A 57,671-nucleotide genomic window follows, 5' to 3' on the forward strand; every position below is an offset into this window, starting at 1 on the left:
CCGCCAGCTATTCTGCCTCTCGACGCTTCTATCGGCAATCGACGATATTGAGGACCAGTCAGTCAAAGAGTATCTCCTCCTCGCATTCAGCGACTCCCTCATGTTCCAGAACCGATTTTCGCTGTACAACGTTTCTGGGACGAAAATCGAGGGAATATTCAGACAGAATTCGTACACACCGCGCGTAGAGTACGCTGAAAACAACGTTTGGGGAACGCGGGCAGGTCGCGGGACGTTCCAGAATACGTGGGAGAAGATAGTCAATGCCGTCGAATTCGCCCACCATCCGACCGAGCGATACCTCGAAGATGGTGAACTCATCCAGACGGAGCCCTTTGAGCATCCGGTCGGTGGGACATACTCACTCCATCAAGGAGACATCCGGGAGGTCGATCTTGAATCCGACTACGACGCAGTCATCACCGATCCTCCATACTACGATAATGTCGTCTACTCGGAGGTCTCTGACTTCTTTTATGTCTGGCAACGATTACTCCTGGCCGATGAGTATCAAAGCTTCACTCCAGATGCGACTCCTCGGGACGAGAGCATCGTCGCTAACCCAGTTGTGAACAAAGATGCGGAGGCATTTGAGGGGGAACTCCAGCAATCGTTCTCCCGCATCAGGGAAGTTCTGAAAGACGACGGCGTTCTCACGTTCACCTATCGTCACGGGGGCAAGGAGTCATGGGGAGCGCTCGTTCAGACGCTGTGTGATGAGGGCTTCGACATCACGGCAACGTACCCCATCTCTGCCAACCTCAGCGAGTTCATGATGGGGGATGAACTCTCCTTTAGCGTGATTGTCGTCGCCCGCCCTGCTTCCGGCAGAGAGCCGATCAGTTGGTCGTCGCTCCGCCGTCGGATGCACCGTGCCAGCCGACAGGTACGAGACGAAATTCGTGAAGGGCAAACCATCTCAGAGGGCGATATCAGCGTCGTCGAACTCGGGCGGTGTTTCCGCGAGTATTCCGAACATCACGCGAAAGTCCACCGTGAAGGTGCGGTAATGACTGCTGATGAGGTCGTCGAGGAAATCTACGATATAATCGCAGGAGATGTCTCTCCCGACGAGATCTATCTCGATCTCTTGGCGATGGAGGACCCGACCCTTGATGACGTCAACCGACTCTGTAGAGGAACTAAAATCAATCCAGATGACCTTCGTGATCGGTCACTCTTCGATACCAGTGATGGGTTCCGACTCACGAACTGGGCTGATGATGATCGACTCGCGTATCTCAAAGCGAGGGATATTGATGATCTCACAGCCCTCGAGCGAGTACAGCTTCTGAGGTACGATACCGAACAGGAGACGAGGACGATGGACGAGCTACGTGAGATGGAGGTCACCGGCGAAATGCTCGACGTTGCCACCGACTTAGCAACCGTTACTGGTGACGAAGCCTATCGACAACTCTTCCGGGACTAACGTATTTTACATCCCTGTGAGACATTCGGGATGACATGAGCGATATTGACGCCGTGGCGGGGATGTACAATATCATCGTCAGCGGGGAACGCGAATCCGCAGATTATCGCGTCCCAGTCGATGAATTTCTATCCAAATTGGAGAACAGAGATCTACCCGACGAAATCTGCGTCGTCGGGCTTGAGGATGTGCTCACGGATGAAGACGATATTCGAGATCGCTTGGTCTCGACGATGCGAAAAGAGATGGATTACCTGAACAGCCAGCGTCCGCTTCCGACGATTCAGTTCGTCGTCGAAGGGAACCTTCAGGGTGCTGGCGATTCCTTCGAAGTTGAAATTGACGATGAGTTCTACTCTCTGCGCCCGATCTTTGGCCGACAGATCAAGAAACGAGACTCGGGTTGGCTTGTTGCTCCATTCCGGATATAATCGCTTTTGACTGTGCTCACATGAGGGCCCACGGGCCTTCTGTGCTCACCTGCGTTTCTCCATCCACGGACTTCAGGAAGTATAGCGTGACCGTCCCGTGATCGTCGTTCCCTTCAGGATCGTAGACCGGGACACAAGTCGTTTCGTGACGGGGATACTTTGGATGATCTTCTTCATCGGTCTTCCCACAGGCGTCTTTGATCCGGGATTTTGTCCACCGACCCTGGTCGTCTAGTTCTGGTTTGTTTGGCCCGTAGGACGAGAACGCTATCGCCGAAATCACACGATCCGCGAACGTGGCAGGATTGTTGATGCTGAACGGCCCGTTCGTATCATGGATGTCGGAAAGATCGCCATCAGAGACGCCACTGAGACAGAGGTGTGCCTCAGTCGCGGCATCGAACACCCGGAGTTCGGGATACTCGATTGCCAGAGTTTCGAGGAGATATCCCTCGATGATATCCTCATAGGCATCGCAGGTAAATTCGTCGTCTGGTGAAACGATCTCGACTTCTGCCCCGGTCCGCTGTACGGGGAGGCGAACGTGCTGATATTGGGGGCACAGGAACGCCATTCGATTGGTCTCTGTCAAATAGGCATACGCGAACATCCTGGACCGGGACTCTGATTCGTTTGCTGGGTTCTTTCCCTCACGGTAGTACTTTGAGTCCAAGACGGCTAGCGTCTCGTCACCATCCGTGAGAAGATGGTCTGGCTCGTGGCGAGCCTCCGCATTCCCTGCGAAAGGATAGATCGACGGCTCAGGTTTACACTCGATATCGCTGAGCTGGTCGAGATAGTCAATAGTCCGTATGGATCCCACCTTTCGACTGAGGACTCTGTGGGAATAATCTTGGAACAGCGAATTCATGCTCAGCGCGTAGTCGACGAGTAATTCCTCGGGTCCTCCTCCGACTTGACCGAGCAACGCAGAGGCCAGAATTGACTGCGCCGTATAGAACGCCCGACGATAATAGTTGCGCTGTCTGGGGAGATCGTGGAGTGAGAGTCGTCGATAGACACCAACTTCCTTCTGGCTGCTAGCGACTCCCAGCTCTTCCATCCGTTCGACCTCTTGGTGGACCATCGAGAGCAACACATCCTGTCGCGGATGGCTGTGTCCGTCCTGGTCCTGCTGAAGTAGTCTCAACAGTAATTTTCCAGCCATGTGGATGGCCGAGTTTACCGGATTCCCATATTCGACCTGGGTCTCAACCCAAGTCGGTGCTGGATTCCCGGTTGCATGATTCATCAGCGTTTGCTCCACGTCAACCGATCCGAGTCCTTCGAATCCGTTTCGACGATTGATGTGGAGATTCCGGATGAACCCGTTCCGTCGAATCGTCCTGAGACCATGCACGTAGTTGATCGCGAGAATCGCGATGATTCGAGTGGACTCGACGCCGCTGGAGACTAGTTCGCTGAGTGGGACGCCGTAGTAGGACTGGGTTCTGTCGATGTCGTAGACTGTGAGCAGCATTTCGATGACATGCTCCCAGTCGACCTTGGGCTCGATCTGTACGTTCATCCCCGGAACCAGACTCACGATCCCGACGATATCCGAGGGCTTGACGTGAAGCGAGTTATCGACAAGCCGAACAGACAGAACTTGCAGGGCGTCTTCTTCAGCATCCTGTCCAGCGGCTATCCGCAACCGAGGACGTTTCTTGACGTACTTGCTGCCTTCTCGAACGAAGTTCGCTGCCCGTAGCTCGTCTTTAATCGACTCTCGATCGCACTCTTCGACGATTAGTTTTCGATTCTCCTGGACCGAGCACAACGACGTTCCGTATTCGTAACGAACAGCCTCACTCATACGCGCTGACGCCCATCTCGCGTTCTTCCGCCTCTGCTTGCCTGTTTGCGAGGTCGACCGCTGGTGTGAGGTCGAACGCCTCGAATTGGTTATCGAGCGTCTCGTAGTGACTTGCGAGCCGGTTAATCTGAGGTAGAGCTGCTGTATTCAGGAGTCTCGGTGCGATGTACGTGGCGAATGCCTGACCAACCGCAATGTTCTCTTCGCCGGCGTAGGGACCGCCGCTTCCGCAGGCGTGCTTGAGGAACTGAGTTACGTCCTCGTAGTGCATCGGGCCGAACTCCATTATTCCACCTTCCCCACTCGTCGTCGTCCCTGCGTTGATTCCCTGGTGGTGAGTCTCGAAGAGTTCTTGGAGTTTGTCGAGATCGATATCCACATCGGAGCCGAGCTCCCCGATCCAACGATCGAACAGGGCTGCTCGCTCCTCATCACCATATGTACTGAGCTCGATCATCGCAAAGCGGCGTGTGATTGCGTTGTCCAACTCGTTCACCGTGCGGTCCGACATATTCATCGTACAGATGATCTTCACGTTTTCGTTGAGCGTGAGCGGCTCGCCATCGTCGTCGCGGAAAATCACCTGCTCTTCGTCCTCGATGGCGGTATAGAGTGGACCAAAGACCTGAGAGATGTCTGCACGAGTGATCTCGTCGATTATCACAGCCCAGTTATCATCGTATTCTTTCGCCTTCTGGATCCCCTTTGAGACACAGCCTGCTTGGCGATGATATTCTATCTCACCGTCTTTCGTCTCGGGCTGGATACTCCCAGTGATATCTGCAGGCGTCCACGTTGGTGTCGCAGTGTGAATGGAATAGTCGATACAGGCTTCCAAAGCGAGTTGTTTGGCGAAGTAGGTCTTACCCGTGCCTGTCGGCCCATACAATACGATGGGTTTTCCGACCTCGATTGCTGTGAGTGCGTTTTTCTTGACGGTATCGGGTACGAGTGTCTCTCCTAGACTGTAATTTCGCTGTGCGACAGTCTGTTTGACCTCGAATGGGGTAACACTGGAAGTCAGGACTGCCTGCTTGACCTGCTCTCGGTCTCCAGATCGCCTTCCATCGATTTCAAGCTCGTTGACTAGGTAACGAACCGCATCTGGATCAGATGTTCGATTGATAAAGTCAGTAGCATACGTCGCGTTATTTCGGATAATGCCGCTGAACTCTTCCGCCTCCTCGCGGTCGTAGTTCTCGAAGCTCGGCTTCCCGCTGCTCATTATCTGATGAATATCGGGGGGCTACCATAAAACAACATGTGCGAGTGAGAGAACGAGCGAAAGCGATCTCCACATCGCGGAGGAGTGACCTAAAGACACATCACTATGCGCCTTAATCAGGAATATAAGACGCGTTCTATGTCATTCGACTCCGAGCCATTCACTTCTGGCCATACTCTGATACAACGGTTAGAGCAGTACAACCCCTGGTGGGATGGCGATCACGAAACCAGTATCTCTGCAGAATACTCTACGCTCAGGACTGCTTTCCACAAAACGTACGAGACTCTTCATGAAGATGATCGGCGGTTCGTGACTATTACTGGGCCGGACGGGGTGGGGAAGAGCACACTTCTCCAACAATTGGCCTCCGCCCACGTCGACCCAGATTTCATTGAGAAATTTATTCGAGATGCCAGCAAGCGAGAGCAGGCTCACGAGAATCTTGTCCCCTCCTCTAATGTTCTCTATCTCCCTCTTCGCGATGATCCTGTCTTCCAAGTCAGGCCGGAAGACCAGCTCCGGGCCGCCATCGATCACTTTGAAACACACGTATTGAGACGTCCTGACTCGGCAGATCACTATGTCCTTCTGGACGATCTTCATATCGTTGAGCGCCCGAACAAGCGCGGGAGCACAGAGGTCGGCCACTGGGAACGTGTGATTGCCGATCTGCTTGACGAACGGAGCGACCGTCGAATTGTTTCGACTGCCCTTTCAGCCGATGCCGTTCGAGCGCGTGTGGGACAAACAGGTGACTCGGCTCTCGATAGCCTCTCTCTTCACGAGAACATCGAGCTGTATACACTGGGGTTCGCTGACTTCCTGAGACTACGCCACCGTGATGTTGTCCTTGCTCCGCCGTCAGAGCGTTTTGACGGGACGAGCGTTCGGAATGCTCTCTATGAGGCGATGGACCAGAGCACTCCTGAAAGATTTGCTTCCGAGGTAGAGACTCAGCAGCAAGATGCGATTGTCGAGGCAACTACCGCCCGTCGCGAGATCGCGAACTACTGTACAACTGGCGGGGCAGTAACGCTACGACTCGCGGGGAGTGGGATTGATATTGAGGAGGAACAGTACGTCGATGTTATCCGAGGCCGTGGTGATTTCGATTTCAAAGCTTTGCAAGAAGAGACGTTCTCGGAGTGTAGAGAGGGTCTCTTGCGTGCAGCCACAAATCTGCGCGGAATCAAAGACGGACTAGGCTTAGAGCGATTCTTTGCTCTCACTGCTCACGAACACCCGACTCAAGACGTCGCATTCGATGATCTAGTGGATACTCTCGACATCGACCGCCGGACGCTTCGGGACAAGTATCTCAGTATCCTCTCTCGACTCCATCTTCTCTCCCCGTCACAGGAGTACGATAACCAACGACCTCGTCAAATTCGCTTCTATCTTCGCGATCCAGGCCTCACGAATGCTGTTTGTCGAACGAATCTAACTGACGTTCTCAGACGGGAGCCCGGACTACAGGAGGCCCTCGCAAAGTCGACTGCATTCGACCAAACCATTCGTCTATCGTGTGAACTCAACCACCAGGACGATCCCAAGCGGGGTCTCGTGAAGTTCTGGCCCGGTTCGAAGGGGTCTGTAGATTTCGTTGTAAAACTCAACGGCACTCCCGTCCCAATCCTCTGGTCATTCAATGAGGGAATCAACGAGCTCAGGAGGAGTATTGATACCCCTGATTTTGACGCTTTACAGGACTTTCTGGGGGGAAGTGCATCTGACAGTGAGCGAGACCCCATTGATGAACTTCTGTATATGCCAGTCTCGGATAACACTGTAAGGCGTCGACGGGAATACATTCAGAAGGATAGCTATGAGGGGTACATGGACGAAGATGAGACGTCGGTGATTGATGGCGCCCCCTCATTTGGAATTCTATTAACGAACGCTCGATCCGCACTAGAACGTGGTGTTGAAATATATGATGAAGGGCCAAAGCCGATAATCCAGATCCCCCTCTGGACGTATCTTCGGTTTATGTGAGTCGTTTTTAAAACTTCCAACATAACCTATTTGTCTGCCTACCTTTTTTCATATCCCATGGACGAGCAGGACCTCGTAGACATCGAGGTCACGCATGATGGCCCTGATGACCTGGTTGCATCATATTCCTCAGGAGTCGCTGATTTTTCGTTTCACAGGCAAACCGTCATGGCAAACCGCCTGCTCTCGGGTCAGCCTGATACGGAACTCCGCTCACTCTCGCGGGTTGACGAGGAAGAAGTCAAACTCCTCGAACACCAGGTAGATGCTGCCCATCGAGCGCTGTTCGAGATGGATGGCAAGGCCCTTCTCGCCGATGAAGTCGGTCTCGGCAAGACTATCGAGGTCGGGATGATTCTGAAGGAGATGCATTACCGGGAGACCAGCGGCTCAGTACTCATTTTGACTCCCGCACAACTGGCGAAACAGTGGCAGGGAGAACTTCGAGAGAAATTCGGTCTGGGGTTCGTTTGCAACTATGACGATGAATTTCAGGGATTTGACGCCCACGATCGCATTATAGCGAGTATAGACACGGCAAAGAGTGACCGGCATCGTGCGACAGTACTCGCTCGTGATTGGGATGTCCTCGTGATGGATGAAGCTCACTACGTGAAAAACGAGGACACTGACCGCTACGAACTAATTGACAAGCTCACCTACAACTACGCGTTCTTCCTCACTGCTACTCCAATCCAGAACGCTCACTGATCTGTACAATATCGTTTCACTGCTCAGACCGGGATTGTTCGGGAGCCGAGACACGTTCCATCATTACTTCGTCGACAACGGCCAGGAAACACTCGTAAACCGCGATGAGCTTCAACGCCGGCTGGGCCAAGTCATGATCAGGAATCGCCGTGAGGACACTGATATCGACTTCACGGATAGGATAATCGATACACGAACGTTCGAGCCGAGCGCCGCTGAGAAGGACCTCTACAATGCTGTGACTGACTACGTTCAAGAAGCGTACAGCCAAGACCGTGGCCAGAAGCTCGTCTTGATGCTCTTGCAAAAGGAGGTTGTGAGCAGCCCAGCAGCGCTCAAGCAGACGGTTCTCAAACAGCTCAACGAGAATAACGAACTCACTCACAAGAGCGAACTCGAAGAACTCGTCGAAAAGATCGATGCCATAGACACCGTAACCAAAGAAGAGCGGCTGTTCGATATCGTCGAGGAAGCCCGTGACCACGTTGAGATGGGGCGAGTCATCGTCTTCACACAGTTCCGACCGACTCAACGTCGTGTGTTGGACGCACTCGAGAAGCAGGGCTATACGACCCATGCGTTTCACGGCGGACACTCAAGTGAAGAGAAGGAGGAGATTGTCGATCGATTCCGAGAGGATGGCGGTGTTCTCGTCTCTACAGACGCGATGAATGAAGGTCGGAATCTTCAGTTCTGCAATATCATGGTAAACTACGATCTCCCGTGGAATCCGATGAAGGTGGAACAGCGAATCGGCCGTATCCACCGAATTGGACAGAAGCGTACGGTGTACGTCTTCAACATGGCACTCAAAGGGACGATAGAAGAGTACGTCTTGGACCGACTGTATCACAAGATCGATCTGTTCCAGCAGACTGTCGGTGAACTCAGTACGATTCTTACCCGGCTCGAAGACTCTGGGCGGAGTTTCGAAGACGAGATCTTCGAGCGACTCGCGAGCGCTGATTCCGAGATCGACCTCGAGAACGACTTCGAATCGATGGCTATCGATCTCGAAGAGCAACAGGATCTCTCACAGAAGGTGGAGAAGTTCAATAGCGGTGTCTTCGAGAGCTTCGACCTGGGGGCAAGCGATGACTGACGCTACACATCCCGTGACTCAGTCTGCTCTGGAGGCCTTCACTCGAGACTACTTCACCGGACTTGGTGCCTCGATTCAGGATAGCGATAATCGGTGGCAGGTTCGCTTACCGTCTCACGTCAACGTGGCATTCGTTGACAGCCAGGAATTCGAGGTCTTGCTAGGTGAACGTGACGCTGAAATAGACGGTGGCGGTATGGTTCTCTCTCCGGAGAGTGAATTTGCTCAGCAATTGCTCGACGAGGCTGCGGAGATGGCGCCCATTGGACAGCTCGCTCTCACAAATCATCTGATTGATGATTCCCATCGCTATCCATCATGGGTGACAGAGAGCGAAGTCTCAGTAGAGGATTCTAGCTTTAGCCCGTATTACGACCGAACTGCGATTTGCGTGTTCGTGAAAATTGGTGTGGAAACAGTAAGCGAGTATCAGACTCAATTTTTGGAGGCAGTCACGGTAGATGTAGAGTCTGAACAGCCACTTCCTGGGATTTCGGAGATCCTTGTTGAGGGTTTCTTTGCGCCAGGAGAACCGTTATCCTCTGACACGACGGGATATGACGTAGATGAGAGCTTGGAGGTGTCTTCTGAGAAGCTTGCTAATGCGGTCTCAGCCGGACAAAAGGCTGCAGTAGAGGCAGTTCGGGATGAGATCGTGGAGGTTCGCCAGTCTGCCTCTCGCTCTGCTGATTCAGAATTCGAGGAGTATCGACAGCTGCAGGAGCAACGTATCAATGAACTTCGGAATGAGATCAATCAACTTTCTGAGCGGCTTCAAGATCTGACTACAGATGTTGACGGTGCTGAGTCCCAACAACAACGTGTTGAGGCACTTGAGAAGCGCCGAGAACTGAAAAACGAAAAAGAAGATCTGGAGACGGAACTTGAAGACCTTCTTCAGGAGAAAACGAGTGGCTTTGCCCAGGAACGCCAGAAGATCTACGAGAGACACGCTATCGAGATCACTACTAAGCCAGTCGCTTCAACTCTCATTACTTACGAACGAGGTGAAATCGAACTCTCTGTGAGTCAAGACGGGCGAACTGACACTGTTCGAGCCCCGTATGCTATCGGGGCCGGCGTTACCGATGAAGTAACGTGTAAGTCCTGTCAGGCGCCACTTTCGGAGGCGAATTACCTCTCTGTCACTCCTGATGGGATTGGCTGTCGCTCCTGTCGGTAATCGCTGAACTCCCTACTCTACGCAGTGGAACTGACTCACGGAATCTCTTCCAAATGGGACTATTCTGGTAAACGTCAGATATCTAATTACTGTTACCAAGAGTGAAGTAACAGCCTTGTCATCGTACAGGTTGTTCGATGGATTCCACGCTTCTCACCGGTCCCAAACATTCACTTCTCGAAGAGCAGGCGTTCCAGAAAGCCAACACCGTTGCTGGTGATTCGCTCGGTAGCATTCTCTATATCACGCGAAACGATGCTCGACGAGGTCACGTCGAAGACGCGTGGGCAGACACATATCGTCCGCTTCGCCTCCGAGCCGAAACGCTCGATGCAGTCGTCCGTGACTGGTACGAAGCTCTCGACGGCCCAATCGCGAGACTCTCCGGGCAGGTGAACCGCCGTCTCACGGAATTTGCTCTCGACCAGGCGACCAAGAGCGAGGGGAGCATTCTTGCGGGCGAGCCAGCATCTGCGGCACTCGCGGACGGTTTCAGTAGTCGCTTCTCGTTGTTCGATGATGCTGGCGTCTCTACGGCTGAGGAACTTGCAACCGAATTCGCGGGATCAGCCCTCGACGACCGGATCTCGGCGGCGACTGTCGACGCCTATCGATCGTATGGAGAACTCCATCGTGACCACGTTGACGAATGGACCGCGACGCGTGGTGAGATCTTCCAAGCCGTCGCGACTGCCGACACTGATCTATCGGACCTCTCGCCAGAACTCGACACTGTCATCCTCTCCGGGTATCACGAGTTCCGGCCCGTCGAACGCGCTGTGATTGAGCGAATCGTCGACGCGTTCGATACGATCGCGATTCTCCCGCTCCATCAACATGGCGAGGGCGGCGCCGACAGTGTTACCGTCGATGGACTAGAGGTCTACGAGGAGCTGGGCTTCGAGCGGACGGTGGTCGAACCACAGCAGGGTTCTGCTGTCGAAGTCGCCACAGTCACGAACGCGATGTACCGGCACGACCCCGGTGACATACCGATTCCAGGGACGCTCACATGGAGAGAGTTACCGACGCCGGAACGCGAGGTTCGATTCGTCGCTCGCGAACTCCGAACCGAACTCGCTGACGGTCGCGATCCAGACGACCTTGCAGTCGTAATCCCCGGCACCGAGGCGTATGCAGGGTACGTCGACGATGTCTTCGAGACCTATGAGATTCCACATGTGACGACTGCTGCTTCCCAACTGGATCGAACCTTCGCAGGGAGCGTCGTCCATGACCTGCTTCGGCTTGCCGAGCAGGAACCTCACGCCGAGGACCTGACATCGCTACTGGCGAATCCACTCGTCGACTTCCTCTCACGAGAGCAAGTTGACGCAATCACGGCGGCCGCTCGACGCCGCGACACTGTCGCACTCGACCCGCTGCTTGACGACATCGACGATGACGCGAGGCAGCATATAGAGGACCTCGTCTCATCGCTGGAGACGCTTCGTACTGGTGACCTCGAAACAGCGCTCGCCATTTTCCGCCGACTACTGGATGAGGAACTCGAGGTTGAATCTGCCGTCGAGAGCTACGCCGGCGGGACGACACAGGCGACGGAGCAGCAAGCGTACGCCGTCGTTGACGAGGTTCTCACGTCGTTCGAATCGATGCAAGCGATTTCCAGTGATCTCTCGCCACTGGCGTTGTTCACTCGGGCGTTCGATGGCGTTCCGATTCGTGTTCCTCAGGGTGCTGCCAGCGGTCACGTCGAGGTTCTGGGGATGCTCGACGCGCGGATGCGCTCGTTCGAGAACGTCTACGTCGTCGGGCTCACGACTGAACACTTCCCCGTCTCACCGGAACGACCGGCATTCTTCGATGAGATGACCGACGCCCATCCGCGGTTCGACACGAGTGACGAGCGCCTTCGAGGCCGCTATCTCTTCGCGACGCTGCTGGCGAACGTCGATGAAGTCACACTCACAACTCCAGAATCCGGCGATGACGAATCGGCAGTCGTCCGCTCACCGGTACTCGATGAACTTCAACGAGTAACCGGTATCGAACCAGTAGAGGGTCTTGACGAGCGCATCGGCTCCCGCGAAGACCTCCAGCGTCACCTCGCCGCTCACTCACGTCGTCGAGTTGCTGTCGATCACGCCGGCGAGCAGGGCGACCTCACACCCGATCAGACGAAACGAACTGACCGGGGCCTCAGCTGTGCCGAGAATCGAAGCGTCCCAGATCTCACATCTCACGATGGCCTTCTCGATGCAGACACCGTCGAAGCGGTGTATCCTCCCTCTGAGCGCGAACCCTACAGCGCGAGTCGAATCGAACGGTACGTCGAATGCGGGTTCAAGTTCTACGCGGAGAACGTTCTCGACATCGAGGATCCAGACGACGTCGAAGTGACGCCGACGCCGCTCGAGACCGGCAGTTACGTTCACGACGTTCTCGAACGCTTCTATGTGGCGCTTGCGGCGGACTCGACCGAGGAACTCGATGTCAGTGCATACGAGAGAGACGAATTGGAAGACCGGCTCCTCGATATCGCACTCGACGAGCTGGCGGACGCCGACTTCGAGTACGACGGCCTGTTCTATGAACGCTGGCTCACCGAGTTGTTCGCCGGATTGGGCGACTCAGAAACGAACCCGAACGCGGGCAGTTCGAGACCGCACGAAGCCCCCGAGAAAGGGTTGCTCGCGACGTTCATCGAAGAGGAACTCGCGCGAGGCGGCGATACCCGACCGCACTGGTTCGAAGCCCCATTCGGTGACGGGTTACCTGACTCCGACACTGGACCGTTCGAGGTCGAACATCCTGACGGGTCGACCGTTTCGATCCGTGGGTACATCGACCGCGTCGACGAGGCCGGTACCGACGAACAACCGGAATTAGCGCTGTACGACTACAAGACGGGACGCGCGCCGTATATGACCAAAACGACAGGTGGAACGAAGTTCCAGCTTCCGATCTATCTCCTCGCTGCGGAGACCGTCTTGAGTGAGGACGATCTCGATGACGCTGCGCTGTCCGCGACGTACTATCAGGTCCGGCCGCCAAACGACGTCAAAGTCCCACGCGGTGTGGAATCGAAATTCGAGTCACAGGCAGAGCTACGTCAATTCTTAGACGAGGTCGTGCCCGAGTGGCTCGGCCGGATCGACGACGCCATCGCGAATGGCCGGTTCCATACGACGCTGTTGTCGAGTCGGGGAGCGAATTGTAGCTACTGTGACTATCGTCGCGCCTGTGACGTCCGCCACCATCGGAAGCGCGAGCGTGTCGAGAACGCACGGGGAGACGAGTCGGCGTATGTTCCACTCCGCGTACAGGACGATACGGACCTCGAGGCGGTGATGAGCGATGACTGATGAAGACGATGCAATTCAGCTAACCACCGAGCAGGAAGACGCACTCGTTCAGGACCGAAACGTGGCCATCACCGCCGGCGCTGGGACCGGCAAAACGACGACACTGACCGAGCGGTACGTCACCATTCTCGAAGCAAATCCATCACTCACCCCTGAGAACATCGTCACGATCACGTTCACGCGAAAGGCCGCTGCGGAGTTGACTGAACGCGTCCGGACGGAAGTCTACGACAGGCTCGCTGCCGAGGATTCGCCTGATGGATACCATCGGTGGCGAGACGTTCTCGACGAACTCGAAGACGGCTACGTCCACACGATACACGCATTCTGTACCCGACTGTTACGAGAACGCGCCGTCGAAGCGCCAGTCCCACTCGGGTTCGATGTCCTCGACGAGGACGGCGCCGCAACTCTCCAGCGAGAAATCGTCACGGAGTTCGTCGAAGGAAATCAGAGCGACGAGGACGTCGCGTTGCTCGCCCAGCTCTGGGGACGAAGCCAACTCGTCGACGTATTGACCGGGTTGCTCGACGAGCGCCCACAGAGCGAGGCCGTCCTCGAACGCTGGCGAGATGTCGACGTCGAGGAGTACGTGGACGTCCTCTGGGAGACTGTCTGTGACCTGGACGCCGATGACGCTCGTGAGACGCTCTACGCACACGGCGTTCTGGAAACCCTGCGAGAGCTGGCTGACCGACTCCCCGCGGGGGCCGACGTTCAGGACGAGGACGGCTTGCGAGCCTATCGAACCTTCGAGGACATCGCGACGACGCTTCCAGAGTCTCCCTCGGAGAGTGATCCCCGTAGGTGCCAGCGCGCGATTCTCGACCTCTACGAGGTGTGTGAGAAGAAGAGCGGTGGACTCTACAGTAGTTCAGGCTACGTCGTTGGGTCTCGAGAGGACTGGCACGACCACGGTGACGTCTACGATGACCTGAAAGACGCTGTCGACGTGGTAATCGAGGCTGTCGAATCCCATGAGGACGCTGTCGACACGACGCCGGGCGAACTCGAGGAGAACAGTGCGCACTACGCGCTGGCACTGATGCGTGTTTTCGATGGGGTACTGGAACGCTACGAGGCCGGGAAGGACCGACGAGATGCGCTCGATTTCCCCGACGTGATCGGGACCACGATTTCGTTCCTCCGTGAGAATGAGGAGGTCCGTCGCCGTCTCCAGGACAAGTTCGAGGCGGTAATGGTCGACGAGTTCCAGGACACGGACGACCGGCAGTGGGAACTCGTGAAGCTCCTCACTGGCGTCGACGAGGAGACGGCGACGAACGTGTTCCTCGTCGGTGACGAGAAACAGAGCATCTACGCCTTCCGCGGCGCTGACGTCACGACGTTCGGCGCGGCACGGGACGAACTGCAGTCTGTAAACAGCAGACTCGGGCTAGACGAGGTTCCCGACAGCGACGTCGAGAGCCCGACCTCGCTCGAACTCTCGGGTAACTTCCGGACGCTTGAGGACCCCCTCACGTTCCTGAACGAACTATTTAATCAGTTGTTCCAGCCCGAAGACGACGAGCATGCGCCGTTCGAAGCCCCACCGCAACCGCTCACTGCGAGACGAGACCGAATCGAAGACGTCGACGGACTCGACGGCAGTATCGAATATCTCGTCGTCCCTGACGACCCAGAGACGGCAGCGACGCTCTTCGGTGACGACCACCCCGTCGCTGAGGGAGCGTTGGACCATACAATCGAAGCAGAGGCACAGGCACTCGCAGCCCGACTGACGACCCTCTTTGACGACCCACCGCTCGTTCAGGACACGGATACTGGCGAGCACCGTTCAGCGACCCCTGACGACGTGGCAATCTTGCTCCGTCGTCGGACGCACCTCGACCGGTATCAGCGAGCCCTCGAAGAGTACGACATCCCGTATACGGTCATCGGTGGTGTCGGGTTCTACGATACGCCCGAGGTGCAGGCGCTCACGAATCTCCTACGGGTACTCGGTGATCCGACGGACGACATCTCTCTGTACGGTGTGCTCCGATCACCCCTGTTTGGGTTTACCGACGACCGGCTTGCGCCGGCGGTCGCAAGTGCAGACTCGATCTGGACGGCCTTGGAAACGTCCGATGATCCACAGCTTACGGACGCGTTCGAGCTGCTATCGAGCTGGCGTACGCTGAGTGGGTGTGCGGAGCCGGGAGAAGAGGGCGTCCTTTCGTGGAATCGCGTCCTCACGCGCGTCATCGACGATACCGGGTACCTGACGAGTGTCAGTGCCGACGAACGCGGCCAGCAGGCAGTTGCGAACGTCGAGAAGTTCCGTGATCAGGTCCGAACTTGGAGCGAAAACGGCGTTCACACGGCTGCTGGGTTGCTACATCGGATCGACCGGCAGGCAGAAATCGATCCACGTGAGGGTGAAGCGGACATTCCTGGCGATGCCGAGGGCGTTCGAATCATGACGATTCACTCCTCGAAAGGACTAGAGTTCCCAATCGTCACGATCCCGGATATCGGAAGCAGTCTGAACTTCGGGCGAAGCGTCGACGACTACGGTTACGTCCGACTGGTGGAGGGAACTACAGATGCGCCACCGCTTCCCGCTGTCGGCGGTCCTCATCCCAGAGACGCCTTCTCGATCGAGAAGACTGCCGTCCACGAGTACGCAGATCGTCTCTCACTGCCACAGGAACGAGCAGAGGCGAAACGCCTCCTCTACGTCGCTTGCACCAGGACTCGCGACCATCTCCTGCTGTGTGGAACACACGACATCGAGCGTAGCGAGTCTGGAGACATAGAACTCGGCGAGCCGGCGGCATTCGATGAGGCTGACCGCTGGCGTGACTGGCTTCAACCCTATCTCCTCGACGATGGCGAACTTCTAGGCCAGGCTGTCCAGAACGGCGACACTCGAGGTCAACTCGGTGATGCAGGCTATATCATCCGAACACCACCCCAACCGACGGACTGGGCATCCGACGAAGACGTCGACGAGACGATGCCGGAAATCTCGATTCCGTCACCCCCCGAACGCGACACTGGGGTCCGAGTGACAGCGACGACGCTCGTGAACGAAGTGGCCGAACACTCCGGTGACGGACACACCTACGCAGCGGGTGAAGAATCACCAGGCCTCAGCCCGACCACGTTCGGAACTGTCGTCCATCGACTGAACGAGCTTCGCCCACCGAGAGACGAGTGGGACTCGTTCGTCGAACGGGTGAGTCAGATGGCCGGTGAAGAACCGACAACGGACGACATCCACGCGGCAATCGACCACGCAGACGACGCGATTCGGTTCGTCGACGATCTCGAGGCTTCGGTTACTCTCGAAGCAGTCCACGATGAGTACTCGGTGATGGCACGTCTGGACGGATCCAGAATTGTCGGCGATATCGACCGCCTGCTCGTCACTCCAGACCGGTATCACATCATCGATTACAAGACCAACGACCTTTCAGCAACGACATCGGGGAACCTGGCGGCACATTACCGACCACAGATGCTCTCGTACGCGCTTGCTCTCTTCCAGCACGACCCGAGTCGACGAGTTCGAGCCTCTCTCAGATTCACCGACACCGGCTTCGAAGAACGATTTGAGTGGGAACCAGCTGAATTGGAGGACGTCAAATCTGAGCTACGTGAGATGGTCGATTTGATAGAGTAGCTGATCCCCCCCGAAATGGTGTCTAAAATCGCATACGGGAGCGATCTGTGATACTATCTACTCAGACTCGCTCATCCCTAACTCTTCTCTAACGATCTCCCGATTCTGTAGCACTGCTCTGAAGAGTGCCGTGTAGAAGTCCCAGTGCTTGTCGAGCTCGTCTCCGAACTCCTGAGAGAATTCGTAGTCTATCTGCTTGTAGAACGCGTTGACCTCTTTCTTCACTTCAGGAGGTACGTAGACGTTGAAATTCTCGTACGTGTCGATTAGTGACCCCAGATCTTTGTCCGGATTTGGATAGGCGTGATCATCGAGGCCGCCTGGTTCTCGTTGATCTTCGTCTTTCGTCTCTGCCGTTTCTTGCGTTTCTAACGTTTCTGATGTTGCTGATGCTTCTGTTGTTTCCACTTCGTCACTCTCCGTTTCATCGTCGTCGTGCTCGTCGGCTACTTCCCCCTCGTCTTCTTCGACTAACTCAGACGGATCCGTCGTCTGACCGCCGCTGACACCGAGTGCCTTTGCCCGCTCGGCTGTCTCTTCCATTTCCTGTTCGAGATCGCTCATGCTTCAGGAGCCTCCTTGATGCGGTCCCGGAGTTCTTCCGTGCTCATGTTCCGTGCGTGTTCGAGATCGATGTCGTGATCCGGCGGTGACGTCTGCTCGAGAACAAGTTGCACGACCTGGTCGAACACGGGGAACTGGTCGTTCTTGACAGCCTCACTGTGCGTGTATATCGACGCCTGGTTCCATTTCGCTCGGTCGAAGGCCGCCCGGTCGTCGACGAGGACGCCTTTCTCGTCGAACGTGTCCTCGAACCAGTCGATGACCTTCCGCTTCTCCTTGGTGAGCTTCGTCGAGTCGTAGGTCATCGTGAACGCGAGATATTCGATTTCGAGGCTGTGCATCATCCCCAGCGTCTCGTAGTGGTCAAACAGAAGGTTCGCCGAGTGAATCATCTCTGAACGCGGCTGCATCGGGACGATGACGTTCTCGCCGGCCGTAACCGCATTCTTCGAGTATGCGGAGAGATCAGGGGGGCAGTCACAAACGATGAAATGGTATTCGTGGTCGATCTGCTCGATGACCTTGCCGAGGCGATTCTCACCGGCATCAGCCGAATCGAGTGGCGTCTTGTTCCCGTTGAACGTCGTGTTCGACGGAATGAGATCAAACTCCTCGTGGTCGGAGAGGATGATTTCGTTGATCTGCGACCACTTGTTCACGTCCAGGAGAACGTTGTCCAGTGACAGCTGGTCGATGTCTTCGTAGACTTCCCTCTTGCCGAGGTTAGCCGTGAGCGATCCCTGTGGATCCAGGTCGATAAGGAGGACATCGAATCCGCGTGCTGCGAGGCCACCCGCGAGGTTGAGTGCGGTAAAGGTCTTTCCTGTTCCGCCTTTCTGGAACGATACTGCGATTACCTCTGGTGGGGTGGTTTCCGACATTTCTGATGCTCTATTCGTTTCGACTGTTTCTAACGCTAAAAACGTTGGTCAGCCGGATGTCTGACGTTATTAATGTTATTAGCGTTTCTAACGTCAATAACTGCTCTAATGCTATTAGTGCTAATATCGTCTCTAATGGGTCTAATGACCACCCACGGTGTGGTGGGTGCATCTGGTTCTAACACTGTTAGCATTAGAAATAGTAGAAATGTTAATAACGCTATTACCGTTTCTAACGTTTTAGCCGTTGGAGATCAGTTGGTACGCTCCTTTCGTGAGATGTCGACCGAGGTGAGTGGTGTGTCTTCCAAGTGAGGGCCGATCTCTCTTCGAGCGGTTCGCTCAGCTTCCTCGTCAGACGCAGCTTGGACATCGAGAGTCACGAGGAGCCCGACGAGAGCGGTTTTCGAGACCAAGAGCAGGGCGTCTGTCCTGCTGTTACAGTCGTTGCACCCCAAGCTCTGGACGTTGATATTGCAGTTTCTCGTTCGATCGCTGGCGGAGGTGATGCGCTTGCCGACTTCACTAACTGCGATATTGATCGCATCCTGCCCCGTCTCTGCCCCACGGACGATCCACGGCACCGAAAACGTCACGCTGTACCACTTCTCTCTGGTGGCGGAGCCATGACTCCCATCCTGACTCGGCGGTCCTTGATGGGGTTCGTTCTCGACTGCGGAGGGACCATCAGTAGTGGCCGTGTTAGATTGCGATTGTCTTTCGGCCATGAAGATTCAGACGCGAGCAACGCTAAATAGAGCAACTCCACAGACAGTGTAACGAGTTGTGGAACAATCCCTTCTACAGTTCATCTGGCCATCTTCTGTGGTGTCGACGATCGAAGCAGGCGTTCTTGTCCGTTCTTATCCCCGATCAGGGTTGCGGCGTGTTCCTGAAATACCCGAATCGGTGGTCGAGCGTCTTCGAGATGTGCGCTGAAGAGGTTGAGTGCCCATTCGATGATACATGAGTCAGATGATTCGAGAGCCGTCGATTCGGCCTCCGTAACTCCAGTCGATGGGGCAGGCGCCATGATCACGCGCGAATCGTCGTATATCGCAAGGTGAAGTGGGATTGGCCCGGGAACGAACAACAGTCGTGCATCCTGTCTAATGAGGCCATCTTTGAGATACGCAGAATAATCGAACTGAGCAGCATAGTCGACGAACCGGTGGTCGCCGTGGAATTGGAAGAGGACCTCGTCAGTGAATACGACGGTGACGCTGGGAGTGTGATTCACGACCGGGCGATATGCCTGATCGAGTGCAGGGCTCCGAATGGCACCCATGCCCCGGAACGCTTCTAAATCGATTCCAGCACCGCTGACGAACGCGTTCAGAACGTTGTGAGGCTGGTCCGGAGTATTGTGGATAAGCTCGAAATTCTCGAGGGCTTCGAGTGGGAGCGAATCGAGCTCGGCTGGCAGCCAGCGAACGAAGCTCCGGTTTTCAATGGCTCCTGCGGCGATTTCGTGAAGGTGTTCGAATGACTCTTGGAGTAACTCACCCGATTCGGATAGTTCGTAGGTGGCTGATTGGTGATTCACGTAGCCGTCTTCCTGCAAGCGACTGATTATTCGATGAATCGTCGTTCGGGAAGGTCCACCCTCATCCCGGGCACGATCGAGGAGAGTACACTTTCTCATTGCCTCTTCTTTGAGAACTCGAAGCAGCCACTGTTGGTGTGGTGAGCGTGTGAGGCGGGCGAGCGAGTCGACTGTAACTTCGTCATCGAGTTGGAGGTATGCCTCCAGTATCCTCGATCCAGAGCAGGTCAATGTGAAGCAGTCGTTCCGCTCGCGAACGAGTCCCGCTTCGTCGAGTGGAGCAACAGCCCGATAGGCAGTTTGGCGAGTTACGTCCGACTTCTCTGCGAGATCGGGGATGCAGAGGTTCCCCTTTTGGAGTGCTTGTAGGACCCGGATACGCGTAGGATGCCGACCCTGGTTGGAGGAGCACTTGCTTGAACCCGGGAGTCAAAGAGAGATTGGAGGAGTTTCTCGGGGGTCATAGTGCGATTACCGCATATCCAATGGTTGTTAGATAGAATGAATGTTTGCATACCAGATACTCCAGATAGTAATTGTACTCGTCGAGGGCCGACCCTCGAGTATTCATCAAGGCTGGTCCTCGGCGCGGCAGACTGTAGTTGCGAATGCCAGAATCTGTGCATCGATCGAGTGGGTCGGGCGAGGGATTGAGGAACAACCTCTCCAACGGCCTATTAAACATGAGGAGTCTAACTACACCATCGATGGGCGAACGAGACGAACAGCCAGATGACAACGATCCTCAACCCCACGAATACGAAGCCGAAACTACAACCGACATCGTTGAGTGGGCTGTGGGCGACTGGCGGCCCGGACGTACCTTCGAGGAGATTGAGCAAGTGATGGAGACGGTGAGAGAGGAGGGAGTCGACTCGGAAGAGGGTGCTCGTCAATCCGCTACTCTCCTTCGCGAGACGATGGAGTACGCCGAAACCTTCGGAATACGGCTCCTATGCGAATTCGAGGACACAGACCAGATCTCGGATCGGTTAGCGAGCTACCAGCCTGACGAGGTGAGAACCTTCTATCAGCACGTCGCTACGGAGAATGCGGAGTCGTTCTGCAACTCGAAGGACGAAATAGACGGGAGCTATGCCGAGAACCTACAGTCGGCCTTTGGCCTCTCGGAAGAGGTCGCGGAACACGACATCTTCTCTTGGTTCAAGAGCCATCTCCGCCGAATTGCCCACTTCTACACGAGCTACTACGGCATCTACGGCGCCAAGAAGCATGCCCAGCGGTACGAAGTTCTCAAACTGGATGAGTTCGAGACAGAATTTCCCATCGAGCTGGAGGCCGAGGACACGAGATACGTCCTCTTCGTTCCGAAATCAGATGGTGAACCTGTTCCAATCGCCGTCGACGCCCGGCTACTGGCGAATTACTCATTCGGTGTGGCGCGGCGAGTTCGCTCTCTCTCTGTTGCCATTGCGAGCAAAGATCAGGACGACGAGAAGAGAGAACTGACGCTAATACGAGATGACCTCGAATCGATACTCGACGAATATCGTGAGTTCAGATCGGGGGAACCGGACGGGTTCGTCCTGTACGGTAACTTCGAAGAAACCGAGGAGATTCAACGAATCTTCCAGAGCCCCGCGATCATTCAGTATGAGAGTGGAGAGTTGCAGTTCCACGTCGTCGACGAGGACGAGTATGGGCCGTTCACAGTCCACTTCGAGGGCGCATCTCGCATAATGGGGACTGCGAAACAGACCGTCACAATCGACAGTTTCGAGGTCACGAGTCGATTGACCGTCGACCAGTACGAGGAACTTTGGAAGCTCCACTCGGCAATGGAGGAAGGAGGTCAAGAGTATGGGGCTGTACCTATCCGGACAGAAGGCCGGTGAGGGGTTGGAACATGCTTCTATCGAGGAGTGGCTTCCACCCGATGAAGCGGTACAGTTCCTCCATACCGACATCGTGGAACGGGAGCATATCGACCTTCTGAAGGCGATGAACCAAATGTACGAGAGGGAAATTCTGTCGCCAGCAGACCTGACTGATGAAGACCTTCACCTCATTCGCGACTGCTTGGACGGTCGGACAACGAACGAATTGACCGGGGAAGAGATTCGAGGGCTCGCAGAGCAGATGTTCGATCTCTAACCGTCCGGGATGGGACTGGGCCCCGGAGTTATTATCGCGGGGGGAGATGGAACGTGGTACTTCACCATCGAGTGAACTACACGGCAGACAGTAGTTGAGACCGGCCTTCTCAATGCATATGGTATTCTGGCGTAGTTCATAAATAGTATGAAGACGTAGTCTGGGATAGAACGATGGCACGAATCACCGGGTCATATCCAGACGACCTCGACCTCCTCATCGAGGGTGCTGTTGAGGCTGGTGTGTTTGGTGGCAAGAGCGATGCATTGCGAGAGTTCGTGCGTGAATACTTCGAGGACCACGAGAACGAACGTATTGCAGCTGCGGTGGCTCTCTACGAACGAGAGCGGATCACGCTCGGTGATGCTGCGAGACTCGCTGATGTCGACCGCTGGACAATGCGTGATATCCTCCGTGAGCACGGCGTCGAACTCCGTCTCGGACTCGTTGACGAAGACGACGCAGCCTATGAGGTAGAGGCAGCAAGCGAACTCGAATTCGGTGATGAGGATTCGGACGACGAGGAGTCACGTGCGAAATGACTGGTGATGATATTCCAGCGAACCCGAGCGTCCTGAACACGACTGTCCTCTCGAATTTTGCGTACATCGATCAGCTGTGGGTAGTTGCTGACCTCTCTGGAATCTGTACGGTACCAGTCGTTCGTGAGGAGCTCGAACACGGCGTTGATAACCACCCATATCTCCAGGAAGCACTCGATACGCTTGATAACGAAATCCCAGTCGCGACGATTTCGGATACTGTCGCAAACAGAGAAGCCGTTGTTGGTGGGCATCTTGATCCCGGGGAAGCACAGGCGTTCGCCCTCGCCGACGCACACGACGGTCGACTGCTCACAGACGACGGAGATGCCCGGTTGTTTGCGAAAGACCAGGGCGTGACCGTTGTCGGGTCGGTCGGAGTTCTGTTGGCTGCAATCGATGCTGGAAAGATTGATGAAGCGACTGCTGACGTGTGGCTGTCGACCTGGATCGATGAAATTGGGTACTACGTCCCGTATCGTACGATCTCGGAGTATCGATGACGGGCTTGCTCGAAGTTCGAAACGCCTGATTAGTGTGACCGTGAACACGTCTATTACCAATGAGTGAAGCCGACAGACGGCTGTCCGAAGAGAGTGAACAACGGTTTCTTGACCTGTACGCCCACCTATTGGTGTATGTCAACGATCGGTTCGATGTCATCGAAGAGATCGAAACAGTCGCTGACCTCGAACAGCACTATACTGACGAGCTTCTGCCGCTCCGAAACACGCTGTACAACGAGTCAACGACGGACCTGATAGAGGATTTCGTTGAACAGAACCCTGCTGACCTGTCGGAAGCTGATCTCGAGCAGGTCGCAGCATGGACGGACTTCATCACTGGGGAGTTCGTCGTCGTCCGCTATCGTGAAGACGACGCGATCTTCCTGGATTGGACAGAACCGCCGAAAACATACGCAGTCCGCCCAGCTCGGCTACCGTTCGCCGACCTGTGGGATGAATCCGCACTTCCAGTCCCGGTTTCGAGTGTCGCTCTGTTACCGTTCGAGGATCAGATCGTCTACGACGGGTGGATCGGAATTAAGAATATCATTTTCGGGGGCTCGCTCAGTACTGACATTGACGACGAGTACGAGGAGGCCAAACATCGCTTCGGCATAATCGACTCGCTTCCAGCACCTGAGGAAGACGAAAAGACGGACGCCGAGGAGTTGCGCTTCTACATGAAGAACAAGCGTAACCGAGAGCGATACGCGTCGGAGATCGAGCATTTACGAGAGAAATCCGACGAATTGGAGCGGATTTACCACCAGGAGATGGGGAAGGCACGAGCCCGAAGCTTGGGTCGCGAACTGCGCGAGTTGGGACTCAATGAAGCCTATGTAGCCATTTACGATGATCGGATTATCACTAGTGCCCCCTCCGAATCCGAGGTTCGCAAGCTACTCGAAGAGATTATGCCCGCTGGGAAGGCTGACCACCCCTACATCTACCACTTCGATCCCTAAACGAGAGTCCACAGCCTACGACTGGAGTTGCGTGACAGTCGACGCGATTTCACTCTTGGTCGGTTCGCTTGAGAACTCAAACACGCTGTCCCCGACACCGAAGGCGTACCTCTGGTAGGAGACGTCGACGTGAATCCAGCATTCGACATTGTTGTCTGTCGCCTCATACTCGGCTTCATCTGTATTCTCTCCGTGCTTCAGCACATCGAGCAGGTATTCTTCGATACGTGGCGCATTCGTGATTTGCAGGAGATGGTCGGCAGCGACGTTATCCAACACGTCTGCTGGGGTTCCGTATCCGTCGCCGACGAGATAGAACTCGCCATCGTACTCGTGTGACTCGATCTGAACACGGAGTGCGTACGTCTCAGCCATATCGGTAATTCCGAAGAGCCACGTATCAGACTGTCTGTTACAGAGACTGCCTGCCAGTGGCCGCGTCGTGAACAAGATTTAGTCGGAATGGCTCGCAACCACTGTATATGTCTTTCACCGCCAGCTGGCACACGCTTCTCGAGGAGGTTGACGACCTCCCCGAGAGTGCGACGCTCATTACGCCACTCTCCCATCGGCGATTTCGTATTACTGACGTACAGGACGCTCGCGTCATCATTCAGTTCGAAGACAGAGACGAGACACGGCCGCTCCAGCGCGACCAGTTCGAAACGCTCTATCGCCGAATCGAGGACGCTCCGGACGGGTTTGATCTTGACCGTCTCCCGGCGGATGCCGATCCATACCCTGCGGTGTTGAGTGTCCATCCACGATTCGAGGTTGATGAGGACGCTGGCGTCATCACACAATCAGAGGTCGCGACGGTGACGCAGGTGGTGGGCGCGGAACAGGAACCCACAGACCAAGAACGAACAGAACCCGACGGACTGGATGTCTACTCGGACGCGCTCCTCCTCATCGACGCACTCGAACGTCACGATGTGACAGATCTCCCTGAACTAGAGACGAACGCGTTGGTGAATCTTTACACACTGCTTTCGGATGTGCAGCGAGATGCCAATGATTTCCGCCAAGAGGTCGCGGATGTCCTCCTCGCTCGACTCCATCACGACCGTCCAGTGTCCGGGCAGTACGGCTCTGTCCAACGGACGAGTCGCCGCAACCGCTCGCTCAAAGACGACGAGCAGGTGCTGGAACGGCTCGAGAATGCTGGCATCGACCGTGAGCGTGTACTGAGCGTCGACCGCTCGAAAGTCGATGAAGCACTTGAAGTCACTACGCTCTCCGACTCCGATGTGTACGAGGTCGGAGAAAGCGAATACGTTCGCAAAGCGGAGGTCGATGAAGATGTGAAAGAATCCCGGCTCCAGGGGCTGAAGGACCGACTCGCTGCTAGCGAGGACGATGAGGCGAACCAGCTCCGAGCGGAGATCGAAGAGCTCGAACAGCGTATCGACGATCTCACCAGTTTCCGCACAGGTACGGAGATGCAAGGATGACTGCCTACCGCTTTCGCGTCAAGTTCGACCCCGATCCGACGTCACTGTGGCGGGATATCGTTGTCGGCGCGGATAGAACGATCACCGAGTTTCAGTCGGCGATCAACCCTGCAGTCGGGCTGACCAGGGCCACCTCTGGTTCGTCGGAGAGGGTGAAGACTACTGGGACAGCGCCGTCAAATACCAGTGCCCGCAAGAGTACGAGGAGTCGCCTGGTGGCGATCCGGTATTGCGTACGGAACGGATTGAGAATGCCGGTGAGGTGACGATCGGCGAGATGACCCGCCAGCTCGGTCTCGAACAGTACGATCGCATCTGCTATCTCTACGACTACGGCGATGAATGGCGGTTCTACGCCATCTTGAAGGAGGTTCTCAGTGATGAGTCGAGCGACAAAGAACCGGAGATCGTGAAAGAGAAAGGCGATCCTATCGACGACCAGTACGCCTCTCCGGGAACCACTGAAAGCGATCCGCCGCTCCCTGATCCACTCTATTCAGTGCTCCCTGAAACTGCGGTCCCCGTTGCGGATCTTCGTGAGTTGGAGAAGCGCGATGATATCGTCCACGTCATTCCATTACTCAGTCTCGAAACCGGGTTCGGGGCGGTTTGCGAGCGGTTTGCGATTCAGTTCGAGGATACGGGGTACGTCCTCGAAAACTTCCAGCCGGGGTGGCAGGTCGTTGAGGAAGTCGATGGGGTAGACAAGACGGAGGAAGAACTCCTCGCGGCCCTTGTAGACGCAGTACGTGAGTGGCACGCTGAAATCGCAGAGATATCAGGTGCCATGACGGGACAGCATTTCGGTGAAGAGACGGTTGAAGCGATGCACGTCGAATTGGAAGCAGAACTCGAACGGAAGGGATACGGCCACCTCTAGTCTGCTCTCTTGACTGTCCGTCGAAGAGAACGAGTTCTTGGCTGTGAAATGTCCAGCGTCCCGTAGTGGCACCAACCTGTGAGTCTCGGCGCAGCGTCTTTCGTCGGATCGCACACCAGCAGCACGTCGAGTGGCCCACATATGACTCGACACCGCTGTACGATCGAACCTCGCTCGCCGGGTTAGAATCGGACGTTCGAGTCGTCTCGAGTGTCTGGTTTACGCACTCTGACCATGACTCACTCGAACAGTTCGTCTGCTCGATTCCTCTGGCCTACTTCCGCTTCGAGGCCCACGACTGCTACGGAAGTTCGACACACTACGAGATGGATACCCTCTTTCGCGTCTTCGTGCTGAAAGAACTCCACGGATGGCAGCACGAAACATCTCTCGTCGAGTACCTCGATAGCCACCCCGCACTCTGCGGACGCCTAGAGTTGGGGACGGTGCCCGATCAATCGACACTGTGGCGCACCTGGAACAAGCGCTTCACGCGAGATCTCCGCGAGACGGTCCAGAAAGCGGCTCGAACGATCCTCATCAAAGCGCAAAACGCGGATGTCGCCGTACCACGCGAACCAGAACGAAATCTCCCGTATCGAGGCCACGACGCCGCTGAATCGAACCCTGACGACCAGGCCATCCTCGACAAGGCAGGGACGATTACCAAGCACGTCAGTCGCGTCGTGTTCCCCGCGTTCTCGCTCAACCGTGGCGAGGGCTGTGAGATTCCCGAGAACGCATACTGGGGCTTACAGACCTACTTAGGACTCCGTGAGAACTTGGCCGCCAACGAGGGCGCTCGCAGCTTCATCCACGAGTCGACACGTGATCGAACACCACTCGGGCATGGTCATCGTGACCAGATTCGTGATCTCCCTATCGAGCAGATTCGTGAGATGTACCGACAGGCAATCCGGCAACTCATCAACGAGCTCGCGGAGACGGAGGAGTTCTTCCGCGCAGGTATCGTTGCCATCGACATCACCGAGGACGATCCCTTCACGGGCGATAGGACGGACCACGAGGACGAGATTATCGGAACGAAGGAGAAGAACGACGAGTACGCCTACCAGTGGGCGACAGTCCAGCTGGTCGGAAACGCTGTCCCACTCGTGCTCGATGCCTGCCCGGTACGGAAAGGCGAGTCACGCAAAGAGATCGTTGAGGACTTGTTAGATTCGGCTGAGGGCCTCGTTCACGTCGATAACGTCCTGATGGACAGGGAGTTCGACAGTCAGCACGTCCTAGAGATGATCAGCCAGCGCGGGCTCTCCTACGTCGTCCCAAAGCGGATGCAGACCAGCGAGAAAGCCCAAGCCAAGCGCCTTCTCAAACGAGGGAAGGATCGCTACGAAACTGATCGAAAACTGCACTTGGGCGACAACGAGTGGCACTCGACGACGCTGATCTACCGTCGGAAAGAGAACTCTGAACACGACGACCACGGGCAATATTCGGTGTTCATGACAAACCGAGGAAGTGGCCTTCTCACTGAGTATGGCTATCGTTGGGAGATCGAGAGCGGCTACAAATCGATCAAACGGTTCATGGCCGCTACAACGTCGAAGCACTTCGGCCTGCGGTTCTTCTACTTTGCGTTCGCGTGTCTCCTGTACTCGATCTGGCGAGCGGTGGATTTGCTCGTGCAGGTTGAGTTGACCGGTGAGTACGAGCATTCGCCAATTGTGACGGCCGACAATACGCTCACGCTGCTGAAGAAGGAGACCGGAATCGGATAGAGAGTGGTTTTACTCGTGTTAGCGCGGCGTCTGAGTGGCAACGCTGTCGGAAGCCGCCAAAATTCGCGTGTGTAGTTGGATTTCCAAGAGGAATAGCCGTTTGGAGAGCAATCTGAGCCAGTTCCCGATCACTGAAACAGCTGAAAACACACATTACAGCCCCGCTAAACCCTCTGTAGTCTCAACTTCCACACGGCAGAAAAATTGTATAGCGATATACGATTTATAAAAATACGATTTGCTGGATTTCTTGGAGTAAGGGCCTTCAGACGTTGAATTGGAGGAAATAGAGCAAATTTCTAGTTGGTCGTGATTACACGAATAATCACGACCACTTTCAAGTACCCCGCCGCCGTCCGGTAAGCACGAATGCTGCAATCGGCTCAGAACGGCGCTTCCCCCAGGGTAGAGCCGCCGAGACCGGGCTGCGAGTTTGCTGTAGTTCCACTCAGCGACGTCGAAGAACTAGCGGAATACCGCAGTTCGATATAGGACGAATGACCTCAATCTATATGGAGATAGGGCGTGAACGGTAACGTATGACCGAAGACGAATCGAATTCTAAGGGTCTGATGGAGCGCCAGACCACGGGCGAAGACCGCGTGCGGATGGCCGCCCGACAGCTGTCGGAGCCGCGGACGGCCAACTGGATCGCCTCCGAAGCGGGCTGGTCACACGAGCCGACCAAGCGCGTCCTCGAACGACTCGTCGACGACGGGATCCTCCACCGTGACGAGAGTGGTACGCACACGACGTACTACCCTGATTACCGCCGCCAGGCGATGCAGGAGGCGATGCGGCTTCGCGACAGCGGGCACACTGTCGAGGAACTCACGGACCGTGTCGCCGATATGAAGGCGCAGATCCGCGACTGGGAGGATGAATTCGACGTCCAGTCGCCGAACCAGCTTCGCGGAACGCTCGCCGAGGAGGGTCTCGACGCCGACGAAGAAGACCGTCGCCGTGAGATCGCCCGCGAGTGGGAACACCTCCAGCGGCGCATCGACATCGTCGGCTTCGCCATCCGCGAATGGGACTTTCTCACTCCAACGAACGAGCCTGCCGAGGCCAGTAGCTGACGGATGTCGGTCCCGCATCCCGGTGGTGACCCGAACGCAAACTTCTACGCCCAGCTGAAGCGGGATGTCCTCGACCGTTTGCCACAGATCACGACGGTCGAGTTCGTTCCTGATGATATCGAGGCCAAACAGCTGCGGGCACGGTTCGATCCAGCCCGTCTCGATCCTTCGACAGGGCCTGAGTCGCCGGAACTGTCCATCAAGTGGTACCGACAGGAGCCACATGATTGGTTCCGTATCAACTACACCGACCCGAACACGGGATTTCACGCGGGGTGGCACCAGGACGAGGACCATCCCGATCTCGGACGAACGCATTTCCAGTATTCAGCCGGCGATGCGGAGGATCGCTGGGGAATCACGTTTGAACACGAGACCCCGTCGCTGATCCTCTGGGAGATCGTCGAAGCGCTTCTCGAGGATGTCCGTCCGAAGTATCAGTACGCGAACGAGGACTCATGACAGCACGAGAACGCGCTGATCGGTCGCTTGCGAGCTCCTTCGAACGGTATCTCCAGGACAAGGGGAAGGGTCGCGGTGGCGACGGCGGGAACTATCGACGGAACGCAGCGCGTGAGCTTGAGCGGTTCGCCGAGTGGGCCGCCGCCGACCGCGGTCGCGATGACTGGACGGGAGTCGTTCCCGACGGCGTCGACCGAGAGCCGGCGTTCGAGGACCTCGACGAACGAATATTTCGAGAGTACGCTCGTCACCTCGCCGGAGATCGGGGACTCAAGCAGAACACGGTACAAACCTATTATCGCTATATCTCTGCGTGGTGCGGCTGGTGCGTCAACGAGGGGTATCTCGAAGCACACTACGCCCAACGGGCGAGTGCGATGGCGCCGCTGCCCGAGGACGACGGTCGTAAGCCCGGCGACCAGCAGGCCTGGACGTCCGAACAGCGTCACGAACTCACCCGTCACGTCGACGAGCAGGCTCGCAACGCCATCGAGACGTACACGACACTCCCGGCGGATACTGCCCCCCTCGACAAGCAGAGAGAGCGGTACGAAGCTCTGAAGGCGGCACGCGACCGGGCGCTCGTGTTCGTACTCGCGTACACCGCCGTCCGTGTTGGGGAACTCCTCCGGGACCCGAACGACCCACGCCGGCGCGGTGTCCGCTGGGAGGACCTCTCCCTCGACGACGGGAGTATGGACGTCTACCGGAAGAAACAGCAGTGGGACGCCGCGAGTCTCCCCGACCCGGTGATCTCGCCACTGCGGAGCTACCGCCAGCTGATGGATCCACCGACGGAGCGCTGGCCGGTGTTTCCGACGTTTGACCAACGGACGCTCGCAGGGCTCGTCCAGGATGAACTCGCCGACCGAGGGGAACGCCCGGAAGCAATTACTGAACGCCGTGAGGAGTACGCTCGCGACCTACTGCTGGCACTTGCTGAGGATATTCGACCGCCGTCAATCACGACAGACGGCGCACGGTCGATTCTCCAGCGACTCTCAGAGGCCGCAGAGATCGACATTGACCATCCGAAACACGACTATCTCGCGCCCCACGGTGGCCGGCGTGGGATGGGTGAGGTCCTCGTCAGAGCCTTTGGATACACCGTGGCGGCCCGATATCTCGACAATTCAGAGGAGATGGTTCGAGAGCGATACTCCCACATCGAGGCCGGCGAGCTTGGTGATGTGGCGACAGAAGCACTCAACGAAGTCGACTCTCTGAACCGTACGTGAACGAGGAGACGAGACGAATTTAGATGAGTGTCTGAGTTCCCGATTAAGAAGGAATCCAACTCGTGTGGTCGCGGAGCGTTGTATCGGGACTCTCCATCGTCGCACCACACTTCGGACAGTAATCTTCGATCGCATCCTCGTCATAGAGATAGTGGTCGCACTCGGGAGGACTGGCTTGGAAAAACACGTCGTCCCAGTCGATATCGGGCTCTCGACCATAGAGACAGAAGGTACTGTGTCCTGAACGTCCTCGATGGTTCGTCACTAACCGGACGGGACAGTACATACACTCACGGAGTTCGATTAATGGCTGGTCAGAATGGTTCGTCCAAAGCGTTTCTCGGCGTCCCCACTCGTGAAACCCCTTTGGTCCCCGACAGCGCTCTATCTCAGGTCGTGTCGCAAGCAGTTTCTCGACTTGCGCGGAATGATGCCGGCTTCCTGCCCATTTCCAGAACGGTTCCCGGTCGTACTCACGGACGATCGCATTCTTGAGTGCTTTCAGGGGGAAGTCGGGGCCGTATTCGTCGCTCTCGGTGTAGGTGTAACTGCCGACGGGTTCGTGGATCCGGCGTAGTTCGCAACCCTGTCCAGCACAGATTTCGTACGTGATTAGGTCAGCCTGGCCACGGGGATGGGCATAGGGCGGCACGCGCTCCCATGCGTGTTCGCCGTCGTAGAGAAGCGCTTGGCAGTTCGAAAGTCGGCTTGCTTTGCTCGTCCGTTGGGCGTATCCAGAACCGTCGTCTTGCTCAAATTCGGCACCAATCGTGTCGTAGTTGAACGTATCGAGAAGGACTGTTGCCGCGCGTATCCAGACGACCGAGTACCCAGCGGCCAAGTAGTCATGCGTCACCTGTTGGACATCCTTGTCCTCGTGATTGTGCTGTACCTCAACGGCGAGTCCTTCCCCGAAGAAAGGGTTCCAATCGTCAAAAGTCGCGAGTGCGTCGGCGCGGCGTTCAGTCACGGGTGTCGGCACTTCGGACACGTCGACGTCCACCTCTGTCTCGACGTCGGCATGTTCTCCGAACTGCTGGTGAAGGGCAACCTCAACACGAGCGACTGCGCGTTCGTGGGTCTTCGACTCGCCGCCATTCGAGCAGCGCTGGCTGGCGTCGTCTGATACATGGTAGAAGTGTCGGGACTTGCTCGGCGCGGATCGTGGGTACATTGTCCCACCGCACACTGGGCAGGTGACGGATTCTCCATCGTCGATGATGGCAGGGACGACCGGGCGACCGTCACGGCGACCGCGGAAAGGCATAGCGGCAACAAACATCTCGGTAAGCAAATAATCTCTCCCAGTCAGAGGATCAGAACAAGGCGGAACTGGTTAAAGCGGGTCCTCGAGGCCACAGGAGATACAGCGCATACAGCCGTCCTCGCGTTCCCAGATGTGGTCGCAGTACTGGGGGTCTGTGGTCGTCATCTCAGAGAAGTCCTCAAACGGGTCATTTGAAATAATCTCTTCTCCCTTGTGCTCTTTGAGGCGGGCACCACATCGACATCGATAGCGATTCTCGCCCCGGGGCTCCCAGACGTGTTGGTGGTCCTCCTTCTTATTCTCCTTTCTCCGCTGTTCAAATGCCGCTCGAGCACCTCTATCAGCAAGGTCGGAGCTCGTCTTGATAGTTGACTCATCGTAGATGTACGCTTCTACAGCGGTGTCTTTCCAGCGCTCGAGCCGACAGTGTTTGCAGAAATCCCGGTCGTGGAGATCACTCCCCCCGTACTTCCAGGTATGGTTACAGTCCGGATTCGGGTCGGTGAAAGTTAGGGGTTCAGAGTTCACGAACTGCTCCAAATACTCCTCAGGTGGATCGACCTCTGGAGGATCTGCCCACGAAGCTGCGAAGGCGGTCTCAGCCCGTTGGTCGAACGCGACGACCATCTCCTCAATATGGAATCGGTCGTTCGTAAAATCGTCAGGACTGGCCCAGTAGACGCTATATCCAGCTGAGAGATAGTCGTGCGTGACTGCGTTGAGGTCTTTGTCTTCGTTTGCGTATTGTACCTCAACGATCAACCCACGCCCTAGGTAGTCGTTTGCGTCATCAGAGGGGAACTCAACGAGGGCATCCGCACGGCGGGAATCAGTAAGCGTCGGGGTATTTGGAACGTCGATGGTGACCTCGGGTTCGCAGCGAGTGTATTGGTTAAACCGTTGTCGCAGCGCCGATACCGCGAGAGATTTCATCTTCCGATGAGGGTCTGACTCTCCTCCGGAGCAATTGATCGTCGAGGTCCCGGAGCCCGCGGTAACGTGGTAGAAATGGCGGGCGCGACCATCATCAAATGGGCCTCGCGGTCGCATCGTTCGGCTACAGGCTGGACAGATAACATCCGTTCCGTCCTCTACCTCCTCTGGAAGAACTGTAGGGCTTCCTTCTTCGGCGGAGGATTGGGCGATGAAGGGCATCTATTCCGACATCCCAACTTCGTTGGTGAATTAGAAATAATCTTCCTCATACTGTCCCCGAGCTCCGAGCTCGTGTAGGCTATACTATCGGCCCTCACACAGTGCTCCCCCACCAGCAAAGGCTCAGTATCTGTGACTCGTAGCTCACGGTATGCCCTACTGCCCGAACTGCGGAAGCCGGGTCAAAGCTGTTCACCATTACTGTGGATCTTGTGGACAGGCACTCTCCGAGATTGCCGAATCGGAGAGCGATCCACCGATGGCAGTCGATAGAGATGGCTTCCTCTCACTACGTTCGCTTTCGTACGTCAATGAGCTACTGAACGGAGAACGAGAACTCGACCGTGATTCAGTCTCGTACACGCAGTTATCTCGAGAGGTGAGTGCTGTTTTTGCAGACTTCGCCCGGCTTGCTATGGTCAAAGACCTCGACCTTCTCCAACTTTGGGCAGCAGGTTCGAACACGGATGCGCTGAGTATGTCCGTCGACGAAATGAACAGTAACCAGTTCCGTGACTGGCTCGCCGCTATCGGACTGGGTCGAACTCTTCGAATGTACGATGACGCACTCCACACTGAGTTTGAGGACGAGTTCAACGACCGACTGCAGAAACTGATCGAGTTCGCCAATGAAGAACTGGACGACGAGGAGATCTCCGAGTAAGAGGCTACAGTTCACTCGCTGGTCCGTATTCCTCGGACAACGCGTCTTTGAGATCGAAGTCATCTCCCTCTGTGATTTCTTCGATGACATCGTACACGAACTGGAGAGTCTGTACCTCTGCATCCAGATGAGCGAGTTCCTCCTCTCTGCGCTGGATTTTCGAGAGGAGATGTGATTTGAACCGCAGCTCGGATCCCCTGGATACTGGTTCAGACCGTCCAACCTCACTTTGCTGCGGTAGGCGTCCATCGGGACGCGGAATATGACCGGCCTCTAATTCTAACTCGACTCGCCTGACGTGCTTGCAGGGGCTCGGAGAAGACGGGTTTTCCCCATCGGGACAGTTGCATTGTCTGTCCAGAAGGTCTACCTCGTAGCTCGCGCCTGATTCGGACTGGACCTCATAGAGGCCACCCTGGCGAAGCAGTGCTACGTCCATGTTCTCTTCGCGAGCCCGCCGATCGCGGCCATCAACTATCGGCCCCTGTTCGTCTTCTTGGATTGAGGATGAGTCTGTGACTGCCATGTGGAGAGGAGTGGAAGAACGAGTGCGACCGTTCGCTCCTCCACGCTCTTCAGAGAGATAAAATTCAGAGCTGGCGATATCGACAACAGCAGCAACGGTAGCAGTATTATTAACGTTAGAAACGCTGGGTGGGCCAATTCGTTATGAGATTAGAAACGTTAGAAACGAAGCCTAACACCGAACCCGGGACTGCATATTGGCTGCCCCATACCTGGGTTCTGAGGCTACTCGGCTGGCGAGCAACTTCTCACGAGCAGCGTTGATATTCGACCGAACTGCATCTCCGGTCACATCTCGGATTTCGGCCCACTGGGCGACAGTGTACCGCTCTGCTTCCTCGACAACGACCCAGTCGACAGCCTCGTGAAGCGAGAGTTCCCCGGCGATCAGTTCCGTGACTCGTTCAAGGAAGTCCTGGTCATCCCAAGCGAGATCGACTTCTTCGAACCGGTGGTTCTCAGGGTCGTACGAGGCGACCATCTGGATGGCACCGTTCTGTTCGAGTTCTGCTCGAACGTGAGCAGGCAGGGAATCCAGTGCAGTCTGTGGTAACGGGTAGGCTGGGACATCGTGGAGCGAGGCAACGTCGAAAGGTGTGAGACTGCGGTGTGACTCGTCTCCGAATTTCATTAGATAGCTCGTTTCCGCGGAAAGCTGTGTTCGGCCCTCGAGCAGTAGATCTGCGAGTTCGGGATACTCGCCTCGATCGACTGAGCCTGTCTTGAAGATTGTGACGAAGTCGCGACCACTACCAGTTCCAGGTTGGGCTGTCATTGGGATCCTCCGTTGTATGACTCAGATTCGTCGAGGACGAATATCAGTCTGCCTACAGTCTCGGTCTTCAGTCTCTGGCTCTATTTCTAACTCACGTAGCGTCGCTGCTCGCTTTGCGAGCATTCTGAGAACCCAGCGTCGTCTTTCATGCTGATTCTCATAAGCCACGTATTGCTGGACGATGGGGATGTCGTGCATGCAAGCGATTCCACCTCGTATCAGCCCTTGCTGGTTGCTCTCCAGAAGTTTCTCTGGAGGCAGCGCTTCCGCGATTCTCGTGGGTGCAAGCTGTCTCATTGGCCTCTCTCGCGGAGGTAGTGACACCGACTGGTCCCGAAAGGAACTCCTCCGCAGCGGGTTACCCCACGAATTACATTCTGCTGACTACGTGGGGTAACTTCGGCAGCGCGTAGTAAGAGAATAAGCGACGGCCTCATACAGGCTATTCTCCTTCACCGTCCGTAGTGGACGAGCCGAAAAGCGGCTGAATGGCCGCTAGACGTCCGTCTAGCGTACGCTGATCACGGCTTGTCGCTGCGAAAAGAGCCGCCTGATTCCCCTCGGTGACGTCGCTACTACTCTCAATTGGTCTCTCATCAACGAAGCCTCGGCAGCGAGGCATATCGATACGACTTGGTCGAGACGGTGTGAGTTCGATTCCGTGATCTGAGAGGGTTGATTCGACCGGGCTCTCGTCGACAGCGATTCCACCGTTACCGAACACTGCCTGCCGAGATACTGTTCGCTTCAGTGTCGACCGCCTGTCCGCTCGAACTGATTCGTTCTGAGTTTCTTCTTCGGTTGCCATGACTTCGTGGAGAAGCCAGATTCTGTCCGACTCCTCCACTCTGTTTGGATCGATAAATCAGCGCGGATTCGAGCTTTGATTCAGTCATCTGCTCGCCGGTTGAATCAGAGTTCTTGACGGGTATAGGCACCACCACGAGGTCCATCGCCCCGTATGAATTGTCCCTCAAGATGGACCTCCAGCGCGTCAGGACGTCCACCGTCGAAGCGGCCTGTGACTGAGAACGGTGCGAGCCACGGACCTCGTCCAGCTTTGTTCTCATTCGTGCGGCAAGCATCGTTCGCGACGGGTTCGAGATAGACCTCTCCCACCCGGCCGTTCACGAAGACGTGTTTCAGGCCGAACGTATCGCACTCCCACTCGAGATGGGCATTTCCTTCGACAGTGAATTGATTGCCAGCTACTGTCAGTGCTAATACGTCGTCCTCGACCTGGAGGTAATCACGAATCCATTCTGAGCCCATGTGTACAGTGACGTCAGCCAACCGGAGATCATCCTCGGGGTCCTCTATCCAGGGATGCTCATTCGTTGCCGGACTATCGATGGGTCCATCAACAATGTCACCCCCAAGAGTTGCGTCCGGTGACCCAGATGCACCACCGCTCTCCGACCCGGACTGAGGTCCTCCCCCATCATCTCCTGAGCTAGCTGTCCCGTCTCTCCTTGGCTCTCGATTCGAGGACGTACCCGTCTCTCGGTCAGTGGATGCATCCTGCCCAGATGGGTTGATGAAGTTGAGACAGCCGGAGAGAGCCGAAAGTAGGGTGACTGTGCCAGCAGAGAGAACTCGACGCCGGCGCCAACTGCCTATCTGATGAGAGGAAAGCGGACGAGATTCGTCATCTTGAGACCGACTATCGAGGACTGGCATAGCGATAATCGACGGAAGGGACGTTAGCGGACAGGAAATAGATTCAGTAGTTGCGGAATACGCAACTGTGCGGTACTTCTACCGACAGTGATTGTGATATTTGGATACCAACCAGCACTGCGGTACAACTTTCCAGTTCAATTTAATATATTCAGAGGCTCAGGACGATACTATGAGTGAATACGCGGAAGCAGTCCAGCGACTCCGGAGTGTAATCACGTTTCTAGAAAGAAACTCAATAAAGGTCCCCAGAACCGAGTTTACATCGACTATTGGAGAATGGCTGGTAATGGATCAACTTCTTCAGCAGGGGTATTCACCAACCTTGCAATCCGGCCAGTATGACGTAGATATTCTCCTCAAGAGCGGAGATAGAGTTGAAGTAAAGGCAGCCACTTGGGACTCTGACTTCGGTGGAGTATACAGGTTTGATCGAATCAAGCCAGAGAAACTTGATCACCTCGTCTGCGTCACTCTTCTAGATGACTACTCAGAGGCGGAGTATTTCGTATTTTCAGACGACGACATCAATTCGCTACCCCCTAGGAATCAAACTGCGTTCAACGACCCAGAGAGGGTCGACAACCAACGACTTGTCCGGATATTAGATAATCCCGAAGATAGCGATAGACAGGATATGAAGGATATCAACGATAGGCTTGAGGAATTCCATAACGCATGGAATAAGCTTCCCCCTGTATAGTTGTCACCTCATATTACCAGTCGTGTATTATGGGTATCAGGTTGATCTTCAGACGCATCTCAAATAGTATGCCATTTGCCATGTCTGTTTGAAGTATCAGGACTGACGAACCGGCGTGCACGATGCGGGACATCGAGTCCCTTGGTTACTGGTAGAAAGATGGAGTTCCGATCGCTGGCGACGACGGCGGCAAGCAGTTCGTGTTTGCAGAGGACTCTCCAGAGTTGATCGTGCTTGTATGGACACGAACAGACAAGGCCATCCGACCAGGGGATGAACGGGTACCGACCCCCAGTCGTATACTTTCCCACGAGCAGTGGTGCCGGGAGTTCAATTCCGAACTCGCTCGGAGGTGCTGCCGCAGAGCTCTCACTACAGGATAGATCTGCTTCTCGAATGACGTACTTCGCTGGGAGACTGTGAGATCGAGCATACTTGGAAGGTGTTTGATCGTCATCTCCGAGGACTACCATCCCGACGAGCGTGTTCTGCCTGGTAAGGGCCTCAGCGTTTGGCTGGGGTCCAGCACTACTCCGAAAGAGCGTCCCGTACGACGATTCTTTCAGAACTTGGTACAGATTGAGCCAGGGAATCAGCTTCCTGTACCAGTTCGCACGGCGCTTGCGTTCAGAGTGAAGCGCTTCGTCGGGATCCGTCGCTGACTGACACTGCCGCAAGCGGTGAGCGAGAAACGCAGGTGCCTTACTGAGAGCTCGATCATCCTCGAAGAACTCGTAGTATCGCTCTTCTTCGTTGAACGTCCGACGGCACGTCTCTTCGGCGTATTTCAGACCAACCGGTTTCGCCTTCCCTGACTGTTTCCAGGGATCTCTGTTCTCAGGACCGCCATTCCAAGAGTTGTACTTCTCCAGTAATTGATCGCGGCGGATGGGACCACCAGCCATGAAATCGAGCCGAATACGGTGTTCGACTGGTTCAATTGCCGGAGGATCAGTCTCGACGTCGTAGTCGTGTAGAGCGTCGGTTCCACTCATTGACCCTGGCGGGAGTCGAAGGGGCGGTAGCGTTGACGACGCGGCGTAGATGTGTCTTCGTTGCATTCGTCTCACGGGCTGAACTGGACTCCGCCCTGTACCCCATTCGGGCGGATAAACCGAGACGAGCGTGGTGTTTAGAAGCCGACGAGCAGACTGGCGAATTGATCAAGTCGGTCGTCTAGCTGATCCCCATCGTAGATCGTCGCTTCCCGTTCGTAGTATGTGGCGAGCTCTGAGGCAGCAGCCGATAGATTCCCTGCCTGAGTGTCAGTAGCGATTGTGAGAGAACAGATTGGGGCTGGGGATGCTCGGATTTGTTCGATGACGTCGTCGACGCTACTGGGCTCTCCGTCGGTGACGGCCACGATAAGCGGTTCATCGCGATGGTCCTCGACGAGCTGACTTGCGAGTTCGAGCGCGTCTGCCAACGGCGTGCCCCCGCCACAGTCCGTGTTCAGTAGCGTCGCCTGGATGTGTCGCGTCTCGACTGAGAACGGCTTAACGAGCCGGGCATGGCTGTCGATGAAATCGACTATCGCGACATCGATCCCCAGCCCTTCGGCGGCGACGGCGAACCGCGCTAGTGCCTTCGTCGCAACCTCGATCTTCGGAGGCTCGCCGTTCCGCATCGAGCCAGACCGGTCGAGAACCAACACCAGTGCGTATCGTTTCTCGCGCCCCGGCGTGTCGACCTTGCAGACCCGGGGGTCACCGATCAGAAGCCGATGTCCCGCAGTAGTATCGTATCCGCCGGCGGTCAAGCCTCGCCGGACACCACGTTGTCGGTCAAGACGGAGCTGTTTCTCGAGCGTGCCAGCAACCTGGACAGCGCCGTCTTCGATGTCAGCCCACGCGCCTGGTGGTGCGAGGTCGTCAGCGATTGGGACGATCTCCAGTTCGTCGAGCTGTCCTGGTCCTCCTGCATTGCCGCCGCCTGTTTGGTCATCTGAACCATCTCGGGCTAGCCGGTGGGCGAGATCTTCCAGCTCCCGCTCCAGGGCGTCGGTGTCAATACCCTCTCGATCTGCTTCGTCGTGAGCTGCCGCTCGATCCGCTTCGAGTGCCCCTCTGTAGCTGTCTGCCTCGTCAGCAGGATCGCGATCGAGTACCTCAGCGTGCGCTGGGCCGGAGTCGACTGTTGAGTCTAACTGCTCGTCGGGTGAGAGACTCGTGATCGGTGGCTCTTGTCCGTCATGATCCTGCTCTAGGCTCTCGTGAGAGTTGGTTGTCTCTCCCGCTTCGTGGTCGGTATTAGCAGCGTCGGCCGCGTCGAAGTCTCCAATAGTTGACTGACGTCCATCAATAGAATCGTCATCCCTCTTTTCCTCTACTGAGGTTTGTCCACTCTGCGGGGAATCGAGGTGTGTCCCAGGTTGTTCAATAGAGCGAGCAAGTGCCCGCGCTCTAGAGTCTGAGGACTCCGGGGTCTGCGACGGTTGGTCTTCATCACTGTCGGTCGAACCAGTGTCTCGTCGGAATCGGGTGCTGACGTGCCAGTGTCGAGGGAATCAGAAGTCTCTGGGGATGGTGTCGCTTCGCGCTCCTCGTCTAATGAATCTGGCGTGATCGAGGGCTGGCTGAGGACGTCTTGGAATGGATCGTCGGTTGCACTCCGTTCGAGTTGCGGTTGCCCGTTATGAACTCCGCCAGCCTCCTCGTCGATTGGTTGTTCTGGATCAGAGTTAGAATCTGCTGTTTCGGGTGATTCTGAGTTCGATGAAGGGTCGGAGTCTACATCAGATTCCCCAGAGTTGTCCTGATCTGGCGACTGTGTTGATGCTTCGGAGTGCGTCTCTAGGAGGGGCAGGATTGCCGACTGCCACGTCTCAACGACCAACTGGGCTCGCCGTACAGATGCCGTCTTGTCGTGGCTATGGGTGATATCGTCGCGTTCTGCACTCCGGATTGCGAGGGCATCCCGTGCTAACGCCTTTAGTGCCTCTTGAACAGCGTCAAATCCCGACGCATCCGCCTCCGACGCGAAGAGTATACGCTCATCATCTTCGTCGAGGAGTACCTCTGTGATACCCGTCGGATAGATTGCCCACTCGTAGAGGGCGCTCGTCACTGCATCCCAGAAGGAGAATCGGACTTGCTCGCCGTCCGGGATATCATCGGGGACCTGCGAGTGGATTCGGCGGGTGAGTTCGAGGCGTATCTCGGCGTTGTCGCTGAAGTTTGCTCCCTCGATCGCTTCCCGTTCGATGGCACCGTCCTCGATGATATTGGTAAGATCGTGTACCTGTTGGTGATGATTGGGCTCGATCTCGGATTCGAGAAGTTCTGCAATGGGGCCGATAGCCGTCTTGAGAATATGAAGCAGTTCGTGAAAGGCGAGACCGAACTGGTGAGCGTGGTCAGCTGTCAGCTGATCGTTCACCGGGATTCGGTCTATCGGTGCTGGGTCTGTCGTTACTAGTATGAGGAACTCAGCGTCGACGCTTTCGAGCAACTGTGCAGCCTGCTGCCGTTCAAGCTCGGTCGCATCACTTCTCACGAGCGCATCGGCTTCTGCAGGGAGGACCGCCGCGGTCTTGACGGCTGGCGTAAGAACGACCTCTACGTCGATGCCTGAAGGCAGGTGTCCACAAATGAACGCCCGGAGCCTATCGGCCCTACCAGTCGAGATTCGAACGCGAGAGGTGATGTTGGGCGTAACCATCTCTACTTGAGGTGTTGGATCGGCTGAATGAGTATTGGCCATACGAATGCACGAGGGCCGCTCCCTCGATCCCTTTGGGACGATAAACTGAGATGGAAGAGTAGATACTCGACGTGGTTAGAGAAAAAATCTAAGCTGGATACAAGGCCTTTGCCCAGACCAGAAACCGGTTGACTTTGACCACGTTCTCTGGATCAGTGTACTGAATACGATTCACGACGCGGACGTGAAGCGAACCACTGCCTTTGTCGGTGATTTCAGCGTACGCCTCGAGGAACTCTTCTTCACCAAGACTCTGGAGTGCGTGGAGATCAGCTGCCAACTCCTCAAGACGGGCAGCGACTGCCATGAGAATAATGAGCATCAGGGAAACTCCCGCCAGCATCGCTACTGGCTTCACAGGAACCCCGAACGGGATCAGAAGTGAGTACCCGAGGCTCTGTAGGAAGTAGTAGATCCCAATCGCTCCGTTCAACACCATACCCCAGAACAAGCCTCTGAAGACAGGAAGTCGATTGAGGTGTCCCTGTTCGTGCCGGTAGACAAGTTCGGCCGCCTCGTCGGATAGCCTCTCCATTCGCTGCTTATTCAGAACGATCGTGCCGACCGGTGTAGCCTGACCAAACGCAGCAGAATCGCTGTCGAACCAGTACACATCGTTCTCGTCGCTGTACCCGTTGAAACTGCCTACGGACTCCACTGGTCCATGATACAAACGGACGAAAGCCCTGGTAAACCAGTCTCGAAACTTGTCCGAAGCACGTTCAACAGTCTGCATACCAGTTGTTCGGCAGACAGTTACAAAAAAGCCGTGCCGAGAACTGTAGAGGTTTAGTCTTCTGCAACCTCTTCTTCGAGTACATCGAGAAGCATATCGACGTAGTGGAGAATCTGCATGGCACGCTGCTGATCGATTGAGTCCTCATCTCGGTGACTGGGAGGATTGCGCAAAGCCCCGAAACCCCCTGAATACAGGTACATCCATCCTCTTTTCTCTGCCCCCACATCTGCAAAGGTCAGTGGTCCATCGTCAGTACTGAAGGCGTTCTGAGCAAGGTCCATACCCACCGTGTCCTGAGAAAACTCTCCCTCCTCCCGAATTCTTTCCTCCAGTACGCGAAACGCGGTCCGGACGGAGCTCTGATAGTGTCCGTCAACGTACTCGGGAACTGCGTCACTGCGTAGATCAGGGTGTTCTATGTGGAGAATCGGTTCATCATCTGTGTCCTGGAAGAGTTCATCGACCATGTCGAGAAATGCCATCGCGTTTCGCCGATCCTGACGTGTGTAGTCCACGACCTTATTGCAGTAGCGTATCTCGCCTCGATGCCCGTTTGCATCCACTTCAAGACGATAGTCATCTACTGTGAATCTGGCCTTCTCAATGTCCTCTATATGCCTTCCAAGTCTGCTATTGAACCCGGTTCCAGAATCCAGGGAAACAGTAATCGACCGTGTCTGATCATCCTGCTCGCGGATGTAGCGCTTCAGCAAATCAGCTACGTCTTGAAGGTCAGACCAGTCTGAGAAGACAAAGGAGCCACCAAAGATTGGGTCGGCGTACTATCGCCTGGATGGTGTTCGTGGGTGCTGATGTCGAAGACGCCCTCGTCACTGTCCAGATCCAGTCTCGTTTCAATCCGAAAATCGGGCTGTTCGTTTTCCACAGCTTGCTCCGAAGAATACTGTTCAGAGGTAAATTCACGTGATATACGCATCGTTGGTCGAATGGTGAAACGAGAGGGTAATAGGCGTTCCCTCAAAAATCAGGTTCGAACGCTCTTCCTGCGGCTATAGGTCGGTCGGCGGGATGAGATTACAGAGGACTGGCGCTTGCTCCAGAAGCGCGTCAAAGAGCTGTTCAGTCGGTCGATAGAGGGCATGATGCTCATCGACGGAGTAGTCCTCTTCCTCATCTTCCGGCATGGATAGGAATTCGTTGTCCAGGAGTGGAGCCAATGTAGTATTAAGAGCAGCACCGCTTCGCCCCGACTCGACTTCGAGTGTGCGCCGAGAGAACTCGGAGAGGAAGTTACGTGTACAGCAGCCGATGACATGCGCTCGTCGCTCAGCGAACAACTCATTGAGAGCACTGCGGTGGGTCCGTGTCCAGTAGTCGTCGAGCCTGACGTAAGTCTGGACAATCGGAGACAATTCGTTCAGACTGCCGTTGGCATGGACGACTCCGAGATCATTGAGGGCGTGTAGATCCTGGGTGTCAAGGGACTCCCCGAGCGGATGAAGGACATTCTGGAATGCCTCGTGGTACTGCGAGGTCAGGAACTCACCGGCGACGACATGGGCTTTGCCAATGTTCCGGACAGGATGGATTGCTTCGTGATGATCTGGGTCTCGGTGGTCGACATGGGTTCGAGGATAGCTCATGCAACACGTCACACCACGAGGTCCGCTGTATTAACGGCCTCAGCGTACAGAAACTCAGGAAACCGGCACCTCAACAGGATGTTCTTATATCCCCCTGACGGAACAAGGTGAAAGGTAATCCCGGAGGGGAGTCACTTCAGCTTCGGCAAATCAAACGACACGGATACGTTCGTCAACGAGTCCGACACCCGGCCAGCGAGATCCACGAAGAAACTATTCCGTCGCTCCGTCTCCATCTCTTTCCGACGACCGATAGCCCGATCAAAGTTCATCCTTACCTTGTCCGCCTCGTCATCGATCATACGACGAACCCTGCGGAACTGGTTTTGGGTCAACGGTTCTTTCCCTGCAATCTGCGCCATCTCTGGCGTCACCAACCGACCCGGATTGTACTCCGCCTTGAACTCGTTCACTTCTGCCTCGAACAAGTGCTTCTGCGACCTCAACTTGTTCTCTGGCAACTCCTCGAGTTTGTCGACGGCGTACGTTACCTCCCACTTCTCGAACTTCTGCTTCACCCTCTCCGGCGGAAGCTCGACCTCGCTCATTACTGCGGACTACCAAGCCCGACCAAAAAATGGTAGCGGACAAAACCATTCCACAGCGCAATTACAAATAGTCGTTTAGTGTTTCGTAGACGTCCTCAGGATACTGATTCGGCTCGGCAACCGCCCAAACTTCGTTCTTGACCGCTGCCTTCGGTGAAGCACCGTCTTCGATGTGCTCACAGAGAATCGTCAGATTTCGTGTCGAGAGCGTCGGCCAGCTCTCGTTATGCCGGGTCTGATGAGCAAACTGAACAATCTTTCTGAGCGTCCCACGGTCCACGACTTCGTGACTGGCATTCACCTGCGCGTCCAGCTTCGCGACCTCTTCGTCGACGTCTTGGATGTAGGGTTGTTCCAGCGCTCGGAACCGGCCACGAGTGGCCGAGTTCATCGGCTCGGAATCACGGTACTCCCGGGTCGGTGGATTCATCGTGATCACGATTCGCGCCGACGGATGAGGTTCGACCAACTCGCCGTGGGCCTTCACGAGGAGTTTCCCCTCGTTGAGCAGACGATGGAGCGACATCGCCGCCCCGGCTCGCATCACAGGGAACTCGTTGAGTACCAGCACCGATCCGTTCAGCAGCGCTTGCTTTGCGGGACCGTTACGAGGTGCGATCAGTCCATCCTCAGTGGGCGTGAGCGGTCCGAACAGGTCCTCCGTGTGGGTTGCCTCGTCACAGTCTACCGAGACGTAGCCACGATTCGTCCGGTGACACAGGTACTTGATCAGGAAGTTCTTCCCAGAACCTCGCGGGCCAACAATCCGAACGGGAACCAGCCCACGAGCGAGCTTCTTCGCAAGCAGTTCGTCGAGCGGAAGTTGAAGCCGTGGTTCGGTCGGAACTGCTGGCGGGACGACGTTGCCCGCTTCGTCGACGGGTAGTGCGTCATCGCCGGCGTCAGGATGTGTCGCTGCCTTCGGTACGTCAGGGTGGTCAGGGTTATCGAGGATGTGGAGACCCGTTGGGACAGGGTCCTGTGCATTCCGCCCGATATCGGACACGTACTGTGCGTCGACGGCATCAGGGGACAAGTCATCCGTGCCGTAACGTGGTTCCCCAACGGGTTCGTTGGCAGTTGTAATGTCGAGGACTCGAGCGACACCGTGCCTCCCCGTTTCATCGAGTCGTCGAGAGTACCGAGCGTCGGCAGCTCGCGAAAGCCACACACCCACCGGAACGTGTCGGTGAGAGGCTTGAATAATCGCCTCTGCTCGGCTCTCTGTTAGCGTGCCAGTCAGATTCGCAATATCATCGACTTCGGCGTCGACTAGCTCGGTAAACGTCGTGTAGCCTGCGTCCCTGAGTGCAGTCGCAATACTCTCCGTGACGACATCGAGAACTTCGAAATCGTCACCCCAAGACGTGCCAGCGGGACCACCGAATGCTTCCGTAATCACGGGCGGTTCTGGTCCCTGTGGAGAGACGCCGACAATTGTCGTGCTCCCGCCAGCTCCCCGGTCGAGCGTGAACGTTCCATCCGCTGCCCCAGCATCGATAAGGTCAGCGGCCTCTTGCTCACCGATATCGGCGTAATCGCAGACTCGAAGGGTAACGCGTTCGACCGGGATCGTCCCACCTTCGCGCTTGAGGAGACGATGCACCAGGTGCGAAAGCACGACGAGCGGTTCTGGCGGGTCGATAGTCGGGTCGGGTTCTGATGAAGACATAGTACGTATGCGAGACCCGTTAGGAGCCCCGTCGCCCGCTTTCGGGCTGGTAAATTCCCAGCTCTCAGGACGAGCCTTCGATGTCGTCGAGGCGGTGCTGAACCCGGTCGTGGAGTCGTTGGGCGGCCCCGTCAGTGAGATTCGCTTCAGTATCTACCTCGATTCCAGGAATATCGATGACGTCTTCGAGCGCGTCGCTGAGCGTCTGCTGACTGGCTGGCAGAACACGTTCCTCGGGTTCGTCGGTTTGCCGGTCGTGTTCCTTCATCGCCAGTTGAATCATCATCGCCGGTTTTCGAAGCAGTTCGCCAGCGACCTCGAGGTACTCCTGGTGGGTATTCGATGCCCAGGAGCCTTCGTATTCGTCGAGGAGTGCGATCAACAGAGAGAGCTGGAGGTTGTAAACGGTTGGTCGCGACGATGGAGACGCCAGCGTCGTGGCCCGGTCAGCAGCGGCCTCGGCATATCTGTTGGCGACGCCCCAGTAGCGGTAGCAGGTGGCCGCATCGAACGGAAGCTCGCCGAAGTCGTAGGCGATGGCCCGTGTTCTACGTATCGCCAGATCGACCTTCACCAAGCGATCGGCGATATCGTCGTAGATTGCCTTCCACCACTCGTTGATCGGAACTCTATCGTTCGCCCGTTCGTGGTCGGCGTCGGTGGCTCGACCGTAGTGACGACGAGTGTACCGCTTGCCCGTGTCAGGGACGATAGTCTCGGTCTCAGGGAAGTAGAGGATCGGTTTCGCCCACAGCGTCTGTGTCCCCCGGAAATCGTAGCCAGTCTCGAATCCCCCATAGACGACGAGATCTGACTCGTGCGCCCAGAGACGGGGTAACACCGTCAGCATCCTCCTCTATCTCGGAGTCTTCACTTGCTGTGACGGTGTGTTCGAGACCGGGACAGACGACGAACATCTTGAGGAGCCCACCCCAGTCGCGGTAGCTTGCCCAGCCGAACGCGCCGGCTTCTCCTCGTTGCTGGAGTGCTCCTACAATCGGTAGGTACGCCTCTTGCGGATTGATGATAGAGTATCGATCCGAGGCGATCTGCCAGCGGAACTTGACATCGAAGCCCAGCGCGCACAGAGCCTTGCGACGTTCGTCGACGATATCCTGGTGATCACGAACACGCACCAACGGGTCTGACGACGCGTCCGTGGCAATCTCCGAGAGTGACTGACCGGTCGCCGTCTCCAGCGTATCGATATCCAGACCATCGACGTTGCGGAGAGCTTCGATGTCGATGGTCCCGTCGACACCGACGAACTCGTTTGTGGCCCAGAGTTCACCCGAACTCGCTTGGGGAAGGACGCTGAGAACGTCTTTCAGGGATCGAGGATTCGGATCGAGACACCCCGTTTCTGGTGAAACAGCGTCTGGATACGCAGCGCCGTCCGCCGACGTCAACCCTGCAAACGCGTGCGTTGCTTCCTGATTTAGGAGGTCGAGGACCGACATGGATGCAGCGACGGATTGGTGGTTATCCTGGTCTGACCGAAGCGACGTGGAGTGCTCTCGCTCGCGGCTCGCTTCTGACTGTGTATCTGTGGACATGGCGAATCAGATGGGAAACAATCGAGTCCAGCTGTAGTGGACACTCGACGAGTCTTCCCCTCACCCCATTGAGGATGGTAAAATGGGGCAACGCTGTCTCATCCAGCACTACCCTGAAGCGGATGCCGATGAATCTCCCGTCGCGCCTGTTTGCTCTTCATCATCACCAGTCTCCGCCTCACTCAGAAGCGTCTCTTGATCGTCGTCGTAGCGTGGGATGTACTCCTCACCGCCGAACCAGCGAATGATCGTCGGCCGAAGACGTCGGATGCTCTCCTCGGTCGATTCACCGACGTGATCGACAGTTCTGAGCGTCGTGGCGTAGCAGGCCCAAGCCGCGAAGTCGCCCATCGTCTCGAACTCATCAGCGATGGCCCGCTTGGCGGCAGCGGAAGTCAGTCTGCCATGTGTCGAGAGCCATTGCTTCGACAGTGATTCGGCAGCAGGGTCACGGTTCCCCAATCGGATTTCCTGAAGTCGATGCAGGTTCCCTCTGGTGTCTCCCTTCTTCCAGAGGACCTCGTCGTATCGTCGGACCAGAGCAAGTTCGTCAGCGTAAGTGATCGAGTCCAGGTCGACCGTTTTGATGTCGACGTCGTCCGGTTGGGGTGCGGTGTTCTCGGGATAGTCCCTGTGGAGATACTGTTCCCGAAGGCTCGACTCTCGGAGATCCTGCAGACGAATCGACCACTCATCACCGCTCAGTTCCCGCCTGATGAAGTTCTCTGCAAACAGGTGATAGTCATCAATTGCGACCTCAACCCCGAGAGTGGAAGCGAGCAGGGCGATAGCGAGTTGGCAAGCGCGTTCTGGAGCCGCGTCCGGCCCCCAATCGAACCCACCCGGTGACACCGAATGCACCATCAGATGTTTGTCGAGGAGACCGTCGCCAGCGTAGACGAGACAGCCCCCAAGTGTGCGTTCTCCGCGATATCGCCGTGCTCGGTACTTCGACTGTGAGTAGCTAGTTTTCATAGTGCGTGGAAAAACCACCTGGGAGCGGTTACGTCTCGATACGGGGAGCCAGCATCCGAGTCATCGACCCTGCATCATCGTCGAGGTCGTACGAGAGCATGATGGGGAACTCACTCCCGAAGTCAACTGTGACGTTAGCCCCCTTGGGGATTGTTCGGACGATCTTTTTCATGTAGTCGAGGCTGAACAGCGACGAAGCTTCAGCGAACGTGGCCTGGTCGAGTTTCTCCTCATCGAGTTGGAAGTCGACAGTGTCGGTATCACCTTCTGCCTCGATTCTGAGGACCTCTTCGTCAGCGTCCATCCGGAATCCGACGTGATCGGCAACAAGGTCTGCAGCTTTGACTCCTTGCTGGAGAAGGTCGCGGTCGAGCGTAGCGCTCGCTGGGAGTTCCAGCTCAGGAAGCGTCGGCTCTGCTCTGATAGTCGCTGGATCGAGGCAAGCCATTCGGAACTCGATGCCGTCGACGAAGACGACCAGCTTGCGTGTCTCTCTATCGAGGCTGAACTGGACGAGATCGTCCTTCTTTGCGAGGTTCACGGGATCGGCGAAGCGGTCCAGGTCGAGACCGAGGACACCTGGAGTAGCATCGTACGACTCGAATGCCGAAGCATTCAGAGTGAGATCGTCCATCGCGACGTTGGCGGGATCGACTGCACGGACGCGGATCCCGGATTCGTCGATCTTGAATCGGGCTTCGTCGACGTTTGCGTGAAGTGCCTTGAGGATGGTCTTGAGAGGACTCGCCTGAATCGTGGCTCGAAACGTGGATGGTGGGCCAGATTGAACTGATTCTTCTTCAGGTTCGTTCTGAACGGAACCTGAGTCAGAAGTGTCATCGTTGGACGTGACTGGGTCAGGTTGTTTGTTTTCTCCCTTGAGGTCTTCGGGAGATTCGATATCGGGAGTCTCTGTGGATGAATCTGTGCTCATGGGTTTCGTCGTAGCGTCTTCGAGTGGAGGCAAGTCTGAATAGAGACACTCAGGTCTCTCTCGTCTCCCTCACTCTCTTCAGAGTTCGATAAAAATCGAAACAGGAGTCGGCTAGCGCTGGTTCGCGCTAACAACAGTCGACCTTATGCGTCAAAGGGGATGAAAACCGTGAATTCGGGTGATTCAGCGGCCAAATAGGCTAGAATCCCTCGTTGAGGGTACTGGGCAAAACTGATTTAGCACCCCTTCTAATATTATTATCGAATGAGTCTCTGGAGGTCCAAACGGCGCTACGAGACAGGGCGCCACATCAGTGATCAAAGCGATGATGCCCTGTATGCGCTCGCCCTTCTCCAGAGCGACGGGTCTGTCACAAGGACGCGTGCGGACGAACTCCGTGATAATCTCGAAGCGGGGAAAGCTGTTCTCAGGACGCTTCGTGATGCGTTAGAGCATCCTGAGAAATCTGACAACTTCGCATACACATTGGCTCGCCAATTGCGAGAGCATTACGGCGATATCAACAAGTACGCGATTGAACGTCTAAACCGGCACTTGGACCTTCTGGGGGAAACAAAGGAAGATTTGGAATATCGGGAGAATCTCACCGAAGTCATAGAGACATTGGAACTGGTTGAAGAGTTGGCGACGCGAACAACTGACCAAGACGCAGAACAACTGCGAGATTACGTTGCCCACTCGGATCATTGATCATCGCGAGAGTGATTTAGAGGCCCGATTCGAACACCTTCAGGAGGAGGCAGAGCGGTTTTCAGAGCTCACGATAAGCAATGCGTTTGACGACTACTTTTCTAACATCCGAGACGCTTTCGAGAAAATCGATAGCCGTCGATCAGACGTGGAAGCAAATCCGGATAACGACGCGCTGTATCAACGGTACCTCTCAAAGGTCATTTCAGCAGAGGCAGACATCTCTGACCTCGAACTTGTACTAACACATCTCGACCTATACACCCATCATCGAGATCGCTGGCCAGATAGAATTCAACACGTCGAAGAGATCTGCGAGGAACTCACCGATGCGTTCGGTCTATCTGTGACCTGCTTCCCTGTAATCCGCGAGAATTACGCGCTCTTACCATTGCTCGACGACGATTTCTACGTGATATACGTCCCTCGCGGGAGAAGTATCGTCCCTACGACTCCAATCCTGGCACACGAAGTTGCTCACGCGCTCTTGGATCAGCGGTCATCACGATCTCACGAGTTCAATCAACGATTTAGCGAACTTCGACGGCAAATGGACCATGAGAGAACTGAACGGGATTTTCACGGGAACTGGTCACACTGGTACAGTGAACTCTTCTGCGACGTTGCTGGCTTCTTTGCATTTGGTCCGAGCTATGTATGTGCCCAACTCCACCATCTCCTCTCCCGAAACCCCTACTTTATCCAGCGTGACGTTGGGGTAGAAGACGATACTCTTCATCCCCCCGACGCACTCAGAGTAACCGTCATTACTGATCTCGCGGACGAATATCTCCCAAAGCAGCTCCGGGAACCATTAGAAGATATCCGAGAGGAGTATACTCAACATCTGCAGTGCTATGAGGAATCAAAGCGACCATTTTACGATGAATGGGCTGACGACGAATTGGTCGATGCTGTCATCTCGGATGCAGCAGGTGTGAACACCCAGTTCGACCAACTCTGCAGTCACATTCAGAATGGGTCTGACCCGTCCAGTGTACCTGAATTCGAATTTCGACTAAAGGCGAACAGGTACTGGCTAGATGAAAATTAGCTCGGCAGGAATCTGAGCTGGGGACAGCTCTCGAACAAGCTGTGCATCTCCGCGGGATATCGGGTCGTGATTGGATCGCTGATCTTGGAACCAGGCGACCACCAGACCAAGAACGAGAGGTCGAATACGTCCTGTCCGATCTCCGTAATATCGATATCTTCGGTTCCTGCTCGTTCCTGAATCCGGAAGGTACGAGGTGTTCCCTGATACGTGTATTCTCCTCCAGACGGGGCTAAGACCATCGTAGATTCATCTACTTCCGCATATGCCCCGGTTCGGCACGCACAGTCGGTATCATCGGAATAGATTCGGTACGACGTACTATCTCGCAGCTCGACCGCGCTCCAGCTGAAGTCGTCGTCAATGTATCCCTCCTCTTTCAGGCTGTCGACGGCAGATTCGATACCTGCGATTTCCTCATTGCCGTAGGTCCCATTTCGATGAACAACCAATGAGTCGACGGTCCCCTCGTTTTGGTTGATTGCCTCGACAATTCCATCACCAATGAGCTTCTCGGCATGATCGAAATCGTCTACCGTACTATCTCCTCGACCGTGTGGTTGCTTCGTCCAGTCAATTACGTCCCCTGATTCCCCAGAAACGGTGACAGAGCAAGCAGTTGTACTCTGATCCCCCGTTACACTCAATCCGATGACGACATCTGCATGTAATCCTTCCTCTAACAGGAACGGTCGAACACCGAGTTTCGATGCTAGATCGGTCGCCGTATTCCTGAGTGAATAACTCTCATCCCGATTGCGCTCCTGCTGGTAGTTCTCGTGACGAATATGCTGGACCGGCTTTCCGTTCACCGCATTGATTACGTCATAATATTCTGTCTGACTATCGCCAGTCAAGTACGCGAACGCACCAGTGACCTTCTGAGCAAACTCTTCTTTCCACTGGTCGTACTCGGAACGACTCTCGAAACTCACACCGCCAGGCTGCTCTTTCAGATCAAGATCGGCGAATCGCTTTACATACGACCGAATATCATCGAATGCGTCGAACGCTGTTTGACGGGTTGAATCGGTATGGAGCACCGCAACCCATGGTTCGTCCATCGGTTTCCGTTTCGGCCCGAACTCTTCGAGATAGTCAAGAGTTCGATACTCCCAGATATCCCTGGTTATGTCTCCTGAGCTAGTCAGATCAGACGTACCTACTTCTAATACCGTATCGTCTCCGAAGCTAAGCGCCGGAAAACCGAACGTGTCGACGCCGTCTCGGATCGGTGTGTCAGCGACATCTGCTTCGTGATCTCCGAGACGGATATAGTGAACTGGACGGATCCACTCTTGGACTTCTTCCCAGCGTTCGTCTGCCTCCAGCGTCGACGCCTGTGTCGTCACCTCTTCCTGGTTGGGAATCAGTCGCAGGAGTGATGGTGCAGCATCGTAGGTTCGATTCCCTCGAGAATACTTGTACTTGACAACGGGTTCATTCGGATCGATTTTCCCAGCCCATTCACTCCCATAGTTGTTATCGACGAAAGAGAGAACCGAGGTCGGTTCTCCGTCAATATTCATCGTTTCGTCAGTGACAACGGCGTCGGAAACCGAGTGTAATCGTACCGGTTGAGGTTCAGGACGGTCGAAGAAGAAATAGCGGCGGCCATCCCCAAACTGGTTGATGACTTCTGATTCTCCGTGGGCATCGAGGCGATCCGCCAGCGTCCGTTCGTCGACGAATTTTCGGGTGGGGTCGAGGCTGAGCATGAAGCCGAATCCGGATCGATAATCGATGCTAGTCCGGATTCCGCGGAACATTTCGTAAACCGCTTCGTCGCCTCGAACGGTTCGAATTGGGTCGGCTTCGTAGAAGTTCCCTCGTTCATTGTACTCCCAACAGTCAAGTACGGACGTAAGATATGATCCAAACCCGTCTCGGAGGGCCTGGCCTATAGCACCTCGATGACGAGGATTTTCCGGGTCGAGAGTAGTTTTATATTCCAGACTTAGAGTTATCCCGTCGGCGTCAACCTCCTTGGGTTCATGCTCATGTCCGAAGACTGCAATATACCATTTGCCATCGCCTCCCCGGATACGATGAGCCTCTCCCCACGTTCGATCCGAGAGGATGTTCTCAAAGTGAGCTGCTCGAATACGGATTGTCTGGGAGTTCAGCGGATATTTCGTAGATTTTCGCGGGAAGATCAGGGACCGATATCTGGAACGAACTGAGGAACTGTCCCATTTTCATTGATAATTTATTGGACCCCAGTTAGTCGTTTCGGGGTCTGCCAGTCTCTTCCTTTTCGGTCCGTTTGAATGGCAAACTGGATTACTGAATCTGGACAGCATCTCTGTGCCGCTCTAGAATCTGTTTTTCGACTAACCGAGCAATCGCATCGTCAACAGCGTCCATCTGGTCGTCAGAAAGCGCTCTCACGTTCGAGAGAACGCGGTCGCGAATTTTCTCGATATCGGTTAGTCCATCATCGACCGCACCCAGGACGGTGTACTCGACTTCGAACTCTGTCGCGAGATCTGAGATACGAGACGTGAACGAATTCGGGAGGCCCGACAGTGAATTGACCGCCATCTCGATAGTGAACAGCGGATGGGAACGCTCTCGGATGTGTCGTGCTTCAGTCGACCCCGTGTTGAACGGACGCTGTTCGCTGATTTCGATCAGGATCGACTCATAGTCGAGGCCACGCTGGGCGTACTTCCGCATGTCCTCGATGTCGCGCCGGCGGCCACTCGCCAGGTCACCACCCGAGACCGCTTTCAACAGGAACATGTCCTCGTCCGAGAGGATGAACGCCGTCGCGTGGTCGCCGGTCCAAAATTCCTCGGCCCGGTCATGCATTCGCTCGGTGATCCACACCTTCCCGACGACTTGCCGCTCGAAGAGGTCGATCTGAAATCCGCGGTCTTCGTGATGAAGCTCAACTGTTTTCCCGACACCCTCGAACGACTCCGTCGGCTCGTCAACCACCGCAAACCCTTGTGCCAGGAGCGCCTGGTAGACGTGCTCGAACTCGGAAACGACCCCCAAAGCAAGATCGATATCCTCGGTCTGATCCTTCAGCCCGCGAACCGTCATCGCCGAGCCGCCGAGGAGATACACGTCTACGGGTTCCGAAAGCCAGCTGTCGAACTCTTCGAGGAACGCTCTGATCGCATCTCCGCCTTTGAACACAGTCATGACACTCCGTACTGCTCTTTGAGAGCGATAAATTCTGATTCACTTGGGAGGAATATCGGGAGGTCCTCAGCAACCTCGAACTCTCCGTGAAGGGGTCGGTACATCGCAGCCACCGCTGTCTCCAGATCGTACCACGTTGCCGTTTCTATGAGGGTCTCCTGGTCGATATCCAGTTTCTCGATCAGCAGCATCGAATAACTGACGCGTCGCGACCCGCTATCGAGGACAAGGGTGTGGCACACGACCTCCGAGGGCGTGAGTACTTCATCCGGAGCGTACCAGAACGCGGGTTCACCGGCGAGGAAGAACTGCAAGCCGTACTCCTGGAATCGCGCGAGTCCAGTCACCCGCCACTCAGCGGCCGACTCTAGTGCGGTCGTATCCTCGGACGTCTGGACGCGAACGAGTGCTCGCTTCGGGTCGCACCACTCGACAGTCGCACTCGGAGCGAGTTCTCGAGCTCGCGAGCGATGGTCGTGGGTCACGACTTCTTGTGCGAACCGTAGCAGTGGCGAGAGGTCATCAGTTAACGCGTATTCGGGTCCAGACGGCGACAGCATTGCACGGTGCTTGAGCGGTGACAACGCGTTGTGGACGCCCTGTCTGGTGATGTCGAGTCGGTCTGCGATCTCGGTCGCTCGACGTGGTTCGTCGAGATACCAGCACACCCGTAACGTAGCTGGTGAGAGTATCTCTGTCCAGTCGACGTGCCCGAGCTTCGAACGGAGATCTCGATACGCCTCAACGACTGGATGGTCAGTCACTCGGACGAGACGCCGATTCTTCGAACCACGGGCTTCGGTGAGCAAGCCGTCCTCGAGCAACTCATCGAGGATGTCGTAGATATGGTCCTGCGAATACTCAGTTTCGGTCGCGAGTTCGTCTGGCGTCGCCTCGCGGCCAGCGCTAAGCGCGTCTAGCAGTGCAAGGCTGGCCTTCGTCAGCATCTCTGTAAATAATATAGCCGATTCGTATAAATATGTTTCTGGATTTCTGTTTACACACTGGCTGTGAATCGTCTACCCCGCTGCGGACGGAATCGTGCTACATCGAAACCGGCGGAAGCCAGTCACAGGACGGACAGAACGCTTCGTATACAGCCAGTGTTTCGTCGAACTCCCAACCTCCGTCGTCATGGAAGAGTACGCCCGCTCGAATAATAGCATGAACCGCCCCGTGACCACAGTGGGGGCATTCGTCACCTGGGGCCCATCCCGCCCGCTCGAAATCAATCGTCCACTCCGCATCGGTGACCGACGGCGGCGACCGTTCACCGCAAGAAGTCATCTCTGTACCTCCAGTCCAGACTCCGCTGGGCGTTCGAGCATCGATTGGAGTTTCTTCCACTGCTCACGGAGCGTCATAGCGGAGACATTCGCGAGTTCAGCGAGACTCGTTTGAGTGACTTTCTCGTCACCCTCCCGAGCAGCTTCATAGACGCAGGCAGCGGCAACACCGGTTGGTCGACAGCCGTTCCCGAGACCGACTTCGGACGCTTCTCGGGCCAACGTCAGGGCGCGTTGGCGCACTTCTCGTGAGAGATCGAGGTCCGATGCAAATCGTGGGACATACTGAACGGGAGCCATCGGAACGGCCGGGAGATTGAGTTCGTGATTCAGCACGCTGTACGCGTTGCTGACCCGCTCTTTGGAGACAGTCGACACCTCTCCGACCTCGTCGATTGTCCGAGGGAGTCCCGAACATCGACAGGCTGCATACACGCCGGCAGCCGCTATTGCTTCAATCGAGCGACCACGGATGAGGTCTTCGTTCGCAGCAGTCCGATAGAGGGCGCACGCCTGCGTACAGATGCTCTCGGAAAGGTCGAGCGCACCAACGATCCGCCGGATCTCCGAAAGTCCATGTGCAAGGTTCTGGTCTGCCTTCCCTTCGAACTGGGCTTGGCGGTCCCATCGCCGAAGCCGGTGCAGTTTCCGACGTTTCGCAGCCGGAAGTTGCTGCCCTCGTGCATCGCGATACCGGCCGATCTCTGCAGAGATGCCCCAGTCGTGGCGTGCATTCGTCACTGGTCCACCAACGCGACGCCGCTCTTCGGCATCGTATGGCGTCCATTCCGGACCGTAGTCGATACAATCCTCGTCGACGACGAGCCCACACTCAGGACAGTACCTCTCAGTACCTTCTCGTCTGAGCTGGACCTCAGAGCACTCGGGGCACTGGTCGGTCGTTGTGAGTCGTTCGTGAATCTCAACACTGTTCCTCTCAGGCTGTTCAGTGTGCTTCGTCGCGACGCTGGATGATTCTGTAGACATGGTTGATCGAAGGGAGGGCTCTATGAGCGGGCTACTCGAAGTCGAGGCCTGTCAGGTGGGGTGGCAGTTCCGGGTCGAATTCGCGGTGGAATGCGCGGAGAACTCGATTCTGCCAAGCTGCGTATTCGCCAGGGGTCGAGGCTCCGAACCGTTTCACACCAAGATCGTATTCCCGAGCAAACGCTTCGAGATCGACTGCCTCGATACTCGTAATCGCGTCTGTCGTGGGATCTGGAGCAGCGGCTGCAGGAAGTGGTCGTTCCACCCACGCATCGAAGCAGCCATCCACGGAGCTAATCACGAGGACGCCGTCGGTTGCGCCAACGAACAGGCTGGTCGAAATCCGAGCGAGGTTGCGGTACAGATCTGACGGAACGACCAGGAGTAGGTTTTCTGAATCCACCGAGGATGGATGGGCGTCTCCTTCAGACTGGCTGTCAGTCCTCCACTGGTTCTCGGTGTCGAGCCAACCTCCATATCGAAGCTTGTCGAGTGCGGCATCGAGGAACGTCTGGCTCCGATACTGGATGTACCCGACGACTGTCGCATAGAAGCTCATCGAGCCTCCGCGGAGAACTCCAGAGTGAGCGGATCCGAAGTACACGACCCACACCGATTAGTCGAGGATAAAATTCGGATGGAATGCTCAGTAGTGGACATCAGCGGGGACCACCCAGAACTCATCCTCACCGTTGTATTCGAGATGCTGTTCGACCGCTGATCGAGAGCGAAGCCCGGCGCCGTGTTGGTCGTAGATCCAGACGGAGGGGCCGGCGAATTGGCCGAGTCGATAACAATCGAACCGAGTGAGATCGACGTCGTCCATTACGGACTCAGAATCGAGGGATTCGAGTTTCACTCGTAGTTTGTCGAGTGTCTCATGGAACCACGCTTCTTGTGCTTCGACAGCGTCTTCGAGGAATTGCTTTCCCGTCTCCGACTGCAGGGACAGGGCTGGGTCGAGGCCGCCATAGCGGGGATGATCTCGATACCGAGCCGTCGATTCATCTAGCGTTTTGTAGTAGTCGAACGCCGTCGAAGCCCCGTCACTGATTCCGGTCAAGCGGTCGAGTGCGTATCGAGCTGTACTAACCGCCTCCGGGCTATCGACCGCCGGAACGAGGACTCTGATGAGCATATGCATTTTCTATT

51 protein-coding genes and 3 pseudogenes (1 of these 54 cut by a window edge) are annotated in these 57,671 nt (G+C 55.8%); 24 read left to right on the forward strand and 30 right to left on the reverse strand.

Annotated elements, in window-relative coordinates; translation table 11 throughout:
* Nucleotides 1–1,432 carry the 3' portion of a DUF1156 domain-containing protein gene (locus PSC72_RS24195; RefSeq protein ID WP_274326255.1) on the forward strand. It extends 1,193 nt beyond the left edge of the window, so 1,432 of the gene's 2,625 nt are visible here — the last part of the coding sequence; its start codon lies beyond the left edge, outside the window; the stop codon is at nucleotides 1,430–1,432.
* Between the two features lie 35 nt (nucleotides 1,433–1,467).
* The gene (locus PSC72_RS24200) at nucleotides 1,468–1,863 is read left to right on the forward strand and encodes a hypothetical protein (protein WP_050038546.1); all 396 of its coding nucleotides are present in this window, start codon (nucleotides 1,468–1,470) and stop codon (nucleotides 1,861–1,863) included.
* A 16-nt stretch (nucleotides 1,864–1,879) separates the two neighbouring features.
* On the opposite strand, the gene PSC72_RS24205 is transcribed toward PSC72_RS24200, so the two are convergent.
* Together PSC72_RS24205 and PSC72_RS24210 are read right to left on the reverse strand one after the other, a co-directional pair.
* Nucleotides 1,880–3,679: a hypothetical protein gene (locus PSC72_RS24205; RefSeq protein WP_274326256.1), complete on the reverse strand. Its 1,800-nt coding sequence runs from the start codon at nucleotides 3,677–3,679 to the stop codon at nucleotides 1,880–1,882.
* Nucleotides 3,672–4,904 carry an AAA family ATPase gene (locus PSC72_RS24210; RefSeq protein WP_050038548.1) on the reverse strand — a complete coding sequence of 411 codons (1,233 nt, stop codon included), beginning with the start codon at nucleotides 4,902–4,904 and terminating at the stop codon, nucleotides 3,672–3,674. Before PSC72_RS24210 ends, PSC72_RS24205 begins: the two co-directional genes overlap by 8 nt.
* A 138-nt stretch (nucleotides 4,905–5,042) precedes the next feature.
* Between PSC72_RS24210 and PSC72_RS25515 the strand changes: the two are divergent.
* From PSC72_RS25515 to PSC72_RS24235, 6 genes and pseudogenes are all read left to right on the forward strand, one after another.
* Nucleotides 5,043–5,600: pseudogene (locus PSC72_RS25515) on the forward strand (AAA family ATPase); the annotation flags it as partial.
* 45 nt (nucleotides 5,601–5,645) lie between these two features.
* Complete coding sequence (locus PSC72_RS24215; protein ID WP_328518203.1) at nucleotides 5,646–6,902, forward strand: DUF4143 domain-containing protein; 1,257 nt, start codon at nucleotides 5,646–5,648, stop codon at nucleotides 6,900–6,902.
* A gap of 57 nt (nucleotides 6,903–6,959) precedes the next feature.
* Nucleotides 6,960–8,715, forward strand: a pseudogene (locus PSC72_RS24220) (DEAD/DEAH box helicase).
* Complete coding sequence (locus PSC72_RS24225; protein WP_274326258.1) at nucleotides 8,708–9,898, forward strand: hypothetical protein; 1,191 nt, start codon at nucleotides 8,708–8,710, stop codon at nucleotides 9,896–9,898. The pseudogene PSC72_RS24220 and the gene PSC72_RS24225 overlap by 8 nt, the downstream one beginning before the upstream one ends.
* Before the next feature lie 137 nt (nucleotides 9,899–10,035).
* Nucleotides 10,036–13,224 (forward strand): PD-(D/E)XK nuclease family protein, encoded by a 3,189-nt coding sequence (locus PSC72_RS24230; protein WP_274326259.1) that lies wholly within the window; start codon nucleotides 10,036–10,038, stop codon nucleotides 13,222–13,224.
* The gene (locus PSC72_RS24235) at nucleotides 13,217–16,855 is read left to right on the forward strand and encodes a UvrD-helicase domain-containing protein (protein ID WP_274326260.1); all 3,639 of its coding nucleotides are present in this window, start codon (nucleotides 13,217–13,219) and stop codon (nucleotides 16,853–16,855) included. Before PSC72_RS24230 ends, PSC72_RS24235 begins: the two co-directional genes overlap by 8 nt.
* Nucleotides 16,856–16,912: 57 nt before the next feature.
* On the opposite strand, the gene PSC72_RS24240 is transcribed toward PSC72_RS24235, so the two are convergent.
* The 4 genes from PSC72_RS24240 to PSC72_RS24255 form a co-directional block, all read right to left on the reverse strand.
* Nucleotides 16,913–17,419, reverse strand: coding sequence for a hypothetical protein (locus tag PSC72_RS24240; RefSeq protein ID WP_274326261.1), 507 nt, complete (start codon nucleotides 17,417–17,419; stop codon nucleotides 16,913–16,915).
* The gene (locus PSC72_RS24245; RefSeq protein WP_274326262.1) at nucleotides 17,416–18,300 is read right to left on the reverse strand and encodes a ParA family protein; all 885 of its coding nucleotides are present in this window, start codon (nucleotides 18,298–18,300) and stop codon (nucleotides 17,416–17,418) included. Before PSC72_RS24245 ends, PSC72_RS24240 begins: the two co-directional genes overlap by 4 nt.
* 254 nt (nucleotides 18,301–18,554) lie before the next feature.
* Complete coding sequence (locus PSC72_RS24250) at nucleotides 18,555–19,028, reverse strand: DUF555 domain-containing protein (RefSeq protein ID WP_274326263.1); 474 nt, start codon at nucleotides 19,026–19,028, stop codon at nucleotides 18,555–18,557.
* A gap of 80 nt (nucleotides 19,029–19,108) precedes the next feature.
* The gene (locus tag PSC72_RS24255) at nucleotides 19,109–20,224 is read right to left on the reverse strand and encodes a transcriptional regulator FilR1 domain-containing protein (RefSeq protein WP_456071275.1); all 1,116 of its coding nucleotides are present in this window, start codon (nucleotides 20,222–20,224) and stop codon (nucleotides 19,109–19,111) included.
* A gap of 329 nt (nucleotides 20,225–20,553) precedes the next feature.
* On the opposite strand from PSC72_RS24255, the gene PSC72_RS24260 reads away from it, so the two are divergent.
* From PSC72_RS24260 to PSC72_RS24280, 5 genes are all read left to right on the forward strand, one after another.
* Nucleotides 20,554–21,702 (forward strand): hypothetical protein, encoded by a 1,149-nt coding sequence (locus PSC72_RS24260; RefSeq protein ID WP_274326265.1) that lies wholly within the window; start codon nucleotides 20,554–20,556, stop codon nucleotides 21,700–21,702.
* Complete coding sequence (locus PSC72_RS24265; protein ID WP_274326266.1) at nucleotides 21,668–21,961, forward strand: hypothetical protein; 294 nt, start codon at nucleotides 21,668–21,670, stop codon at nucleotides 21,959–21,961. Before PSC72_RS24260 ends, PSC72_RS24265 begins: the two co-directional genes overlap by 35 nt.
* Nucleotides 21,962–22,134: 173 nt before the next feature.
* The gene (locus tag PSC72_RS24270) at nucleotides 22,135–22,503 is read left to right on the forward strand and encodes a UPF0175 family protein (protein WP_007992717.1); all 369 of its coding nucleotides are present in this window, start codon (nucleotides 22,135–22,137) and stop codon (nucleotides 22,501–22,503) included.
* A complete protein-coding gene (locus tag PSC72_RS24275) occupies nucleotides 22,500–23,006 on the forward strand; it encodes a hypothetical protein (protein WP_007992719.1) in 507 nt (168 codons plus the stop codon). Before PSC72_RS24270 ends, PSC72_RS24275 begins: the two co-directional genes overlap by 4 nt.
* Before the next feature lie 59 nt (nucleotides 23,007–23,065).
* Nucleotides 23,066–23,974, forward strand: a complete 909-nt coding sequence (locus PSC72_RS24280) for a hypothetical protein (protein WP_274326267.1) — start codon at nucleotides 23,066–23,068, stop codon at nucleotides 23,972–23,974.
* A gap of 15 nt (nucleotides 23,975–23,989) precedes the next feature.
* On the opposite strand, the gene PSC72_RS24285 is transcribed toward PSC72_RS24280, so the two are convergent.
* Nucleotides 23,990–24,349 carry a hypothetical protein gene (locus PSC72_RS24285; RefSeq protein WP_274326268.1) on the reverse strand — a complete coding sequence of 120 codons (360 nt, stop codon included), beginning with the start codon at nucleotides 24,347–24,349 and terminating at the stop codon, nucleotides 23,990–23,992.
* 107 nt (nucleotides 24,350–24,456) lie between these two features.
* On the opposite strand from PSC72_RS24285, the gene PSC72_RS24290 reads away from it, so the two are divergent.
* The 6 genes and pseudogenes from PSC72_RS24290 to PSC72_RS24315 all read left to right on the forward strand — a co-directional run bounded on the left by PSC72_RS24290 (nucleotide 24,457) and on the right by PSC72_RS24315 (nucleotide 30,829).
* Nucleotides 24,457–25,428 carry a hypothetical protein gene (locus tag PSC72_RS24290; RefSeq protein WP_274326269.1) on the forward strand — a complete coding sequence of 324 codons (972 nt, stop codon included), beginning with the start codon at nucleotides 24,457–24,459 and terminating at the stop codon, nucleotides 25,426–25,428.
* Nucleotides 25,425–26,308, forward strand: a pseudogene (locus tag PSC72_RS24295) (IS1096 element passenger TnpR family protein). Before PSC72_RS24290 ends, PSC72_RS24295 begins: the two are co-directional and overlap by 4 nt.
* A gap of 65 nt (nucleotides 26,309–26,373) precedes the next feature.
* Nucleotides 26,374–28,050: a transposase gene (locus PSC72_RS24300; RefSeq protein ID WP_274326271.1), complete on the forward strand. Its 1,677-nt coding sequence runs from the start codon at nucleotides 26,374–26,376 to the stop codon at nucleotides 28,048–28,050.
* A gap of 539 nt (nucleotides 28,051–28,589) precedes the next feature.
* Entirely contained in the window at nucleotides 28,590–29,129 is a 540-nt protein-coding gene (locus PSC72_RS24305) for a DUF7342 family protein (RefSeq protein WP_274326272.1), read from the forward strand.
* Nucleotides 29,130–29,132: 3 nt separating this feature from the next.
* The gene (locus PSC72_RS24310) at nucleotides 29,133–29,591 is read left to right on the forward strand and encodes a hypothetical protein (protein ID WP_274326273.1); all 459 of its coding nucleotides are present in this window, start codon (nucleotides 29,133–29,135) and stop codon (nucleotides 29,589–29,591) included.
* Nucleotides 29,588–30,829 carry a phage integrase SAM-like domain-containing protein gene (locus PSC72_RS24315; protein WP_274326274.1) on the forward strand — a complete coding sequence of 414 codons (1,242 nt, stop codon included), beginning with the start codon at nucleotides 29,588–29,590 and terminating at the stop codon, nucleotides 30,827–30,829. The genes PSC72_RS24310 and PSC72_RS24315 overlap by 4 nt, the downstream gene beginning before the upstream one ends.
* A 43-nt stretch (nucleotides 30,830–30,872) precedes the next feature.
* On the opposite strand, the gene PSC72_RS24320 is transcribed toward PSC72_RS24315, so the two are convergent.
* Nucleotides 30,873–32,003, reverse strand: a complete 1,131-nt coding sequence (locus PSC72_RS24320; RefSeq protein ID WP_274326275.1) for a hypothetical protein — start codon at nucleotides 32,001–32,003, stop codon at nucleotides 30,873–30,875.
* Nucleotides 32,004–32,165: 162 nt separating this feature from the next.
* Nucleotides 32,166–33,029 (reverse strand): hypothetical protein, encoded by an 864-nt coding sequence (locus PSC72_RS24325; protein ID WP_274326276.1) that lies wholly within the window; start codon nucleotides 33,027–33,029, stop codon nucleotides 32,166–32,168.
* Nucleotides 33,030–33,402: 373 nt separating this feature from the next.
* On the opposite strand from PSC72_RS24325, the gene PSC72_RS24330 reads away from it, so the two are divergent.
* Nucleotides 33,403–33,915, forward strand: a complete 513-nt coding sequence (locus tag PSC72_RS24330; RefSeq protein WP_274326277.1) for a zinc ribbon domain-containing protein — start codon at nucleotides 33,403–33,405, stop codon at nucleotides 33,913–33,915.
* Between the two features lie 4 nt (nucleotides 33,916–33,919).
* Here PSC72_RS24330 and PSC72_RS24335 read toward each other — a convergent pair whose 3' ends face one another.
* From PSC72_RS24335 to PSC72_RS24345, 3 genes are all read right to left on the reverse strand, one after another.
* Nucleotides 33,920–34,441 carry a hypothetical protein gene (locus PSC72_RS24335; RefSeq protein ID WP_274326278.1) on the reverse strand — a complete coding sequence of 174 codons (522 nt, stop codon included), beginning with the start codon at nucleotides 34,439–34,441 and terminating at the stop codon, nucleotides 33,920–33,922.
* A 171-nt stretch (nucleotides 34,442–34,612) separates the two neighbouring features.
* Nucleotides 34,613–35,215, reverse strand: coding sequence for a hypothetical protein (locus tag PSC72_RS24340; RefSeq protein ID WP_274326279.1), 603 nt, complete (start codon nucleotides 35,213–35,215; stop codon nucleotides 34,613–34,615).
* A 912-nt stretch (nucleotides 35,216–36,127) separates the two neighbouring features.
* Nucleotides 36,128–36,487, reverse strand: a complete 360-nt coding sequence (locus PSC72_RS24345) for a hypothetical protein (protein ID WP_274326280.1) — start codon at nucleotides 36,485–36,487, stop codon at nucleotides 36,128–36,130.
* 580 nt (nucleotides 36,488–37,067) lie between these two features.
* Between PSC72_RS24345 and PSC72_RS24350 the strand changes: the two genes are divergently transcribed.
* Nucleotides 37,068–37,598: a hypothetical protein gene (locus tag PSC72_RS24350; protein ID WP_274326281.1), complete on the forward strand. Its 531-nt coding sequence runs from the start codon at nucleotides 37,068–37,070 to the stop codon at nucleotides 37,596–37,598.
* Nucleotides 37,599–37,657: 59 nt separating this feature from the next.
* On the opposite strand, the gene PSC72_RS24355 is transcribed toward PSC72_RS24350, so the two are convergent.
* Both PSC72_RS24355 and PSC72_RS24360 read right to left on the reverse strand, forming a co-directional pair.
* Nucleotides 37,658–38,593 carry a hypothetical protein gene (locus tag PSC72_RS24355; protein ID WP_274326282.1) on the reverse strand — a complete coding sequence of 312 codons (936 nt, stop codon included), beginning with the start codon at nucleotides 38,591–38,593 and terminating at the stop codon, nucleotides 37,658–37,660.
* A gap of 137 nt (nucleotides 38,594–38,730) precedes the next feature.
* Nucleotides 38,731–39,357, reverse strand: a complete 627-nt coding sequence (locus PSC72_RS24360; protein WP_274326283.1) for a vWA domain-containing protein — start codon at nucleotides 39,355–39,357, stop codon at nucleotides 38,731–38,733.
* A gap of 18 nt (nucleotides 39,358–39,375) precedes the next feature.
* Here PSC72_RS24360 and PSC72_RS24365 point away from each other — a divergent pair, with 18 nt between their 5' ends.
* Nucleotides 39,376–39,546, forward strand: a complete 171-nt coding sequence (locus tag PSC72_RS24365; protein WP_274326284.1) for a hypothetical protein — start codon at nucleotides 39,376–39,378, stop codon at nucleotides 39,544–39,546.
* 377 nt (nucleotides 39,547–39,923) lie between these two features.
* On the opposite strand, the gene PSC72_RS24370 is transcribed toward PSC72_RS24365, so the two are convergent.
* From PSC72_RS24370 to PSC72_RS24415, 10 genes are all read right to left on the reverse strand, one after another.
* The gene (locus PSC72_RS24370; protein WP_274326285.1) at nucleotides 39,924–41,258 is read right to left on the reverse strand and encodes a hypothetical protein; all 1,335 of its coding nucleotides are present in this window, start codon (nucleotides 41,256–41,258) and stop codon (nucleotides 39,924–39,926) included.
* A 130-nt stretch (nucleotides 41,259–41,388) separates the two neighbouring features.
* Complete coding sequence (locus PSC72_RS24375; RefSeq protein WP_274326286.1) at nucleotides 41,389–42,036, reverse strand: M48 family metalloprotease; 648 nt, start codon at nucleotides 42,034–42,036, stop codon at nucleotides 41,389–41,391.
* A 53-nt stretch (nucleotides 42,037–42,089) separates the two neighbouring features.
* A complete protein-coding gene (locus tag PSC72_RS24380; RefSeq protein ID WP_274326287.1) occupies nucleotides 42,090–42,752 on the reverse strand; it encodes a TIGR02391 family protein in 663 nt (220 codons plus the stop codon).
* A gap of 297 nt (nucleotides 42,753–43,049) precedes the next feature.
* Complete coding sequence (locus PSC72_RS24385; RefSeq protein ID WP_274326288.1) at nucleotides 43,050–43,643, reverse strand: hypothetical protein; 594 nt, start codon at nucleotides 43,641–43,643, stop codon at nucleotides 43,050–43,052.
* A gap of 131 nt (nucleotides 43,644–43,774) precedes the next feature.
* Nucleotides 43,775–44,191 carry a hypothetical protein gene (locus PSC72_RS24390; protein WP_274326289.1) on the reverse strand — a complete coding sequence of 139 codons (417 nt, stop codon included), beginning with the start codon at nucleotides 44,189–44,191 and terminating at the stop codon, nucleotides 43,775–43,777.
* A 61-nt stretch (nucleotides 44,192–44,252) separates the two neighbouring features.
* Nucleotides 44,253–45,863, reverse strand: a complete 1,611-nt coding sequence (locus PSC72_RS24395) for an AAA family ATPase (RefSeq protein WP_274326290.1) — start codon at nucleotides 45,861–45,863, stop codon at nucleotides 44,253–44,255.
* 64 nt (nucleotides 45,864–45,927) lie between these two features.
* On the reverse strand, nucleotides 45,928–46,704 hold the full coding sequence (locus tag PSC72_RS24400) for a hypothetical protein (RefSeq protein ID WP_274326291.1): 777 nt from the start codon (nucleotides 46,702–46,704) through the stop codon (nucleotides 45,928–45,930).
* Nucleotides 46,586–47,323: a hypothetical protein gene (locus PSC72_RS24405; RefSeq protein ID WP_274326292.1), complete on the reverse strand. Its 738-nt coding sequence runs from the start codon at nucleotides 47,321–47,323 to the stop codon at nucleotides 46,586–46,588. The genes PSC72_RS24400 and PSC72_RS24405 overlap by 119 nt, the downstream gene beginning before the upstream one ends.
* Before the next feature lie 204 nt (nucleotides 47,324–47,527).
* Nucleotides 47,528–48,394, reverse strand: a complete 867-nt coding sequence (locus PSC72_RS24410; protein WP_274326293.1) for a DUF6166 domain-containing protein — start codon at nucleotides 48,392–48,394, stop codon at nucleotides 47,528–47,530.
* A 28-nt stretch (nucleotides 48,395–48,422) separates the two neighbouring features.
* Nucleotides 48,423–49,328, reverse strand: coding sequence for a DNA polymerase sliding clamp (locus PSC72_RS24415; RefSeq protein ID WP_274326294.1), 906 nt, complete (start codon nucleotides 49,326–49,328; stop codon nucleotides 48,423–48,425).
* 264 nt (nucleotides 49,329–49,592) lie between these two features.
* On the opposite strand from PSC72_RS24415, the gene PSC72_RS24420 reads away from it, so the two are divergent.
* Nucleotides 49,593–50,039, forward strand: a complete 447-nt coding sequence (locus tag PSC72_RS24420) for a hypothetical protein (protein WP_274326295.1) — start codon at nucleotides 49,593–49,595, stop codon at nucleotides 50,037–50,039.
* Nucleotides 50,020–51,093: a hypothetical protein gene (locus PSC72_RS24425; protein ID WP_274326296.1), complete on the forward strand. Its 1,074-nt coding sequence runs from the start codon at nucleotides 50,020–50,022 to the stop codon at nucleotides 51,091–51,093. The genes PSC72_RS24420 and PSC72_RS24425 overlap by 20 nt, the downstream gene beginning before the upstream one ends.
* Here the strand turns inward: PSC72_RS24425 and PSC72_RS24430 are convergent.
* The 6 genes from PSC72_RS24430 to PSC72_RS24455 all read right to left on the reverse strand — a co-directional run bounded on the left by PSC72_RS24430 (nucleotide 51,090) and on the right by PSC72_RS24455 (nucleotide 57,657).
* Complete coding sequence (locus PSC72_RS24430; protein ID WP_274326297.1) at nucleotides 51,090–52,811, reverse strand: argonaute/piwi family protein; 1,722 nt, start codon at nucleotides 52,809–52,811, stop codon at nucleotides 51,090–51,092. The genes PSC72_RS24425 and PSC72_RS24430 overlap by 4 nt on opposite strands.
* 565 nt (nucleotides 52,812–53,376) lie before the next feature.
* Nucleotides 53,377–54,246, reverse strand: a complete 870-nt coding sequence (locus PSC72_RS24435) for a hypothetical protein (RefSeq protein ID WP_274326298.1) — start codon at nucleotides 54,244–54,246, stop codon at nucleotides 53,377–53,379.
* Nucleotides 54,243–55,193, reverse strand: a complete 951-nt coding sequence (locus PSC72_RS24440) for a MarR family transcriptional regulator (protein WP_274326299.1) — start codon at nucleotides 55,191–55,193, stop codon at nucleotides 54,243–54,245. Before PSC72_RS24440 ends, PSC72_RS24435 begins: the two co-directional genes overlap by 4 nt.
* Before the next feature lie 336 nt (nucleotides 55,194–55,529).
* Entirely contained in the window at nucleotides 55,530–56,519 is a 990-nt protein-coding gene (locus tag PSC72_RS24445; RefSeq protein WP_274326300.1) for a transcription initiation factor IIB, read from the reverse strand.
* A gap of 31 nt (nucleotides 56,520–56,550) precedes the next feature.
* Nucleotides 56,551–57,078 (reverse strand): hypothetical protein, encoded by a 528-nt coding sequence (locus tag PSC72_RS24450; protein WP_274326301.1) that lies wholly within the window; start codon nucleotides 57,076–57,078, stop codon nucleotides 56,551–56,553.
* Between the two features lie 87 nt (nucleotides 57,079–57,165).
* Entirely contained in the window at nucleotides 57,166–57,657 is a 492-nt protein-coding gene (locus PSC72_RS24455; RefSeq protein ID WP_274326302.1) for a hypothetical protein, read from the reverse strand.
* Nucleotides 57,658–57,671: the final 14 nt, after the last annotated feature.

The organism is Halosimplex aquaticum, assembly GCF_028747785.1.
Taxonomy (GTDB): domain Archaea; phylum Halobacteriota; class Halobacteria; order Halobacteriales; family Haloarculaceae; genus Halosimplex; species Halosimplex aquaticum.

What these genes read in the sequence shown, in the direction of transcription:
- PSC72_RS24200 (WP_050038546.1), top strand. Translation starts at nt 1,468, where the DNA reads ATGAGCGATATTGACGCCGTGGCGGGGATGTACAATATCATCGTCAGC.
- PSC72_RS24205 (WP_274326256.1), bottom strand. Translation starts at nt 3,679, where the DNA reads ATGAGTGAGGCTGTTCGTTACGAATACGGAACGTCGTTGTGCTCGGTC.
- PSC72_RS24210 (WP_050038548.1), bottom strand. Translation starts at nt 4,904, where the DNA reads ATGAGCAGCGGGAAGCCGAGCTTCGAGAACTACGACCGCGAGGAGGCG.
- PSC72_RS24225 (WP_274326258.1), top strand. Translation starts at nt 8,708, where the DNA reads ATGACTGACGCTACACATCCCGTGACTCAGTCTGCTCTGGAGGCCTTC.
- PSC72_RS24230 (WP_274326259.1), top strand. Translation starts at nt 10,036, where the DNA reads ATGGATTCCACGCTTCTCACCGGTCCCAAACATTCACTTCTCGAAGAG.
- PSC72_RS24235 (WP_274326260.1), top strand. Translation starts at nt 13,217, where the DNA reads ATGACTGATGAAGACGATGCAATTCAGCTAACCACCGAGCAGGAAGAC.
- PSC72_RS24240 (WP_274326261.1), bottom strand. Translation starts at nt 17,419, where the DNA reads ATGAGCGATCTCGAACAGGAAATGGAAGAGACAGCCGAGCGGGCAAAG.
- PSC72_RS24245 (WP_274326262.1), bottom strand. Translation starts at nt 18,300, where the DNA reads ATGTCGGAAACCACCCCACCAGAGGTAATCGCAGTATCGTTCCAGAAA.
- PSC72_RS24250 (WP_274326263.1), bottom strand. Translation starts at nt 19,028, where the DNA reads ATGGCCGAAAGACAATCGCAATCTAACACGGCCACTACTGATGGTCCC.
- PSC72_RS24260 (WP_274326265.1), top strand. Translation starts at nt 20,554, where the DNA reads ATGGGCGAACGAGACGAACAGCCAGATGACAACGATCCTCAACCCCAC.
- PSC72_RS24265 (WP_274326266.1), top strand. Translation starts at nt 21,668, where the DNA reads ATGGGGCTGTACCTATCCGGACAGAAGGCCGGTGAGGGGTTGGAACAT.
- PSC72_RS24270 (WP_007992717.1), top strand. Translation starts at nt 22,135, where the DNA reads ATGGCACGAATCACCGGGTCATATCCAGACGACCTCGACCTCCTCATC.
- PSC72_RS24275 (WP_007992719.1), top strand. Translation starts at nt 22,500, where the DNA reads ATGACTGGTGATGATATTCCAGCGAACCCGAGCGTCCTGAACACGACT.
- PSC72_RS24280 (WP_274326267.1), top strand. Translation starts at nt 23,066, where the DNA reads ATGAGTGAAGCCGACAGACGGCTGTCCGAAGAGAGTGAACAACGGTTT.
- PSC72_RS24285 (WP_274326268.1), bottom strand. Translation starts at nt 24,349, where the DNA reads ATGGCTGAGACGTACGCACTCCGTGTTCAGATCGAGTCACACGAGTAC.
- PSC72_RS24290 (WP_274326269.1), top strand. Translation starts at nt 24,457, where the DNA reads ATGTCTTTCACCGCCAGCTGGCACACGCTTCTCGAGGAGGTTGACGAC.
- PSC72_RS24305 (WP_274326272.1), top strand. Translation starts at nt 28,590, where the DNA reads ATGACCGAAGACGAATCGAATTCTAAGGGTCTGATGGAGCGCCAGACC.
- PSC72_RS24310 (WP_274326273.1), top strand. Translation starts at nt 29,133, where the DNA reads ATGTCGGTCCCGCATCCCGGTGGTGACCCGAACGCAAACTTCTACGCC.
- PSC72_RS24315 (WP_274326274.1), top strand. Translation starts at nt 29,588, where the DNA reads ATGACAGCACGAGAACGCGCTGATCGGTCGCTTGCGAGCTCCTTCGAA.
- PSC72_RS24320 (WP_274326275.1), bottom strand. Translation starts at nt 32,003, where the DNA reads ATGTACCCACGATCCGCGCCGAGCAAGTCCCGACACTTCTACCATGTA.
- PSC72_RS24325 (WP_274326276.1), bottom strand. Translation starts at nt 33,029, where the DNA reads ATGAAATCTCTCGCGGTATCGGCGCTGCGACAACGGTTTAACCAATAC.
- PSC72_RS24330 (WP_274326277.1), top strand. Translation starts at nt 33,403, where the DNA reads ATGCCCTACTGCCCGAACTGCGGAAGCCGGGTCAAAGCTGTTCACCAT.
- PSC72_RS24335 (WP_274326278.1), bottom strand. Translation starts at nt 34,441, where the DNA reads ATGGCAGTCACAGACTCATCCTCAATCCAAGAAGACGAACAGGGGCCG.
- PSC72_RS24340 (WP_274326279.1), bottom strand. Translation starts at nt 35,215, where the DNA reads ATGACAGCCCAACCTGGAACTGGTAGTGGTCGCGACTTCGTCACAATC.
- PSC72_RS24345 (WP_274326280.1), bottom strand. Translation starts at nt 36,487, where the DNA reads ATGGGCTCAGAATGGATTCGTGATTACCTCCAGGTCGAGGACGACGTA.
- PSC72_RS24350 (WP_274326281.1), top strand. Translation starts at nt 37,068, where the DNA reads ATGAGTGAATACGCGGAAGCAGTCCAGCGACTCCGGAGTGTAATCACG.
- PSC72_RS24355 (WP_274326282.1), bottom strand. Translation starts at nt 38,593, where the DNA reads ATGAGTGGAACCGACGCTCTACACGACTACGACGTCGAGACTGATCCT.
- PSC72_RS24370 (WP_274326285.1), bottom strand. Translation starts at nt 41,258, where the DNA reads ATGGTTACGCCCAACATCACCTCTCGCGTTCGAATCTCGACTGGTAGG.
- PSC72_RS24375 (WP_274326286.1), bottom strand. Translation starts at nt 42,036, where the DNA reads ATGCAGACTGTTGAACGTGCTTCGGACAAGTTTCGAGACTGGTTTACC.
- PSC72_RS24385 (WP_274326288.1), bottom strand. Translation starts at nt 43,643, where the DNA reads ATGAGCTATCCTCGAACCCATGTCGACCACCGAGACCCAGATCATCAC.
- PSC72_RS24390 (WP_274326289.1), bottom strand. Translation starts at nt 44,191, where the DNA reads ATGAGCGAGGTCGAGCTTCCGCCGGAGAGGGTGAAGCAGAAGTTCGAG.
- PSC72_RS24395 (WP_274326290.1), bottom strand. Translation starts at nt 45,863, where the DNA reads ATGTCTTCATCAGAACCCGACCCGACTATCGACCCGCCAGAACCGCTC.
- PSC72_RS24405 (WP_274326292.1), bottom strand. Translation starts at nt 47,323, where the DNA reads ATGTCGGTCCTCGACCTCCTAAATCAGGAAGCAACGCACGCGTTTGCA.
- PSC72_RS24410 (WP_274326293.1), bottom strand. Translation starts at nt 48,394, where the DNA reads ATGAAAACTAGCTACTCACAGTCGAAGTACCGAGCACGGCGATATCGC.
- PSC72_RS24415 (WP_274326294.1), bottom strand. Translation starts at nt 49,328, where the DNA reads ATGAGCACAGATTCATCCACAGAGACTCCCGATATCGAATCTCCCGAA.
- PSC72_RS24420 (WP_274326295.1), top strand. Translation starts at nt 49,593, where the DNA reads ATGAGTCTCTGGAGGTCCAAACGGCGCTACGAGACAGGGCGCCACATC.
- PSC72_RS24430 (WP_274326297.1), bottom strand. Translation starts at nt 52,811, where the DNA reads ATGCTCAGCCTCGACCCCACCCGAAAATTCGTCGACGAACGGACGCTG.
- PSC72_RS24435 (WP_274326298.1), bottom strand. Translation starts at nt 54,246, where the DNA reads ATGACTGTGTTCAAAGGCGGAGATGCGATCAGAGCGTTCCTCGAAGAG.
- PSC72_RS24440 (WP_274326299.1), bottom strand. Translation starts at nt 55,193, where the DNA reads ATGCTGACGAAGGCCAGCCTTGCACTGCTAGACGCGCTTAGCGCTGGC.
- PSC72_RS24445 (WP_274326300.1), bottom strand. Translation starts at nt 56,519, where the DNA reads ATGTCTACAGAATCATCCAGCGTCGCGACGAAGCACACTGAACAGCCT.
- PSC72_RS24450 (WP_274326301.1), bottom strand. Translation starts at nt 57,078, where the DNA reads ATGAGCTTCTATGCGACAGTCGTCGGGTACATCCAGTATCGGAGCCAG.
- PSC72_RS24455 (WP_274326302.1), bottom strand. Translation starts at nt 57,657, where the DNA reads ATGCTCATCAGAGTCCTCGTTCCGGCGGTCGATAGCCCGGAGGCGGTT.